This window comes from Paenibacillus azoreducens (assembly GCF_021654775.1).
Taxonomy (GTDB): Bacteria; Bacillota; Bacilli; order Paenibacillales; family Paenibacillaceae; genus Paenibacillus_AQ; species Paenibacillus_AQ azoreducens.
Genome location: NZ_AP025343.1, coordinates 6,757,672 through 6,815,342 on the forward strand (window position 1 = coordinate 6,757,672; position 57,671 = coordinate 6,815,342).

Consider the following 57,671-nt stretch of genomic DNA (forward strand, 5'->3'; position numbering starts at 1 on the left):
TTTAATCAGCTTGCACGGCGCGCTGCCCCGGTTAACGATGGCATACGCGCCAAACGCGGCCGGGATGATGTAGGATTCCGCATAACGGAACTCGGCGTACACCGCTTCGTCTTCAAGCGAAACGATCTGCACGCATTCCCCTTCGACCAGGTTCAGCATGACAAACTCGTCTGCGGTCTCATCCTCCCAACGGTCGTTCAAATGGATGCGGTTGACATAAAAAAGCAGATCCTCTCTTTCTCCAAGCATGTATTCCTGATTGTTTCCCTGGGTATGCAGCAATTGCGGGCTCGGGGTCAAGTTCTGTTGAACCCAGTCTCCTTTTCGCGAGAAATCGATGTTCTCGAAAGCGTAATCGATATTCATCGGCCGCGGTTTGCCGTCCAAATCCTTCCGCACGTAATCGTATATTTTGAACGTAAACCACCATGTCGTCGCGGAAATTTCCAATACGAAATTATCCTTGCCCGAGCAGTGAACCGTGCCTGTCGGAATGAGGTACAACTTTCCCTTTTCACTCGTCCATTCCTGCACATAATCCGTGAAGGCGATCGGCTCTCCGGTCATCTGCGAATGTTCCGCCGCTTTGCGGAAATCCTCAGGCGTGCACTCTTCAGTCAAGCCCAGATAGACTTTGGCGTCGCCCTGTTTTTCCATGACGTAATACGACTCCTGCTGCTCCATGAACTCATTGAATCGTTCCCGGATAAAGCTCTGTTTCGGATGAACCTGGCAGGAGAGATGATCTCCGTCCATCGTGTCCAGGAAGTCAAACCGCACAGGAAAATAATCGCCGAACAGCCGAACGCTGCGTTCCCCCATAATGTCCAAATGGGAGTAAGCCATGACGAGCAGGAAAGGAATCTCCACCACATGCTCCCCGCTGGCAACAAGCACCGAATTCTCCGGCGCAATCGGCTCGAAGTTCCAGGCGCAGTTCACCATGTCCTCCGGCAAGTTCGCCAGTTTTTTCATATATTGTCCGCCCCATACGCCAGGCATCATAAACGGTTTGACCCGCAGCGGATAACGCGCGATATCACGAATTGCGGCCAGCAGATCGCGGATCGTCAGCAGGACGGGGCGGCCGGGATCGTTCATATCGACATACGCGTCGAAGGCCGTAAGCCGTTCCTTACGATAGGTTTCGAGCAGCGGCCATTCCACGAAATAGGCGATTTTGTATTTTTCAACGGCATCTATATTCCACGTGAACCCGAAGTTCAGCAAATCTTGCTTATGGGCGATCTCCTGGTATTCCCGGGAAACGTCGAGAAACACGGATGCATCGCAGCAGTCGTCGCACAGCCATAAGGCGCCTGGACCAAAAACGACAAACAACGTCCGGTCGTCCGCCACTTCCGATATTTCCGCTGCATACTCAGCAAATTGATGCCGTGCTGCGCTTCTGAAATAATCGTCGATTTTCCCTTCCGACACGTACCCGAATGCGCGGTTATCGGTGATGTTTCGGCGAAAATGATCCCGCAGCTCCGTGCCTGATTTTAAATATTCATACGTATCTTCTGCGGTAAAACGAAATCCCTGCTTCTCCGCATATGGGATCAAACGCATCAACAGCGCCTGAAAATCGGCACCGTGGGTACCGTCCACCACAAGCGTGAAGACGCTGCCAGCTTTGCCTTGGGCCCAAGAAATCACCTGCTGCAAAATGGACTCGTAACCTTGCCCGATTCCGTCTTCAAGTACGGTTTTCCGAATCGGATTCAGCGGTCTTGTGTTAAACATAAGCTTCCTTCCTTTCCCATCCGAATCTTTCATCAAAAATCATCAACAACGAACGTAGTATACTGCCTTTTCACGTCCCCTTCTTTTTGCATTAATCACCAGGGACAACTCTATTTCAAACAACAACGAACTCGTGTAACATTGTACAAGAGGACCTCGCGGGCGTCTTTGCATGAACGGGTCATCCTTTTGCAAAAAACGGACATACGCAGATCATTCGATCCTGACTACATTTTTAGGGGGAGTTCCCTCATGTCTATAGAATCCAGCTTTCGCAGAGCCAACCAAATCTGCAACCGCCAGCTCACCAGAATCGAAACGAAGGATTTAAGCATCTCCATCCTGTATTGGGGGTTTATGCCTACGCATTTCGATAATGCCCTGCATCGGCATTCTTTTTTTGAAGCTTGTTACGTCGTTGCAGGCAGCGGTTCTTACATCGAGCACGACACGGAGTATCCGCTCAACAGAGGCGCATCCTTTTTGTCTTTGCCCGGAACATGGCATCAAATCCGCAGCCTTGCCGGACTAACCTTGGTCTATGTTGCCTTTGAGGTCGATGAGGAACGCACCGGACAAAGTTACATCGAAGACTATCGCCGGCTCATGGAGCAAGCAAAACCTGTGGTTTATGGTGCGGATAACGAGCCTTTAGGCCATTTTTGGGAGGCGTTGATATCGATCTTCGCTGAACAAAAACCTGTGGCCCCAGCCTTGTTGGAATACAGCTCCACCTCCCTGCTGCTGTCGATTCCGGCCCTGCATGGACTTCATCGGGGAGATGCTTTGCATCACCAGGCAGATAGTGCATGGGATGAAAACACGCTTTTTCGGCAAGCAAAGCTGTTCATTCATGACAACCTGAGCGAAGAACTTACGCTGGTAACGGTAGCAAACCATCTCCATATCTCGCCCCGGCATCTGACAAGGTTGTTCCAGCAGCATACGAATCAAACCTTTGTCCACTATATTCAAGAGCGCCGGATTCAATTGGCTTCGCAGCTGCTCTTAAACGAAGACATGTCCATTAAAGATATCGCCTGCCAATGCGGCTTCCAATCGGTTCACTACTTTACCCGCGTTTTCACCCATAAGCTTGGCGTATCCCCTGCAAAATTCAGGCGCGTCCAATTTTCGGAGGGGCGTTCAGGCAAACATCGCTTTACGGAATAACGCAAAATAACCCCGCACGAAACGGGGCTAAACTTAACGCTTCTTTTTACAGAACTATTCTCTCTTGATCGGCAGCGTGGAAAAACATCTATGCAGATGCCTACCTCGGCTTGATCGACCCGGAGGGACAACAGACACCCTTTATGGGGTGTATAGCTTTTCGATTCGCGAACGTTCTACCGGTACCTTAATATTCAAATCTTCCACGTATTTTTTAATAATCCCTCCGTTTTGGTCGAGCCCGAACTTGCCTGAAGATGCTGAAGAATTCTCATATACAGGCCTATAAGGCTTTACAATAATGAAATCCGGAGCTGTAACGAACCTGTCCATCACGATCTCCATCGTCCCCGATTTTCCGCCCGGGTATAAGCCTTTTCCGCCGATAAGATTCGCCTTTTCCCCATGGCTTCCGCATACTTCGAATGACAGATTGCTCATATCGGCTTCTGTGAGTTCATGATCGGCGTGAAGTTCCAGCCTCAGTATCGTGGATATCGGTGAAAATTCCAACTGTTTAATGGTCAGGCTCAGTCCGTTTTTCTGCCTCGTTTCACCAGATTGTACAATGACATGGTCCGCCTTTTTATGAACGGGAAGCGAAATGACGAAAGGATCCTCGATTCCTTCCAGTGTGAGTTTTAACGTCATTAAAAATTCTTCGGGCAGGTGCGCCGAATCTGGATTCGTTACGTCGGAATTATTAAACACATGAAATAGCGCTGCATTAGGGTTAACCGATTGCCTCCACGACATCTGAGGTCGGTATCCGCCCGGATAATCCGCCATGGAATCTCCGTCGACTAGCAGTTCCGCATTCGTGATAGCTCCTTTTTCATAAATGATATCCGTATGGTCCCCCAAACGAACTTCCTTTCGATCTGTAATGCCTCCTTGAAAGTCTCCGCCTTCTCGCTGGAGAGAAAATGACAGTATCGTTCCGTCAAACACCACTTCGCTTATTTTAAGGGTGGTTCCTCCATGCTGGTCATAGGCATCGGGATCCGACACAAGCCCCCGGTCTCCCGCCGTTCGAAGCCCCAATTCATCAGCAAGCTTGAAAATACTTCCTACCACAGGGATTTGCTTAAACGTCTGAGCCATCACCGGGGAGATGAAGCCGCTCCCCAAAACAGCGATGAAGGCAACTACCGCGGCTGCAGCGACAATTCTTCCGGCTCTTTTTCTTTGTTTATGCGTTGCCGTTCCGGCCTCTCTTTCCAAATACGCCAAAGCAGCATACACTTCATCCTGCCGCCGGCGGATCAGCTCCGGAACTTCCGAGGTCATCTGCTTCTTTCCGGATTGCCTAAGCTCCCGCTCCAAATCAAATAGGCTCATACGATACATCTTCCTCCTTCCTGTTCTTCATCCAATCTGCCAGAATGCCCCGTGCTCTATGCAGACGACCCTTGACTGCACCTTTCGAAATATTCAGCACCTCCGAAATTTGCTTGATCGGCAGATCCTGATAATAAAACAAATGAATGACGATCCGGAGCGTTTCATCCAGACTGTTGACCGCTTCCTCAAGATCAATTTTTTGATAGTCTCCGTAATAGGAGGTAGCCGGGTTCGATGCCTCCGGCAGTTCGTTCATTACCACGGTTCGCTTCCTGTTTCGCAGCAATTGATTGCATTCATTAATGAGAATCCGGATCATCCATGTTTTAAAAAATTCCGGTTTTCTCAATGATGTGAGTGACTTATATGCTTTAAGCATGGTTTCTTGCATTGCATCCGCACAGTCTTCATCATGTCTTAAAATGGACTTTGCCAAGCCGTATAGCTGGGACTCTAAATTCCGCATGAGACGGACGAATGCATCAAGATCTCCCTGCTGTGCTTTCTTGACTTCCATTTCCATTGTTCGCACGTTTCTTTCGCCTCCTTTTGAGGGACCCTCTACGGATTTGATGATTCAGTATCATAGAAAAGTTATTTTCATTTCAAGACGTATGAATCGAATCGGGCCTTCTCGCTGATTATTTTGAAATTAAAGCGGCTTCCTTTTCTTGCACAAAAATTCTGATGATGAATTGACACATAGGAATGACATCGCTATGATGTATTCTAAAATGACCAATTGGTTTTTTCAAGAACTAATTGTTCATTCCAGGTATCGGCTGGGACTTCATGATGGTACGCGGATCAAAAAGCCTTACTGGTCAAAGTACTTTTTATATTCAAAAGAAAGTAGGTTTATCGGGTCTGATTATCGGAGGGGCGGATCTTGTTCTGTTCATCATTTCCTGCCTGCTTAAGCGGCAGCCTTTGCTAGTACTGCGGGTATTCAAGTCTGCGGATTTTACGCGCGGCATTGTCGCGTCATAGAAAATGAAAGAAGCCAACGCAAGTTTCTACACCGCCATACTCCGGCACGATCCCTCGACCATCGAAAGCGTGAAATTCGGTATCAAAGAGAAAATCCCTAAAATGCAGCATGACGAAAGTTTTCGAAAACAAGTATCCGAAGTCATGACCAAAATCCAAAGACCTTCTCAATCTGACCATCGGCTCTCCATTCAGCGGGATGCTAGAGTGTTTAAGTCCCAGTTAATTCCATCGTGGCGGAAGTGTTGCAGACTATAGACGAGGAAGTGAACGCGGAGCTAGGATTCGATAAAAACGGAAAGATCCCTTTCCGGTAAACCCTGTTTGCCGAAAAGGGATGCAGATTCCGTGTGAGCTTATGCGCTCACGTTGAACCCTGAGGCGTTATGGTGGAATCCAAATGCCTGAGATACGGTTTCTATTTTACCTGTACGGTCATTTCAAGATCTTTGATGTATTCTTTTACCACTTCTCCTTTATCATCTAACTTGAACTGGCCAGTCGCGGCTCCCGGCTCTGCAAAGACAGGCTTGGATGGTTTAATCGTAATGGATTTGATATCCTTGCCCTGCGTATCCAGAAGGAAATCATAATACATCATGCCCTTGGCTCCGTTTTCGTCGGTGCCTCTCTCGCCCCCTAACCGTTCGATCAGATTGCCTTGATCATCCAAGAAATCGTACAACATCGCAGAGCCCGGTTTCTGCCCCTTCACGATCAGCTGCATTCTTGTGGAGTACGAAGTCATGCTTGCCTTTTTTAACGTCATCGCGACATCTCCTGATTTTTTCGTCAAGTTCGGTTTCAGCTGGATCGTCTTGCCTGCATTTTTTTGCACGGGAACATTCAGCGTATAAGGATCATTTACGCCTTCCAGCTTAATCTTGGCCGTAAGGTTGAACTGTTCAGGGAGCGCCTTTAAGCTGGCCTGCTCGCCAAGATAAGTCGCATCGGCCATGCTGAATAGTGCTTTGTCCGGACTGGAATCCGCCGTTCTAAAGCTAATAGCTGGACGTTTCCACAACTCACTTCCGCCGTAAGTATTGGCCGAAACACCGTTAATAAAAAGCTCCACGGATGAAATGGCCCCTTTTTCGCGGATCACTTCTTGCTTTTGTTCATCCCATTTCGAATCGGTTATGCGACCGCTCAGACCTGTTCCTTTACGCACGACTTCGAAGCGAAGCGCGTTGCCATCATAAATCACGCCCGAGATTCCGAGACTAATATTTTGGTGAGTCTCACTCTGGATCGTGTTATGCTTTGGCTGTACAGAAGCGGAAACGGATTGGATTGCATTTACGGGGGCAGCATGGGCTCCACCGCATACTGTCACTCCCAAAATGGAGCCAATCATTACGGTGGTACTCATCACTTTATATATCGTATTCATCTTATAGTTCCTCCTAATGGTTCAAATGCCTTTCGTTTGAGGGCCCTCTATAAGATTTGATGGATCAGAAGCCGGAAAGGTTATTTATTAACCGGCACCGGAATGATAAATTCCGAAATGATTAGATACGAGAGAGTCGCAAATGGTTCTTAACGAATTTATAAGTCCTGCCTCAATCCATCATGAATTGACTCATAAATGAGAAACAGAGCTGCGTTGTTCGCGGCTCTGTTTCATTCAATTAACATATGATGATATCAGACAACATCCCGGCGTATTGTTCATTCATCTCCGGTATATGAATTGCTGCGAACTCTTGTGACGATAATCTTTAAATACTTAGAACACCATCCAAGTCTACCAGACCCAAATGATAGGCCTTTTGAATGGCCTCAAAGCGTTCGCGTGCGAAAATACTTGCGCCATTTTGTTGTTGGTAGGTGATATTATCTGCCACTTCTTCAGGCGATGTATGACGTGCGAGGCTTTGGTGGACGGGCTTGTTATTTTCCAGTGCATTCATGAATTGCTCAAAAGTCATAGAGTTCTTAGATTGGGAAAGGCTAGAAAATCCTTTCATTTCGTTTTGAAAACGGTTGACTAACGTTAACTTCGTATAAGCTGCAAATTCAGGAACAAATTGACCGTTAACGACTGCACTAGTTGTCATCTTTTTTCCTCCTATAGTTTTTTGTTGGGAATCGCTCTATAGAATTAGATGGCCGAGCCCTTTAAAAGGTTATAATTCCTTTCAAACGGCTAACATCGCAAACTTGGCAAGCGGAAACAGGCTCTGTAAATATATGCGGAACTCACTCGCCCCATCTAAACATGCAGCTTCGCGCGGAACACCCGGAAGTCCGAGAAAAACTGCCGCGTTAAGAAAATGTATATGGAGAATCCAAAAAATTTGCGGAACAATAAGTAGAAGCGACGTTCCTACCCAGCCTAGTATCGAATTACACTCAATATTGCCACAGATACGGTTTATATGCTTCCATTTCCAAGTTATGGCCATCCATATTAAATCATTATTTATATAAGTTGAACTAAAGAAAATGAAAAGGGATAGACAAGAGGGGGAAAGATTTACGGAGAAGCTGAAAGCTTTTTGAAAAAAAGCTGCTTCGGAAGCATATGCTTCGTTCGCCTAAAAGCTTTCCGCAGGAAAGCTAGCATCGTAAACATGCGCTTTGTGAGCGGATTTCTACCATAGATCAGGTTCAAATCATAGAAATCTAGGAGCGGGCAGCGATCGAAAGAACATTTCACTCGGCTGCCTCCTTCCGTTCATAATCATTGGTTCAACTTATATAGTTACGGCAAGCAGGCTGTTTTTTTAAGTGCATAGAAAAAGGTTGCATCCGAATGAATTTTGCATATAATTAGTACCAAGTACTAAAACTAGATACTAAAAAGTGCGTTTCCGTTTTATAATGTCATTCCATTATTCGATTGGAGGAAAGAAAAGATGATGAATACCGTACCATCCAAAGCCAAAATCTCTGCCATTGGAACCTATGTGCCTGAGCGGAGATTAACGAATGCGGATCTCGAAAAGCTTGTGGATACAAGCGATGAATGGATCGTGCAGCGGACCGGAATGAGGGAGCGCCGGATCAGCGGCGAGCAGGAATTCACATCGCATCTGTGCATCCGGGCAATTGAGGATTTAATCCAGACCTATGGCCAAAACGTTGAAGACGTCGATTTGATCATCGTGGCTACAGCAACTCCGGACTACCCTTTCCCCAGCGTCGCTTGCCTGATTCAGGAGCATTTCCATATCCAAAGCACCGGGGCATTTGATCTGAACGCAACTTGCGCCGGATTTGCTTATGGGCTGCATATCGCTAATGGGCTGATCACCTCGGGAATGCACCGTAAAGTGCTGGTGGTCGGCGGGGAAACCTTGTCCAAAGTGACGGATTATACGGACCGGACCACCTGCATTTTATTCGGAGACGGTGCCGGAGCGGTTTTGGTGGAAGCAGATGAAACCAATCCGGGCTTCCTCGCCTCGATCCAAGGTACGGATGGCAGCGGCGGCGTGCATCTCTATCGTTCTGGTTTGGCCAATACCATGAAGGGCCTCCCGCTCCAGGGCGAAGGCAATATCGTTCAAAACGGGCGCGAAGTGTATAAATGGGCTGTGCGAACCCTTCCGGCCGGAATAGAAACATTGCTGGAGGGTGCCGGCATGACCACCGGAGATATCGATTGGTTTGTCCCCCACAGCGCCAATTTGCGGATGATCGAATCGATCTGCGATAAAGCAGGTTTTTCCCTGGACAAAACATTGTACAGCGTAGAATACATGGGGAATACTTCAGCCGCATCCATCCCGCTGGCGCTGGGTCTCGGGGTTCGCGAGCAAAAATTGAAGTACGGCGATACGCTTCTTCTTTACGGATTTGGCGGAGGTCTAACTCATGTAGGAATGGTCGTCAAGTGGGGCGTGCCTAATCTATAAGTTAGTGGGCAGGTATTGCCCATGATTCTTACGTATGATTTTTGGGCAAACCTTATGTCAAACAAACAGAGCCAGGCCAAGCAACCGAACTTTACCTTGTCCTCTTCTTGAATGCGCGCTGCTGAAGGCTTTATGTTCAATACAGCTTCTGCTGTTTACTCAAATCCAGCTTCGGAATGTATACTAAGGAAAACATATGCTCTCAACAACTCATGACTGAAGTCACGAGTGTCCTTACGTAAAGCATGAAGGGAAGGATTGAACATGATACAGCTGAAACGGATCTACGATCCTGCCGAGGATACAGACGGTCAGCGGATTCTAGTTGATCGAATTTGGCCCAGGGGAGTAACGAAGGAAAAAGCGCAAATTACGGTTTGGATAAAAGACATTGCGCCAAGCCCAAGCCTGCGTACCTGGTTCGGACATCGGCCGGAAAGATTCGATGATTTTAAAGCCCGTTACGAAACCGAATTATCCGATGTCGCCGTTCTGCCTTATCTGGAAAAGCTGAGAAGCTGGTCTGAGCTGGGGATGGTCACGCTGCTGTATGCCGCAAAGGACCGGCAGTTTAACCATGCCGTTGTTTTGAAAGAATATCTGGATACATTGGAGAGCAGTTAAAACATCTTAGCGGGTGTTCCCGATAACTTGGAGCAATCTCCTTTTTATAAACCATTTCCTCATGAAAATTAAACAAAATGCATGAATCCCCGTATGTTTGAACACACCGAATAAGGCCAGTTAGTTTCTAAGGGATACCACGGACGTCTAACAGACACCACAGACGTTCTAGCGGACACCACGGATGTTCTAGCAGACGCCTCGGACGTTCTTACGGACGCCAGGGATGTTCCAACGACATTCACGGACGTTCTAGCAGATGCCGCAGACGTTCTAACGGACACCACGGACGTTCTAACAGACGCCTCGGACATTCTAACGGACACCACGGACGTTAATTCGCTAAAAGTAGCAGCTTTCAAATTTTAACGGACACCACAGCGCTTATTTGCTCCCAAAACAACGACAAAAGGGGATTTTCCACAAAATAACTGCATCTATGTCCGTTAGAATTCAAAATGGCCGAAATTAGCCCCAATAGCGGCCGCTGTGTCCCTTACAGCTTTTAGCCGCTTTTGGGATTTTTGCAAAATCCTCATCTTGCAACTTAACTTTAACTATTTGCACTTCTATCACTTGGTATGTAAAAGGCCGATCCCTAAACTTCAGGGACCGGCCATACACTCTTCGAATTATTGATACTCTTCGAATTATGATGCTCTTCGAATTATTGATGCTCTTCGAATTATTGATGCTCTTCGAGCCACTGTTCCGTCATTTGCAGCAGCACTTCGCTGCGCTTGATCGCATCGGCCACTTGATCCGTCGCTGTGCCGCCGTAAACGTTACGGGCGTTCACAACCGTCTCGGGTTGAAGCACTTCGTAAATGGCGTCATCGAACAATGGCGAAAACTGCTTGAATTCATCCATCGTCAAATCGAGCAAATACTTGCCGTTCTGGATGCAATAAAGCACCGTCTTTCCGATCACTTCATGCGCCTGGCGGAATGGCAGGCCTTTGCCTACGAGGAAATCGGCAATATCCGTCGCGTTGGAGAAGTCTTTGTTAACGGCTTCGCGCATCCGCGGTTTATTCACCTTCATTGTAGCGATCATCGGCGCGAACAGCTGCAGGGCGCCTTCGAGCGTCGCAACGGTGTCGAACATGCCCTCCTTGTCTTCCTGCATATCTTTGTTATACGCAAGCGGCAGCGACTTCAGCACGGTGAGAAGCCCCATCAGATTGCCGTAAACGCGGCCCGTTTTGCCGCGGACAAGCTCCGGCACATCCGGATTTTTCTTCTGCGGCATGATGCTGCTGCCCGTGCAGAACGCGTCGTCCAGCTCGATGAAGTTGAACTCCGTGCTGCTCCACAGCACAAGCTCCTCCGACAGGCGGGAAAGATGCATCATGATTATGGAAGCATGGGAGAGAAACTCCAGGATAAAGTCGCGGTCGCTGACAGCGTCCAGGCTGTTTTCGTACACGCGGTCGAACTGCAGCTGTTCAGCCACGAAATGACGGTCGATCGGGAACGTTGTTCCGGCTAATGCGCCTGCGCCGAGCGGAAGCACGTTGATCCGTTTATAGCTGTCCATCAGACGCTCAATGTCGCGCTGGAACATCGAAACATACGCCATTAGATGATGGGCGAACAGAATCGGCTGCGCCCGCTGCAAATGCGTGTATCCCGGAATAATCGTATCTAGGTTGTCGCGGGCCTGGCCGATCAGCGCTTTTTGCAGTTCATACAGCATCCCCGATAGTTCGACGACGCGTTTGCGCAGGTACAGATGCATGTCGGTCGCCACCTGGTCGTTACGGCTGCGTCCTGTATGCAGCTTCCCGCCAACCGGGCCGATCTCCGCGATCAGATTTTTTTCCACGTTCATATGGATATCTTCATCCGATATCGAGAACTCGATGTCGCCTTTACGTATTTTATCCAGCACCTTGTTCAGGCCGTCTTTGATCGTTTCTACATCCTCCTGCGGCAAAATCCCGCATTTGCCCAGCATCGTCACATGCGCCAGGCTCCCTTGAATATCTTCCTCGGCCAGCTTCTGATCAAAACCGATCGAAGCGGTATACTCGTCCACCAAATGGTTGGTCTGCTTAGTAAAGCGTCCTCCCCACAGTTTGCTCATTATGTTCTCTCCTCTCTGATACGGCAGAGGGCCGTCCCTTCTCGCCCGGAAAAGGAACGGCCGCCACCCCGCCGATTTGCGATGCATTTAGGCGCGATCAAAAGAATAATAGACCATTCGATTTGCCGAAAGTAGCGTAATGACGGGTATTTTCCGTGCAAATCTGACTCACTATTTTTTGATCGCGCCTATCTATAGAATCCGTACGATTACCGGTTTTGTTCCACGCCTGTGCCGACTTTCAGACGAAGCGCGTTCAGGCGGATAAAGCCTGTTGCATCTCCTTGATCATACGCCTGCGTCGGATCTGCTTCCATCGTTGCGATATCCGGATTGTACAAGCTGACCGGACTTTTCACTCCTGCGGCGATAATGTTGCCTTTATACAGCTTCACGCGTACTGTTCCTGTAACGTTCTTTTGACTTTCGGTTACCAGTGCCTGCAAAGCGAGACGTTCCGGCGCAAACCAGAAGCCGTTATATACGAGCGTGCTGTAGCGTGTGATGAGGCTGTCGCGCAAATTCATGACTTCACGGTCCATCGTGATGGATTCCATTTTACGGTGAGCGGTGAACAAAATCGTTCCTCCCGGCGTTTCGTACACCCCGCGGCTTTTCATGCCGACAAAACGGTTTTCCACCATGTCCACGCGGCCGATGCCATGTTTGCCGCCCAGCTCGTTCAGTTTATCCATCACCTGCAGCGGGCTCAGCTTTTCGCCGTTCAACGCCACGCAATTGCCTTGGGCGAACTCGAGCTCCAGGTATTCCGCTTCATCCGGCGCATCCTCAGGGGAGTTGCTCAGCAGGTACATGTCTTTATTTTCCGGTGCGCTTGCATCGAACCAAGGATCTTCCAGCACGCCGCTCTCATAGCTGATATGCAGCAGGTTGCGGTCCATGGAATAAGGTTTGGCTGCGGAGGCGGTTACCGGAATGCCGTGTTTTTCGGCAAAAGCGATCATTTCGGCACGGCCCGGGAAATCGTTGCGGAACGTTTCAAGACGCCATGGCGCGATCACCTCGATATCCGGAGCCAGCGCGGCTACGCCGAGCTCGAAACGGACCTGGTCATTCCCTTTCCCCGTCGCCCCGTGGGCAATCGCGGTTGCGCCTTCGGCACGTGCGATTTCCACCATGCGTTTGGCGATCAGCGGACGCGCAATGCTGGTGCCGAGCAGGTATTGGCCTTCATACAGTGCGCCAGCCTGGAACATCGGATAAATGAAGTCCTTGGCGAACTCGCCCTGCAAATCGTCGATGTATACTTTGGAAGCGCCTGTCGCCAATGCTTTGGCTTCAAGGCCATCTAGCTCTTCTTTTTGGCCGATATCCGCTGTAAAAGCGATAATTTCCGCGTCATAGGTTTCTTTGAGCCATTTGAGGATAATGGATGTATCCAGCCCGCCGGAATACGCGAGCACGATTTTTTCTTTTGCCATTGTAAACTTCCTTTCATGTATGCTTCGTGGTTTGATTTATAACGTGATTGGGTCTTAGCCCTTAGAACATTTTCGCTCGTGTTGAACGCTATGGGTCCGGATCGTTCTTCCGATCGCTGTTGTCATCAGATTTTTTGAATATATTCCCTTTTTAAGGGGAAAATCCGATGACAAAGGCGAACGCTCCGCTTCTTCAGATCGATTCCGTCCCCTCCGCTGCTGCGAGATTTGGTATCTAGAAAGATAATTTACAGCCTCTATTAACCTTTGAAAAATAACCCCTTACCCCATCAACGCGGCCATCAAAGCCTTCTGCGCGTGCAGGCGGTTTTCGGCCTGGTCGAAAATCACGGAGTTTTTGCCGTCGATGACGCCCTCGCTTACTTCTTCGCCGCGGTGTGCAGGCAGGCAATGCATGAACAGATAATCGCTTTTGGCTCCCTTCACCAGCTCTTCGTCTACTTGATAGTTTTTAAAAGCCGCTTCGCGGATTTTTTGCTCCTCCTCGAAGCCCATGCTTGCCCAAACATCCGTATAGATGGCGTCGGCGTCTTTTACCGCATCCTGCGGGCTGTGCGTCACGACGATTTCCGCTCCGGTCTCTTTTGCAATCTCGCGGCTTAACTTCACGACTTCCGCATCCGGCTCATAACTTTCCGGACTGGCCACAGATACGTGTACGCCAAGCTTCGCTCCGCCGATCATGAGGGAATGCGCCATGTTGTTGCCATCGCCGATGTAGGCGAGTTTCAAACCTTTCAGCTTGCCTTTATGTTCGAGGATCGTTTGGTAATCCGCCAGTACCTGGCATGGATGCGCCAGATCGCTCAGCCCGTTGATCACCGGTACGGAAGCATATTTGGCCAGATCCACCACGTTGTTATGACCGAACGTACGGATCATCATGCCGTCGAGGTAACGGGAAAGCACCTGCGCCGTATCGCTGATGATTTCGCCGCGTCCAAGCTGAATGTCGTTTTTGCTTAAAAATAGCGCATGCGCGCCAAGCTGAAACGCCCCGACTTCAAAGGAAACCCGCGTACGGGTCGAAGATTTTTCAAAAATAAGTCCGATCGTTTTGCCTTTTAGCGGCTGATACACCTCGCCGTTTTTTTGCTTGCGTTTCAGTTCGATCGCCAGATCCAGCAAATATTGAATCTCTTCCGTGGTGTAATCGTCCAGTTCCAGCAAATCCCGGCCTTTCAAATTTACTTGCTGCAGTGGTTCTGCTTGAGTCATGGTTGGCCTCCTTCTGCACATTAAATTTTCATCACATTAAAATCATTGCTCCGTTGACGAATCGTTCTTTCGATCGATCCCCGCCTAATACTTTTTTGAGAACAATCTTCCCAAAATGGATGGAAACATAGCAACGAAGAGCTTTCTTGCGATACTGACTTACGTCTCCCTCCGGCTTACGACACCAACTTACGATCCGACTTACGTCTCCCTCTAACTTACGACACCGACTTATATACTGTTTCCCTGTGGAAATCCTTGGGCGAATGCTTGCGTTTCGTCTGGATAAGTTGAACTAGAGAAAGAGATAAGGAGTAGGAACGAGGGTTCAATATTCTAGAGAACGCATATCTCTAACGAAACTACAGAGCGCTATTGCCTCAAAAACAAAAGCAAATGAAATCTAACGAAACTACAGAGCGTTATTTGGGATAAAAACAGTCTTAAAGGCATTTATTTAGCTTAATAGCGATACCCAGTTTCGTTAAAATTTCAAAAGGCCTTTTTTGCTGCAAATAGCGATACCACGTTTCGTTAGAAACCCACATGACCTCACGGTACCACCAACGAGGAAAATGTTATGGGTTTTGTCTCAAAAACGCAAAATCACACTTTCGTATAAATTTCAAAAGCAATGCCGCGTTTCGTTAGAGATGAAATCCCCCGACCGCCTTTATCCTTAAAATCATTTGCTCAACTTATAAAAACCAACGCCGTTCCTTATCGCCACCGTTCTTCTAACAAGTCATTCATGATAAAAATGATTTATAGCATTAATCTTTCTTAACCGCTGTATGGTCATGGATCATGCTGGCTATGATGCTTACAGCCTGATCGATTTCTTCTTTCGTCACGTACAAGTTCGGCAGCAGCCGAATGACGTTTGGTCCGGCCGTGATAAACAGCAATCCGCGTTTTTGGCCTTCCAGCACCAGCTCGTTTACCGGCCCTGAGCATTCAATGCCAACCAGCAGGCCGAGGCCGCGGATGGCTTTCACATGCGGATTATCCGCCAGCTTTTCTGTCAGCTGTTCCTTCAGGTAAGCCCCCATCTCGGCTGCACGCTGCGGAAGCTGATCCTCCAGGATCGTTTCCATCGTCGCGATGACGGCTGCCGTTGCGATCGGCGTTCCGCCGAAGGTCGAACCGTGGCTGCCCGCCGCGAAGGCATCGCGCAGATAAGCTTTGCCGAGCATGGCCCCTGTCGGGAACCCGCTGGCGATCCCTTTAGCCAAAGTAAAAATATCCGGCTCAATGCCGTAATGCTCATGCGCAAACAGCTTGCCTGTGCGCCCCATACCGGTCTGCACTTCGTCGATAATGAGCAGCAGACCATGTTCCTTGCACAGCTCCTGAATGGCCTGGAGAAAATCTGCTTCGACCGGAAGCACGCCCCCTTCAGCAAGCACAAGCTCCAGCATGATGGCTGCCGTTTGGTCGGTAATGGCCGCCTTGAGCGCATCCAGATCATGAAGAAGTACGCTTTTGAAACCGGCAGGCAGCGGCAGGAATCCGTCCTTCACTTTGTCCTGGCCTGTTGCCGTCAATGTCGCCAGCGTCCGTCCATGGAAGGATTGAACGAAGGTAATGATTTCAAAGCGGTCATTGCCTTTCACCTTTTGGTGATAACGGCGGGCCAGCTTGATCGCCGCTTCATTCGCTTCCGCGCCGCTGTTGCAGAAAAAGACCGCATCGGCACAGCTGTTTGCAGTCAGAAACGCCGCCGCCTTCTCCTGATTCGGAATCTGGAACAGATTCGAAACATGCCACAACTGGTCCAGCTGCTCTTTCAGCTTCGCTGTTACTTTCTCTGGTGCGTGCCCCAGATTGGTTACGGCAATGCCGCTCATAAAATCCAGATACTTATTGCCCTGATCGTCCCACAACCAGCTGCCCTGACCTTTAACCAGGCTGATTGGATATCTTGCATAGGTTGGAAACAACGAGCTTCCGGATTGTGCTCCCGAAGGATTGCTCATTCAAATCACTCCCATCATGGAATATTGGAATCTATACAAGTTGAACCTACGATTATTTAAGGATGACGGCAGCCGGGTGAAATGTTCTTAAGATCGCTGTTGTTCCCGGATTTCTATGATTTTAACTATTCATGGTAGAAATCCGCTCTCAAAGCATATGCTTACGATGCTATATAAGTTGAACCAATGATTTGCACGGATGTAGGCAGCCGGGTGAAATGTTCTTAAGATCGCTGTTGCTCCCGGATTTCTTTGATTTATACTTTCATGGTTGAAATCCGATCACAAAGGCGAACGCTTCGCTTCTCCGTAAATCTTTCTCCCTCTTGCCTATTCCTTATGCTTTTCTTTAGTTCAACTTATATAGCTTTCCTACGGAAAACTTTTAGGCGAACGCAGCAAATGCTTCCGACGCAGCTTTTTTCCAAAAAGCTTTTAGCTTCTCCGTAAATCTTTCCCCTAGGTCAATATTCTAAAATGGTTCTTCTTTTGAATATTGAACCCTATTGCCTGTTCCTTATCCATTTTCATTTGTTCAACTTATCTATCTCACGATCCGCGTCCCGATCGTCTCGCCCTGCAGCACGCGGCTCAAAATTTTCGGTTCGCTTCCGTTCACGATAACCACTTCCTGCACCTCGCCCTGGATGCAGCTGACAGCCGCTTTAACCTTGGGGATCATCCCGCCGTATATATCGCCGCTGCCAATCATGTCTTCGATCTGCTGCACCGTCACTACGGGGAGCACTTGTTTGACGCCCTCGATTTCCTTCATAATCCCAGGCACATCCGTGACGACAATCATCCGTTCCGTGCCAAGCTGCGAGGCTACCGCCCCTGCCGCCGTATCGGCATTAATGTTGTAACGCTGGCCGTCCTCATCTACGCCGACGGGCGCAATCACCGGCATATAACCCATGGCCGTAATGCCTTGTATAATCTCCGCCTGCACTTGCGTTACATCGCCGACCCAGCCAACTTCGGCCGCGTTTGCCACGGGACGGGCTTGAATCAAGGCCCCATCCACGCCGGAGATCCCGAGCGCTTTGCCCCCGGTCTGCTGAATTCGCCTTACGATCTGCTTGTTAATGCTGCCTGCAAGCACCATCTCCACCACATCCAGCACCGCTTCCGTCGTCTTGCGCAGACCGTTCACGAACTCCGTTTCGATACCGAGCTTCTCCAGATTTTCCGAGATGGCCGGGCCGCCGCCATGAACGATCACGGGTTGTACGCCAGAGGCCTGCAGCTGCTGCAAATCTTCAAAAAACGAATCCGGCAAAGCCGCAAGTGTACTGCCGCCGCATTTCATCACAAAACTTCGTTCATTCGCCGCATTCCCGGTTATGCCTTTCTCTTGATGAAGTAATGTATTCACAGCTCATCCCCCACTTCGTTCATTAAGTCCGGTATGCGGCATTAATACGAACATATTCATATGTTAAATCACAGCCCCAAGCCGTTGCGCGGCCTTCTCCATGATGAAGATCAACTACGATGCGTACGAGGTCGCCTTTTAAGTACTCCAACGCCTCATCCTCGTCAAAGGCTATCGGCCGCGAACCTTCAAGCACCAATATATCTCCGAGCCGAATATCAACTGTTTCCGGGTTCACAGGCTCGCCGGCGCGTCCCACGGCGGCAATAATCCGCCCCCAGTTGGCATCAGCACCAAACATCGCCGATTTCACAAGGCTGGAGCCGATGACGGTTTTGGCAATGGCGCGGGCGGACATATCGTTTACCGCTCCGTTCACGTTTACCTCAACCAGCTTGGTCGCACCCTCACCATCCCGGGCAATGGCCTTGGCAAGCACTTGGCAAACATAAGTGAAGCCGGAAGCAAAAGCCTGCCAATCCGGATGGGATGGATTAAGCGTCTCGTGACCTGACAGCCCGCTTGCCATGGCGATCAGCATGTCGTTGGTACTTGTATCCCCGTCCACCGTAATCATGTTGAACGTCACGTCGGTCGCCTGGCGCAAAAGCCGCTGCAAAACTTCCGCTTCGATCACCGCATCCGTCGTCACAAACGCGAGCATCGTCGCCATGTTCGGGTGAATCATGCCTGAACCTTTGGCCGCCCCGGCAATCGTCACCTTTTTACCGTTCACCGTTACGGAAACGCAAGCTTCCTTCTTCACAAGGTCGGTCGTCAGAATCGCTTGCGCAAAATCCTCCGCGCCGGAAGCTTCATGCTTCAGGCGCTGCGGCAAGCCGGCGATGCCAGCGGTAACGCAGTCCATTTTCAGCAGCTCCCCGATCACTCCTGTCGAGGCGACCGCCACGGCCTGCTCGGCAACGCCCAGATGTTGTGCTGCTTCCGCCCGCATCCTGTAAGCATCTTCTTCCCCCTGCTTGCCTGTGCAAGCATTGGCATTGCCGCTGTTAACGACAACGGCCTGCAGTCTGCCATCCTGCAGGCTTTCGCGCGTCACTTTCAGCGGCGCCGCTTGAAACACGTTTGTCGTGTACACAGCCGCAGCAGCAGCCGGTACATCGCATACAATCGCGCCGAGATCATGGCGCTCGGTTTTCTTGAGTCCGCAATGCAGTCCCCCTGCGGAAAAACCTTTTGGCGTTATAATCGAACCGCCCTCTACGACGGTATATTTTTCTTGTCCCATAATGTTGTTTATCTCGCACCTTACGGATACACCGGCGTGTAACCCAGTCCAAGATTTTCCTCCCATCCCATCATCAGATTCAGGTTCTGGATCGCTTGACCTGCCGCGCCTTTGACCATGTTGTCGATCACCGAAATAATCGTTACCCGGCCTGTTCGGGCATCGGCTGCAAAACCGATATCGCAGTAGTTGGACCCAAACACTTCTTTCGTAGCCGGCCAAATTCCCGCATTCCTTACGCGCACGAAGTTCCGGCCTTCATAATACTGCCGGTACAGCTCCACGAAATCCTCGTCGCTGTACGCGCCGTTCATCTGTGCATACATGGTGCTCATGATGCCGCGCGTCATCGGAACGAGTTGAGTCGTAAAGGTGACCGTTACCGGTTCGCCCGCAGCCTGCGCCAGCGCCTGCTCGATTTCCGGGATATGCTGATGTTTATTCACTTTATAAGCTTTGAAGTTTTCGTTTATCTCCGCATAATGCGAAGTCAGGCTTGTGCCTCTGCCGGCACCGGATACGCCGGATTTGGCATCGATGATAATGCTTTTTGGATCGATCCAGCCAGCGCTTACTGCCGGAATCAGGCCAAGCAACGTTGCCGTCGGATAGCAGCCCGGATTCGAGATCAAGCTGGCATCTATCACGTTGCCGCCAGAAATCTCGCATAATCCGTATACCGCTTTTTCCAGGTACTTCTGTTCCGGAGCCGGGTGCTTATACCATGTCTCGTAAGTGCCGCCGTCCTTGATCCGGAAATCGCCGGACAGGTCGATGACTTTTAGGCCCGCTTCAATCAGATCAGGCACCAGCTTTGAACTTACGCCCGATGGCGTTGCCGCAAATACCACATCCGCTTTTTCCGCCATTTCCGCGGCGTTGACACCATCCAGATCCTGTACAACAATATTCGTTAAATGCGGAAATCCTTCTGCAATCGGCGTTCCCGCATTTGATGATGAAATAACCGACGCAATCTCCACATACGGATGACTCTGCAGCAAGCGGATTAACTCCACCCCGCCATACCCCGTCGAGCCGACGATCGCGACCTTCATTTTGTTGGTTTCCCCATATTCTCCTGGCATCCCGTGTTCCCCTCTCTATCAAGCCTGACGTGCATCCCTCTCATAAATATGTATTATTATACGTCCGTATTCATATAAATACAACACTTTCAAAGGAATTCTTCCTTGTCCCAACAGGAGTTTTAGGTTTGAATACCCGGAATACAAGCTGAACACGTTGACAAGAGAATCGTAAAATAACCCCACAAAGTGGAGCCTATGCTTCGATGCTTATTCCAAATACTTTGCGGGGACCCCAAAAAAACTTATAAATTCTATACTGCCAAAAAAAGACAGCGAGATTTCTCGCCGCCTTACCATCATAAATATTCACGTTTATGCTTCCCATTTAAATCCTTCGCCCAACACCTCATGAGTATTGCTTATAATGACAAAAGCATCGGGGTCTACGCTTCGCACCAACGTCTTCAGACGCGTTGCTTCACTTTGCCCGATCACAACCATCAGCACAGTGCGGCTTTCTCCCGTATAACCTCCCTGGGCGCTAAGTTTGGTCAGTCCCCTGTCCAAATCATGCAAAATCGCTTCGCTGATCCGCTCCGTATGATTCGAGATTATATAAGCAACCTTCGAATAATTGAATCCAAGCTCAACCATATCAATGACTTTCCCTGTTACATAAAGCCCGACCAAAGCATACAAGGCTTTCTCCAGCGATAACGTGCAAGCCGCCAAAAGAATGACGCTTCCGTCCAACATGACAACGCAAAGCGAAAAGCTGAGACCGCTATATTTTTGAATAATTTGGGCCATGGTAGCCAGGCCCCCGGTAGAACCTCTGCCCCGATATACAATGCCGACCCCAAGGCCAACCGCGATCCCTCCGTAAATGGAGGCGAGCAGCGGATTATCCGTCGGCAGCGGCCAGTCCTTCGTCAGAAATACGAATAATGGTAAAATAACGCTGCCGAGCAATGAGCGAAGACCATAACTTTTGCCGAGCAGCCATAACCCCAAGAAAAAAATCGGGATATTCATTGCCCACTGCGTAAATGCCGGTTCAAGTCCGAACCACGACTTAAACAGCACAGAGATACCGGAAACGCCGCCGGCGGCGATCCCGTTAGGCAGTAAGAACAAATTGAATCCTAAAGCAATGGCCAAGGAACCGATGACGATCAAAGTGATGTCTACCACATGGCGGATCGTTCCCGATGCAGGAATCGCGGGAGCCTTCCTCCGGCTCGAAACAGGGATTTGCGGCATAATAGTTTTTCTCTCCTTAATTTTGAAATTGAAATAGAGGGGAGCATCCGCTCCATGGTGAAATAACCCCACAAAGTGACGTATAGCCTCTGAAGTTTATTCCGATTACTTTGCGGGGACCCCGGATGTTTATTGTTGAAAAACGTCTATCGACGTACATTAATGTCCCAGACAACAAAAAATTCCCACACTGGCGATATGAAATGAACTCAACAATCGTTCAATTCGATATAGCGTGTAGGAATTTTTATTGGTTTTATTCAGGATCCACTTTGATTTGGCTGCGCAAATAACCGTCGATGAACAGATCCAGATCTCCGTCCATCACGGCGCCGACATTGCCGGTTTCTACTGATGTGCGGTGGTCCTTTACCATGCTATAGGGATGAAACACGTAGGATCGGATCTGGCTGCCCCAGGCAATATCCGACTGTTCCCCTCGGATTTCATCCAGCTCTTTTTGCTGTTCTTCGATTTTGCGCTCATACAATTTGGAACGGAGCATGGTCATCGCACGCTCGCGGTTCTTGATCTGTGAACGTTCATTTTGGCAGGTCACCACGATGCCTGTAGGCAAGTGCGTGATCCGTACCGCCGAATCCGTCGTATTGATATGCTGTCCGCCCGCGCCGCTGGCCCGGTAGGTATCGATTTTCAAATCCTCCGTGCGGATTTCCACATCGACATCTTCGGTAATTTCCGGAACGACGTCACAGGATACAAACGACGTATGCCTCCGGCCCGACGAATCAAAAGGCGAGATCCGTACCAGCCGGTGTACGCCCTTCTCGGCTTTCAGATAGCCGTAAGCGTTAAAGCCTTTAATCAGCAGCGTTACGCTTTTGATTCCCGCTTCATCGCCAGGCAGGTAATCGAGAACCTCTACCTTGAAGCCCCTCTTTTCCGCCCACCGCGTATACATCCGCAGCAGCATCTGGCCCCAATCCTGGGATTCGGTGCCGCCGGCTCCGGGGTGCAGCTCCAGGATGGCATTCATTTTATCATAAGGCTGGTTTAGCAGCAGGTTCAGCTCAAAATCCTCGAGCTTCTTTTTCAGGCTTGCCACCGCTTCGGCAATTTCCTCCATAAGCGATTCTTCGCCTTCCTCATCTGCCAGCTCCGCCATCATGGCTGCGTCTTCATATTCCTGCTGTAGCTTCTCATATTGATCTACGGAAGATTTGACCGCATTCATTTCGGCGATGACGCTCTGCGCTTTTTCATTATCATCCCAAAAATCCGGCGCGGACATCTTTTCTTCGAAATTGGCGATCATCTCCTGTTTGAGGTCTAAGTCAAAGAGACCCCCTAAGATTGGTTAGTTTGGTCGCGATTTCTCGCAGATCATGTTTGACATTTGGATCGATCATGAACTTTCTTCACCTCTTTATCGACATAAACTCCCTTAAGCAAAGGGAAGTGGCGCATCATGCATTCCTTTCGCGCCAGAACCCTTTGGATCAAGGGAGTTTCGATCCGCGTCCCTTTTTCGGGATACGGCTTGATTCTATACAGTCGCTTTTTCCTTTAATTCATTTTATACAGAATCAGCTATTCTTGACCATGGCAATGTTTATATTTTTTGCCGCTGCCGCATGGGCAAGGATCGTTGCGTCCGATTTGTTCGCCGACATGTACCGGTCTTTTCTCTGTAGGCTCGCTGTTGGTCGTTACTTTGCTTTCGTCGACAACAGCTTGGCGTTCCTGGTTGGATTCGATATGAGCCTTCATGACGTATGTCGCAACTTCTTCCTGAATGCTGGCAATCATTTCATTAAACATTTCGAAGCCTTCGAATTGGTATTCGCGGAGCGGATCCGTACCGCCGTATGCACGGAGATGGATACCTTGGCGAAGCTGATCCATTGCATCGATATGGTCCATCCACTTGCTGTCTACCGAACGGAGCACGACAACCTTCTCGAACTCGCGCACGAGCTCGGAGCCGATTTTCTCTTCGCGCTCGTCATATTTATGCTTAACCTTTTCGAAGATGAGCTCTTCGATTTCAGGAACTTCTTTGCCCCACAGATCGTCGCGCGTTACCGCGCCTTCATCCAAAAGCTTGCTGTTTACGTAATCGGCAACCTCTTGCAGCTCCCAGTTTTCCGGAATTTCATCCGAGCAGTGTGCTTCGACAACGCGATCGATAACCGGCTTGATCATATCCATGACGATTTCCTTGATGTTCTCGGATTCGAGAATTTCGCGGCGCTGCTTGTAGATGATTTCCCGCTGCTGGTTCATCACGTCGTCATATTGGAGTACGACTTTACGCAAATCGAAGTTATTGCCTTCGACGCGTTTCTGAGCGGACTCGATCGCACGCGTGATCATTTTGCTCTCGATCGGCTGGTCTTCTTCAAAACCGAGACGCTCCATCATGTTCAGCACGTTGTCCGCGCCAAAACGTTTCATCAGTTCGTCGCCAAGCGACAGATAGAACTGCGTGGAGCCCGGGTCGCCCTGACGTCCCGCACGTCCGCGAAGCTGGTTATCGATCCGGCGCGACTCGTGGCGCTCCGTACCAATGATATGCAGGCCGCCCAAATCGGCAACCCCGTCACCCAGCAAAATATCCGTACCGCGGCCAGCCATGTTGGTAGCGATGGTTACCGCACCTGCTTGACCGGCACCGGAGATGATTTCGGCTTCCTCAGCATGGTATTTGGCGTTTAGCACTTGGTGTTTAATGCCTTTGCGTTTCAGCATGTCTGAAATCAGCTCGGAGTTTTCGATCGATACCGTACCAACAAGCACCGGCTGGTTCTTTTTATGGCGTTCCACGATCTCCTCGACCACGGCCTTGAACTTGCCGTTAACGCTCTTGTAGACCACATCAGCCATATCATTCCGTTGGTTCGGTTTATTGGTAGGCACTTGGAGAACTTCCAGGCCGTAGATCTTCTTGAATTCTTCTTCCTCTGTTTTCGCCGTACCGGTCATGCCCGCAAGCTTGCGGTACATCCGGAAATAGTTCTGGAACGTGATCGTGGCCAGCGTCATGCTTTCGTTCTGTACCTCGATGCCTTCCTTCGCTTCAATCGCCTGGTGCAAACCGTCGCTGTAGCGGCGGCCGGCCATCAGACGGCCCGTAAATTCGTCGACGATGACAACCTCGTCTTCGGTGACGACATAATCGACGTCGCGGCGCATAATTACGTTCGCTTTGAGCGCCTGTACGATGTGGTGGTTCAGCGTCACATGCGCATGATCATACAGGTTCTCGATGCCAAAAGCGCGTTCCGCTTTAGCTACGCCTTTTTCGCTCAAGGCAACGGATTTCACTTTAATATCAACCGTATAATCCTCTTCCGCCTGCAGCGTCTTCACAAAACGGTCGGCAACATAATAAAGCTGCGTCGATTTTTGAGCTTGTCCGGAAATGATCAGCGGGGTACGGGCTTCATCGACCAGGATGGAGTCCACTTCGTCGATCGTACAGAAATAGAGCGGACGCTGTACCATTTGTTCCTTATAAAGCACCATATTGTCGCGCAGATAATCGAAACCAAATTCGTTGTTTGTACCGTACGTAATGTCGCAGGCATAAGCAACCTGTTTATCCGCATGGTCCATACCGCTCAGGTTGACGCCAACCGTCATACCCAAAAACTCATAAATTTGACCCATCTCCTGGCTGTCGCGCTGCGCCAAATAGTCATTGACCGTAACGACATGCACGCCTTTGCCCAAGAGTGCGTTCAGGTATACGGGGAGCGTACCGACAAGGGTTTTACCTTCACCGGTCTTCATCTCCGCAATACGGCCTTCGTGAAGCGCCATACCGCCGATCATTTGCACATCGTAGTGTCTTTTGCCGAGGACGCGCTTGGACGCCTCACGAACCGTAGCAAACGCCTCAGGGAGCAGGTCGTCGAGCGTCTCGCCTTTGTCCAAACGCGCACGGAATTCAGCCGTCTTGGCTTTCAGCTGCTCATCGGAGAGCTTAACGAAATCAGGCTCTAATTTGTTAATGATATCGACCGTCTTCATCAAGCGTTTGACATCGCGGTCATTTGTGTCACCAAAAATTTTCTTAACAAGTCCTAGCATGGTTAACCCCTTTCACGCAAAACAAATGGTTAAATTAACTTCAAGAAATCAGGGTTACTATCAAATAAAATCGATCCGCAGAACCCATCTCACAGACATGTGCTGAATGACGGGATTCGTTCGCGAACGGATTCACACAAAAAATGCAGACGACTGCTTGAATGAAATGTATTCGATGAAAGAATCGACTCCATCCAGACAAAAAATTACCGTTTGAAGTTAATTCGTTTGAAATATACATATAAATTGTTGAAAATGGCGTTTGCATAAATTGTAACAGTTTGTAAGTAAAGCCGCAACAGTGCGGGTAACGATGCACATGCGGATTTTTACCCCACTATTTATATACGTAAGAAGAGCCCTATCCGTTGCAGGATATGAGCTCTTTTTTTGAATATTTTCACTTTTAATTTTTACATCATCATGAAAAATGTACCTTTAGAAGTAATGCCTGTTAGAATTCATGCGGATTACTCTTGCTCGATCAGTCCGTATCTTCCGTCGTTGCGTTTGTAAACAACGCTTACTTCTTGGGTGTCGATGTTGGAAAATACGAAGAAATTATGTCCGACCATGTTCATTTGCAAAATCGCTTCTTCCACATCCATCGGTTTCAACGTAAAGCGCTTGGTGCGGACCACTTCGAATTCTTCTTCCGTCTGTTGCGCGGATGGCGCTGCGTCCGCTTGTACCGGTACCTCGGTAATCGTCTTCAGGCTGCCTTCCTGACGGAACTTGCGGTTCAATTTCGTTTTGTGTTTACGGATTTGGCGCTCCAACTTGTCCACGACGGCGTCTATCGACTTATACATATCGTCGCTGCGGTCTTCAGCCCGAAGCACAACGCCTGGGAGCGGAATCGTCACCTCTACGGTGTGCAAACCTCGAACGACGCTCAGCGTTACATTGCCTTCCGAGGCAAGGGGTGCATCAAAATACTTATCAAGTCTGTGCAGCTTCTTGTCAACGTAGTCTCTTAAAGCTTCAGTCACTTCAATTTGTTGACCTCGAACACTTAATTTCATAAGGCACTCCTCCTTTGCAATTCCATTATATCACAATTGTTAACGCTAAGTAAAAAGGCGTTTTTGTGGATGGATCGAAATCTCGAAGACGCTTCCCTTATTAGAGGTACTTGACATTTCCCGGATACATTCTGCGAAAGACAGCCCTTTCACAAAAATAAAAAAGCTCTGGATTGACTCCAGAGCTTTACGCTATCGCTTTTCAATTACTTAACCATCTTACCACTATATGTAGGTCGGCCTTGCCGGATGATTATAATTTGATTACGTTAGCTGCTTGAGGTCCGCGTGCGCCTTCAACGATTTCGAATTCCACGTCTTGACCTTCTTCCAAAGTTTTGAAACCTTCGGATTGGATTGCGGAGAAGTGTACGAATACGTCGCCACCGTCTGCAGTCTCGATGAAACCGTATCCTTTTTCTGCGTTAAACCATTTTACTTTACCTTGCATGCACAAACATTCCCTTCGTCATCAAATAAAGTGTGACTTTCGTCCACATTCCTGAATATACCACTAGGCCTTGTCTTTTGTCAATTGGAAAGGAAAGTGGTTTACTTCAATAAATTTACACCGCCCGACTGTGTAAACTCAAAATCAAACAACTGCTTCCCGATCATGAAATTCGAAAAGCAGTTATTTCTATAGCTTAGTCCTGCATTTAACTTATTTTTTCTGATCCAGCAAAATGCTGTCCGGTTGTTGATACACCGATTCGTATGCATTTCTCTGGACTTTTTTTCTTTCCTTTTGTTGAAGCCAATCTGCAGCCTCATTTTTAAACAATTCGATTTTCCTTCTCACCGCAGAATCACTGTCGATAATGGCGCTTATTCTTGCCCTCTGACGATCATCCGGAGGATTTACGTTTAATTTCATTTCTAATTGGTTGATGATATCCTGTCTCTCATCGACATACGAAACCAATTCCTCATAGGAAACCATTTGAAGCCGGCCTATCATTTGAGAAGCTGCGTCTTCCAACTTAGAAATTAAATATTCTATATTGTCATCCATATTAAACCTCACTTGCGTGCTGGCCCTCGGAACCAGACATCTTCGAAGCTTGAACCCATGTTTCGCGCAGCTCAATTAAATAACCAAGCGCTTCCTCCGCATAATGAGCTTCTTTTCGCACATTCGCCTCTATCAGCAGATAATTCATATATTCATATAACGCCGACAATCCTTTTGACACATCAAAAGAATGGTCCAAAGTTACCGTCAATTCAGTGATGATGGCCTGAGCCTTTTTGAGATAATCATTGGTTTTTTGATGGTCGCCTTCATTAATCCCCTCTATGCCAGCCCGAACAAACCGAATAGCTCCGTCATAAAGCATAATAAGCAACCGGGCCGGATTGGAGGTTTGTACAGAGGATTGTCTGTATTTTTCGTAGGGAGATGTGATCATGAAGTTTCACTCCTAAAATTCTTATTTCATTCCAAAATTGGCTAGGCTCGCGGATTGGGAATTAAGTTTATTCATTGCCGTTTCCATTGCATTAAATTGAGTATAATACTTCTTTTCCATTTCCGTAAGTTTTTTGGTCATTACTTTGATGTTATCTTTAAGGCTGGTAAGTTCCTTCCCCATGATACTTTGTTCATTAAATTTAACACTAATGTCAGCCGAATATCTGTTTGTCCCTGCTCGATCGGCCAACATTTTGAGGGGTTTATCCAAGCCATCGTATAAGTCATTAAAAAAGCCTTTGGGCTGCGAGGGTGAGGAGACACCCGTTCCGGTAAACAATTCTATAACTTCGTCAGGGTGCTCTTCTATTGCTTTTCGAAGCTTATCAGGGTCTGAAATGCTTAATTTGCCGCCTTCAAACCATTCCCCTGTCGTGATGCCGATTCCGCTTAACTTCATCGTGGAGCCGGTAACGGATGCCGTAACGACCGGTTGACGCAAGCTGGCTATTGCCGACCGCAATATCTCGTCATTTTTCAGAAGTCCGCTTTGGGCTTTCTCATTCCATAGTTTGACTTCATCTTCCTTCATTGCTTTTTTCTGTTCGTCGGTTAAAGGAGTATAGTCACGGTAACGTTGTTCATCCACTTTCTTGTTGAGAGCGTCAAGCACACTGTTATAGTCTTTAATGAAAGAAGTAATGGTCTCGAAAATTTTGTCTGAATCTGTTTTGGTGGTTATTTTGGACACTTCCCCTTGCTTTGAAGGGGCCAAAAATGTAATCTCTACACCATTGATCGTATTTTTATTGGAATTGAATTCCATGGGATTTCCATTAATAGTGGCCTTCGCTTTATCGCCGCCGGATGGCTTAGTAGGATCAATCTTCATAGCGTTTAAAAAGTCGCTGCCATCTAGTTGTAAAGCTTTACTGCCGTATTCATTGGATGCAATCGAAAACTTCCCTGTAGCCTCATCAAAGGATGCCGTAACATTCGCCTTGAGCTCACTATTTATTTTTCTGATAACGCTGCCTATGCTTTCATTTTTAGAAAATTCAAAGTCCACTTTATTCGGATCGTTGGGCCCCCGACTAACCGATAGAGTATATTTGTCAGGACCTCCAGGTTGAAGCTGATCCAAAGTCATTTTAGCATTGGCATTTGCAGCTACCGGGGTTTCTCCACCATAAGTAAATTGAGTGGCCAGACTTTCAACTTTCACTTCCATCGGAACACGGTTTGCGTTGGTCGTGGCCTTTACGCTAATGGCTTTGTCATCTCCGGAAACTTCCGCTTTAAAAACATTCAGAGCCTCACTTTTTCTGTATGCAGTAAGCTTGTTATTACGAAAATCTACCAACTGGCTGTTAATAGTGCGATAACTATCGCGTTTCCATTCCAAGGTTTGTTTCTTCTGATTCAGTTTATCCAAAGGCACTCTATTAGCCTTCATTAACTGCTGAACCATGCTATCGACATCCATACCTGAAGCCAATCCGGAAATTCTCATTATAATACCTCCTTATGCTTAAACGCGTTCATCAATCAGTATCCCTGCAAATTCCATCATTTTCGCTACCAGATCCAGGGTCTTCTCAGGCGGAATTTCCCTGATCAGCTCGCCTGTGTCTTTATTCAGGACTTTGACCATAATTGACTGGGTTGGTTTATGTACACTCACTTCAAACGTTGTAGAAGGCCCTTCAAGAGCCTTTATAGCCCGGTCAATCGCTTTAATAAGTTGCGCTTCTCCGATAGATACATTTGCTCCTTGTCTTTCCAATAGATTTACTTGTTTTTCATTGGTCATCAAGGCAGTCGCTTGTTCCTGCTCCAATGCTTTTTTGACAGGGGGATATGTCTGAGATGCCGTATTCATGGACTGTGTTCTACCCGAAAGTGAAACATCGCTCATAAATTAACCCTCCGGTTATCATAATTATATTAATATATATATCGGCAAATGAAGCCAACAGCTTAATATATTTTGTAAAGATATAACAGTCACGCAAACAAGCAGACTGCCATTTTTTCAAGAAAGCAACCTGCTTGGATGGAATGCTAATTATTTTTAATTAATATAGCCATGTAGGCCATGGTGTTAAATCCATTTTTATGAAGCAATTCCCTGACCTCACGTAAATACGATAAATTATGATCAATGGTTTTGGACAAGGATTGAATTAACTTAATGACATGATCCAGGCCGAATTGCTCTTTATGGTATCCTGCTACACCAATCAAATGCATCTTAATCATAGCGTAATGAATAATCATCATGATATATTCTTCAAACACATCTTTTCCGCTTCCAAGAGGAAATAGATGCACGTAGACATAGTTGACTAAATAATTTTCAAGAACGTATTCGTGATTCTCCATGAACGGCAAGTAATAGTTTTGATATGCCGCTTGATAACGGGATGAGATTTCTTCTACTGAAGATTCCTTCGTGTATTGGATTCCGGATAAAAATTCACCAAAACAATCGAAATAGCGCTGACTTCGAACCCCCTTGATGACTCGTTCATCAACCAGGCCCTTAAGTAACTCCATTTGAATGATTGAAAGTGATGGGATTTCATTTATGATGTCCGAAACTCCATTTCCTTGAATCAGTCCGGTATATGAGGCAATGAGATCGGGGATTTGAGCAATCTGGCTTGATGCAATATAGTTTTCTACCTTTTGGTAGAACAAACCTAGAATTATCAGTCTCTCAGCTAAAGTATAGCTGCGATTCTGCAGCACCTGGATTGAAAAAATTCGCAATTCCCAGAAATATTGCGCAATTGGCTCATGCTGCTCATCAGAGACGGTATTTATACGCCTGCTAATAGCATTGCGTACCTCGACCGACTCTTCACTTTCATTAAACTCGATTGCATTCGGATTGAGCAGAGCCAAACGAGCAGCCTCAGGACATGACATAGTGGCCGATTTCTCATAAACGCCATTCACGACATTAGTAACCCTTGGATACGTAGAACATGTATTGGAGAGATAAGCTTCCCCAAGCTTTAACTGAATATTGCAAAGCTTCTCTTCGTTAAGCATAGGACAAGAGGAACCGGACACCATCTCAATTCTGGCATAATCCCTGTCGCCTTTGCTTGTGCGATTTCGTTTCACGTATTTATCCAGCGATGGTTTTAAGTCGGAATGAACTTTATTATATTTCTTATAGGTCGCTCTATCGATCTCTACTTGCCAGCCTGCACAGCAGGTATCCTCACATTCCGAACCTATGCAGGTGAACTGCTCCATATAGGCGGGAACTAATAAAGCCCTGGTCTTAGTCATATCCTTCATCTCCTTGTGCAAATAACATTCTTTAGATGTTTATCGGCAGCTATACTGCAATATTGAAGGAGTCTCAAGAAAGTATGTAAACTTGAAAAGAACTGGTCAGTTCATCCCTCCACATTTGAAATGAAGGCAATAGTAACTGATTCAACTTAGAGGAAGCAGAATGAATATCATATAGTTCATAAGCGGTTATAAGATCATTGAATATGGCTTCAATTCTATTCATCATATCTTGGATATGATGATCAGAAAGGAATGGGTCCAACAAAGATAGAGCATTAGCGATTTGGCAAAACCCATGTACAATATCTTCTAATATGTATACTGTCTTTTCCATACTACCCGCATATAATTGATTACTGATATAGTACAATCCTTCGCTGCATGTTTCAGCAAGCTCAAGCGATCTCCTCATTACTTCCATGTATTCTTCCATTAAGGTCTACCTCTCATAAAAATGGGTTGAAAAAGAGACCTTAGAAATTCTAAGGTCTCTTTCTTTAAAATAAATCTTAACGAAGCAATTGCAGAACGCCTTGAGGCTGTTGGTTTGCTTGAGCCAACATAGCTTGAGCTGCTTGAGTAAGAATGTTGTTCTTTGTGAACTGAACCATTTCTTTAGCCATATCCACGTCGCGGATACGGGATTCAGCAGCACTCAGGTTCTCGGAAGAAGCTCCCAAGTTGTTTACTGTGTGTTCCAGACGGTTTTGGTAAGCACCAAGTTTGGAACGTTCAGTGGATACAGTTTCCAAAGCGTTGTTGATTGTAGTGATGGCTTTGTTAGCTGTTTTAGCAGAAGAAATGTCAGTACCGCCAACATGTACTTTTTGGCCAGCTGCAGCATCTGCTTTTAATTTGAACACTGGGTTACCATCAGCATCTTTAAATGTTTTCAGATCAGCAGCATCGGCCTTAGCAAATACGTTGCCATTTTGATCTTGAAGTTCCAAATCTGTTCCGTTGGCAACGATTTTATAGTCGCCAGCTTGTAAGGATTTGTTATCAAATTCTGTAACTCCAGTCGCTGCAGTATCAGAAGTAACACCTACTTTAGAACCAACTTTAACAGCATCCTTGAATTCAATAGTATCAGTATTTTTCGCTACAGCTTTGAATAGTAGGCCATCACCGGATGTAGCAACAGTTTCACCTGCATCGTTCAACAACACAAACTTAGAAGAATCTTTTGGATCTGCTGCTACAGTAAGTTCTTTTCCTTTATAAGCATCAAAGGATTTATCGGTATTAACAACTGTACCTGCAACATCAACTTCAGATTTACCAACTACACCCAGATTCAAACCACGAAGATCGCCTACAGTCAAAGAAATGTTTTGTCCTTCGTTAGCACCGATGTGGAAAGTTCCTTGGAAAGAACCGTCGAGCAATTTCTTGGTGTTGAACTCTGTATCTCTACCGATACGAGTCAGTTCTTGCGCCAGTTGGTCCACTTCTTTTTGCAGGTTAGCACGGTCTTTGTCCGTGTTTGTATCTGTGGAAGATTGAACAGCCAGTTCGCGCATACGTTGCAGGATGCTGTGAGTTTCAGTCAATGCACCTTCAGCTGTTTGGATCAAAGAGATACCGTCTTGAGCGTTTTTGGAAGCCATGTCCAAACCGCGGATTTGGCCGCGCATTTTTTCGGAAATTGCCAAGCCGGCAGCGTCATCGCCTGCACGGTTGATGCGAAGACCGGAAGACAATTTCTCCAGGTTTTTAGAAGAAGCTGTTGTGTTTGCGCCCAATTGGCGGTGTGTGTTCAGTGCCGCAATATTGTGATTGATAATCATTTCTTTTTTCCTCCTTGAAGTTCGTTATTCCACATCCATGTGGCTATTCTTACATCTATTCCGTGAGTCGGCCGTACCCACAAAATAGCTTGTAATACTTATATCGACTGACGCCTTTGATATTTTTATAGGCTTCGCAAATATTTTTTTGAAATTAATTCCGTTTTTTTAGCTGCTCCCTGAGCGCCTCCAAGTTGGCGGCTGCCGGAGAGGCCGATTCCTGGTTGGCTTCCTTGATCGAGAGGTACACCTCTTTTCTATAAATATCCACGTCAGAGGGAGCAGAGATGCCAATTTTAATCGTATCACCTTCTACACTTAACACTGTAATTTCTATTTGATCCTGGATGACAATTGCTTCGCCCTTCTTACGTGAAAGAACCAACATCCCTTGCATTCTCCCTTCCATTCATATTCCACAGCTCTTGTTTGGCGCCATACTTTGAAGTATGCAGGACAACCTGTTTTCCGATCTGTAGTTTAGGATTTAATACAATAGGAGCCAACAAATTAATCGTTGATTTCTCAACCGGATCTTTTAACGTAATAATGCTTCTTACTAGCATTTCATCTTCTATTTTCAGCTCGTCCACCTCAGCCGGTTGCAGTTCGAACTCATAGTCACGGTAAAACAGGAACGGATCGGTGATCAGAAAGGATACATATTTTTCACGAGTCGATTGCAGGTACTGAAACGGATCGTCTTGATTGGAAATCAATACGAAATCTTTTTCTGCTGCAAAGCCGGGAATCCCTTTTGAAAAATGAAATACATCCCGCTCATCAATTTCCAATGGCCCCCAGGTTGTTTCTATAATCAAGTTATTTCACTCCTTTTTCGAGATCAAAAATAAGGCTCAACTCAAATTAGTTCTCGACATTTTGCGTGTTGACCGCTGCGGCTCCGGATCGTTCTTCCGATCGCTGTTGTCTCCAAATTTCTATGATTGTATTTTTCAAAGGCGTAGAAATTCGGAGACAAAGGCGAACGCTTCCGCTTCTTCAGATCGATTCCGTCCCCTCCGCTACTTTCGCCTATTGCCAAGTACTAATCATGATGTTGAGCCATAAATAAAATAAGAAAAAAACGGTTCAGGCTTTTATAGAAAAAAGACTGTAGCCGTTTTTTTACACCTAAATTTGAGTATCGAGTTCTGGCGGAATAATTTCAACTGACTGGTACTGCCTCATATAAATATTTAGTTTTCCTCTATGATATTCAACTTCGGGCGGGTTGGCTTGAGCTTGAATATCCGTTGTCCCTTCCCTGTATTCAATTTGTATGGGTGTAATATCAAAGCGGATATCTACATTATCTACCGAGGCCGGTCCCCGGAATTCGGGTAATGCAGGGATGCCGGTATCTCTCCCATAAACTTCGGCAATCGTATTGCCTGGCTGATGAATTGCAGCGATGCGATTCCCCTGCTCCACTCTATGGGCGATCCCTTGTAAAAAGATCTCTCGAATCCCGGAATAAATCCGCTGGTTCATCTCCAAAGGAGGGCCGCCATTATAAGCCGCCCAGGCCTTGGACTGATCCACGGTCAGTCGAGGATTAGTATGTTGAATATCAAATTGACCCGGCGTTGTCGAGATGCTTAAACTCGCCCTTGGCTGGCGCATTGAGTATTCTCCCAGCCCCGCCTCTATTCCTAAAAGAGCAGGTTTTTGCCTAATTTGTATCATCGCCTGCATGATATCCTGCACCCCGTTATCTTAGAAAATCAACCAGCGAAGGCTGAATAATTTTGGCACCTGAAGACAAAGAAGCATTATAGATATTTTCCTGGATTTTTGAGTCCATAATGATCTTAGCATAGTCTGCGTCTTCTGTTTTAGATTGCAGATCCGTCAGGTTCAGCTCCATATCTTTTAAACGATCCTGCATCAGTTCTACCCGATTCGTTTTTGCTCCAATATCCGCTCTTACGGTCAGAATCTTATCCACTCTTGTATCAATATTGGTCAGCTGCTTCGACAATTCGGGGAAATTTCCTTTTTCAAGAGCATCCATAATCGTATCGACAACGGTAAACAAATTGTCCTGATCCTGGTCGGTACCAAAAACATCATTCCCGGTTACATTAATAGGGAGTTTAATACCCTCACCCACGATAAAATTCACTTGTCCGGAGTCAGTGATCACTTTATTGGCGTTGTCGCTATCCGGGTACGGCTTCTTATCATATGTTTGTCCGTTAAAAATATATTTCCCGTTGATTTTGCTGTTGGCAATGTCAACAAGCTGCTCTTTCAATTGGCTTACTTCTTCCTTAACACTGTCCAGCGCGGATTGGGGATTCGTCCCATTGGCAGCTTGTACCGTTAGCTCCCTGAGTTTCTGAATCACATCTCCTGCCTGGTTAAGTACCGTATCATTATAATCAAGCCATGATAAAGCACTATCCACATTGCTCTGATATTGTTCATTGGAAGAAAGCTCTGTCCGATAACGAAGAGAATATGTAATGCCCACTGGGTTATCGGATGGTTTGTTAATCTTGCGTCCCGATGCCAACTGATTCTGGGTTTGGCTCATTTGGTACGTATTCCGGTTCAGGTTTAACATCAATTGCGAGTTCATCATATTAGAAGTCACGCGTAACATAAGCTAACACCTCCCTAAAATCTATCTGCCGACAACTCCGGTCGAATTAATAAGCTTGTCCAAAAGCTGGTCAAAGGTTGTCATGAATCTTGCGGAAGCACCATATGCATGTTGAAACATGATCATATTGGACATTTCCTCGTCCAGCGAAACGCCGCTCACTGATTGGCGTTGATTATTCACTTGTTCAACCAATGTTTCCGAATTGTCCATTTGACGCAGCGCATCTTGCGCCTCTACCCCAAGCTGCCCTACCATGGAGTTAAACAGCGAGCCTATGGTCCCCTTTTGCCCATTTTGAGTGGGAACAAAAATATTGTCCTTCAAGTTGGCAAGCAAAATTGCCAGCGAATTGTTCCCCGTTACCACATGTGCATCAGTACCTAAACCATCCACTCTAAGCGATGTGGCCACTAAAGAAGGATTGGCAGCAATTTCGGGGTTCAGCTGAATGGTCCCTGCCGATGCTTCCCCAACAAAAAACGGTTTGCCCGGATTTACCGTTCCGTCAATGGTATATCCCAATTGATGGAGGCCATTTAAGCCTTTAACGATCATTTTTGCGTCTTTATTCAGGACAGCCCCTTCAGGCATCGCCTGCCCTGCAGGCAGCATGCTGACATTTCCATTTAAAGTAATCTCCGCGTTTTCCGATAGCACGGTTCCGGCTGGCAGCCTTGAACCTTGCGGGATGGTGACTTCCGTCTCTCCCGTTGCAATCGTATTCGCAAGTTGGTCCAGTTGATTCCTATAGTTGGTTATATAATTTCTACTGGAATAAATCATCCCGTAGACTTCGCCATCAGTCAAACTATTGCTGTCGAACGCTGTAGACAGAAACTCGCCATCCACATTCACGGCCGGCGGCTGTCCTGCCTCAAGCAGCAGCTGGTTAGCCCCCAATGAAATATTGTATCCCTGTTCCGTCTCCGTTACCGAGATATTAATAATTTTGGAGAGCTTGTCCGTAAGCAAGTCCCGTTGATCCCGCAAATCATTGGCATTGTCTCCGAGACTTTCAATTCGGGCTATGGATTGGTTCAAGTCGGAAATGGAAGATAGATATCCGTTAATTTCCTGGGCCTTCAAATCGACACTTGCGTTGAGATCTCTATCAAGGTTATTAATTTGACGGCTTACATGGTTTAAACCATCTGTCAAAGCTTGTGCGGTTTGCACGACTATTTTTCGGCCTGTTGGATCTTCAGGATTCTTGCTAAGATCGGACCAAGCTTTCCAGAACTTATCCAACACAGTCCGTATTCCCGTATCCGAAGGCTCATTAATGATAGCTTGTAATTTATCAAGCGTGTTATATTTGACGGTCCAGCTTCCGTTCGAGCTGTTCTCGCCTCTGAACTGGCCGTCGAGAAACTTTTCCCGAATCCGTTCTATTGCGGAAAATTCCACCCCTGTCCCCAGCTGCCCCGGCGCATTGGAACGGTTCATTCCAAATGCTTCAATCGGCAAGGACGGACGCATTCTAACAGTCTGCCGGCTGTATCCTTCCGTATTTGCGTTGGCGATATTATGTCCGGTTGTATTTAAAGCGGCTGTCTGAGTAAAAAGGCTTCGTTTTGCCGTTTCGATCGAATGAAATGTTGATGTCATTTCGTCCCCACCTTTGATATAAACATTAGAATTCAGTGCTTAAGCTTTTGAATCAAAATATCCCGATTGTGATTTCCCCCCAGTCCCGTCCGTTAAAGGATTCTGATATGTAACTTCCTGGTAAGGAGTGTCCACTAACAAATTCAAAGAATAATCAATGAATGAAAGGGCCTGCTCAATTAACTTTTGATTAAGGTCATTAGCCTGCTTAAGCGAATGCAGCGTATCGGAAAGTTGCTTTTGCACGCTTTGCAATCTTTTCTTATCCTCCACATCAAAGACGAGCCGGATTAATTCCGTTATATTCAAGTTCAACTGGGACTTAATACCTCGTTCATGCAAGTACTGCTGGGCAATCTCGGCTCTTTTCGATTCCAAAAGCTCTATTTGTTTTAGTCCCTTGGTCTCCTGATTCATCAGTTTGACCAGGGTATCAATATCGTTTCCGATGATTGCATTCTTTTTGCTCTTTGCAATTTCCAGCATCTGCTGGTGTTGAACATCTAAATTCTCCAAGACCGTAATAAGCAACTCAATAGAAGACAATTGCGATCACCTAGTTTCCCCGGTTTTTGAAATACGGCAAAAGCTTCTCGGCGATTTTACCAGCATCGACATGGTAAGTGCCGGTAGAGACCTGCTGCTTGAGATCCTGAATTCGCTGCACTCTTTCAGGGTCGATGTTGCGCTCCTGAGCCTCGAGCATTTCAATCGCCTCCGAGGAAATGGACACCTCATCCTTGCGGCGTTCCATTTTTCTGGTTTCCTGTCTTTGGGTCTCCATATTCCGTTGATAGGGGTTTACTCCGCCAATTCGTCCGGTATCATTAATTTTCATATCCTACACCTTCTTTCAAATATATAAGAGGTTGTTCAAAAAGTCCGCCTTTGATAAGTAAACCTTTAATCGAGGCCACATCATGGATGAGCGACCGCGATTCAAAGGTAGGTTTTCTTGCGATATAGAATTTCATCAGCGTAGCTGATAACTTATAAATTCTATATCTAACACGAAGTGAATCAGGAAGCAACTCGGCATCGAATCTTGAATTCAGCCGGGCCTTCCGGTGCTCACGTACCCATACGTACGCTCCGCTCCTCAGTCCCTATCTTCATCCAATCTTCTCGGTGCTGAAAACCGGCCTTTTTGAACTCGCACTATAAGGACGCCTTCAGGCGATTCTCGCATCAGTCAAAAACGTGGCATCCAAGCGGTAATCATATGCCAGATCAACGTAAAAAACCGATAAATCTTTACTAAGTTTATCGGCCGCAAATGAGACATTATTTATAGTTGTATTTGTTTTTAGTGCGGTAGTCTGTTATTTATGGAATTTATCCACGACGCGATAGGTTCCATCGCCCTGCTTTTTAGGATCGGCGTCCTTGTTGGCTTCGTCTTTAATCACCTGATGCAGTTCTTTGGTCAGACGCGAGCGACAGGAATCGCACATATGACCCTCGCGGATCAGGGTACCGCATACCTCACAAGGATACATCAAATTCGGCGCATTCATGACCGAAATCCGTCCCTCGCGGATAAAGCGGGTGATCTGCTTGATGGAAACCTCGGTAGCCTCCGAAAGCTCCTGAATTGTCGCGCCCTTCTCCTCACGCAGGTACTGAACACATTTTTCATATTCATGTTCAATTTCCTTAATGCAGTTCGGGCACATGTCTTTAAAATTCGCAGCGAACAATCGGCCGCACCGAGGACAGTTAGCCAGATTCACGATTACGCCCCCTTATATCTTTAACAAATCAAATTACAGTTTGAAATAAACTATAAAAAATTCCTCAATCATTCTGTTAATAATAGATTACATGATACATCCTCCCTTCGTCCATCTTTTTTCGCGAAATCGGTATGGGTTTGGCGGATTTTGCCACTTCATGATCTTGCCCAGGTCAGGCTGTATATGTCTGGCACAATTCCGAAATAATGACGGGCTCCCGCCTGAATCACACCGGCGCAAGTATTAATCGTGCTTCCTGTCGTATAGATATCGTCGATAAGCAGAATCTGCGGCGTTTTATTAACACCTGGTGTAAGAGGGTGCGGTTGACCACTACCACTGTCATGCAATGCCATTTCACGTAAGCGACTGCTATTTGATTTAAGCTCCGCAGTTCGCAGCCGATTCAGCAATCGAAAACCATCCATATGGATATCAAACGCATGTTTCATGGATTCAATCCGCTCCTGTCGCGTCTTGAAGCTTTGTTTGCTCGTATGTTCGCTTCGGACAAGCAGCGGCGCCACAGGCAAGCGAAACGCTTTTCCAATTCCTTCGGCCAGAACCTGCGCCTGATTGAAACCGCGCTCCGTAAGCCTTTCCGCGCTGACCGGAACATACGTCACCACATCAGGACGCCAGAGCCGGGATTGGTTTAGCAGCTTGAGACGATGAGACTCGGCCGACGTTCTCGCGGCTGTCCCCAAGGTGGCCATGGAAATCTCTCGCTGCATACCGGTCAAAGCCTGTCCCAACATCTTCACAAGCAAAGCTGCGTATCGCTCGTGGCCTCTGTATTTATATTGGGCGAGCCATTCTCTCATCACTTCGTTATATCTGACCGCGCTTCTGTTCATGACAAAAAAACGCTGCTGCGCCTCCGGCCTCAGACAATCCGGACAGCCGATGGCTCTCCCGCAGCAAAGACAGCGGGGATGCTCGATCCAGGGAATTCCTTCGGCGCAGCGCCGACAAATTCCGGGCCACTCTCGCGTCAAACGGGTTTTGCCGCCACAGGTAAGGCAGACATCCCCAGGAGGGGCCAGAAGCTCACGGATCAATCCGGTAAAAAAGGAGGGAATGGAATTCATATCGTAACATCCTTCCGATTATTTGATATACCCGCGTTTGCGAGCGGTCCGGTTCATGGCCGTAATCTGTTTTACGGCCCTTTTCTGGGAAAGGGTCCATTGGGGGGACGCAAAGATGACTCTGCCTGCCGGGTCCTCAGAGGAACGGCCCGCCCGTCCGGCCATTTGCACAAGCGAGGCTTCGTCGAATAACCCGCTGTCTGCGTCGGCGATAAAAACATCGCTGCGAGGCACCGTAACGCCCCGCTCCAAAATCGTCGTCGTCACCAATAGCCGGATCTCGCGCTGGCGAAACCGGATCACCTTATCGGCACGCTGCGGATCCTCCGATGAAGTGCCTTCGACAACGTACCCGCTGAACGCGCGGCGCAAAATTTGTACAAGCGGCTCAATATGCCGGATGCGCGAAACAAATAGAAATACCTGGGCATCCCGTTCCAATGACTTCCTTAACGCATCCGATAAACGCCGAAGCAGGAGCGGCTGGCGCAGGCACTGCTCAATGCTTTTAAGTGCGATGCGCCTTGGTACAGGCAAGGGATGTCCATGAAAACGGACCGGCACCTTGGCATGCGGCAGTATGCCGCGGGCCGCTTCCTTTTGCAGCGGACGCGGCGGGGTGGCGGACAAATAAACGAATTTCCCGTCCGGCTTGCAGGCGTTTTGGGCCGCAAAAGCCAGCATCGGGTCGTTATGGTAAGGAAAAGCGTCAAGCTCATCGATCACCACCAGATCAAAAGCTTGATAGAAACGCATCAGCTGATGGGTGGTTGCCAGGGTCAGTTCTCCTGCCTGCCATCGTTCGGTGCTGCCTCCATATAAAGTAACGATCCGCGTATCTTGAAAAGCCTTCGCCAGTCGGGGCGCAAGCTCCAACACGACGTCCCGGCGCGGGGTGGCCACAAGCACGCGCCCGCCCTTATCGAGGATGGAGCCGAGCAACGGGAAAATCATCTCGGTTTTGCCTGCGCCGGTCACGGCCCATAGCAGAAACCGTGACGGCGCTGCCGGGGCGTGACCGCGCCGCGCCCCGTGCTCTTGCGGCCGCCATGCCCGGCCGCGCCCTCCTGCGGAGCCCCCACGGGGCGGCTCCGCCAGAAAACCCAGCGCAGCGCAGGCGGCATCGCCCTGCGCTGCGCTAAGCCCCCACCGCCCGCGCACCGCGGCGGTGGACTGCCCGGCCGCTGCGCGCACGGCCGGGGCCCTTCCCGCTGCTGAGCGAAGCAGCAGCGAACAGGCGCGGCTGCGCCCCAAGGCGAGGCATGCCTCGCAGTAGGCGCAGTCCGCGCGGCCGCACGCGGCGCACGCCGCGGCGCCGGTGGCTTCGCTGCCGCAACGCCGGCAGCGGGGGAGCTTGGCGCGGCCCGTGCGCAGCAGGCCGCGACCCCGTGGCGGGCCGGCATCCGCCGTGAGGCCCGCATCTAGCACCAGCCGGCCTTGCAGGCTGGCCAGCTGGGCGGCGCTGTGCCAGGCGCCCGCAAGCATGGGCGCCGTCTCCTGCAGCAGCGCATCCACCTCCGCTGCCAGCAGCGATCTGCCCCGCAGCAGCTCTGTTAACATGTCGGCCTGCCGACTCAGTTCGTCTACTGCTCCCGCTTCATGCAGGCGCTGCTTCATCCGTCCCGCGCTCGCCGGTTCTTCAAGGAGCCGGAAAACAGCTTCCGGCGGAGTCTTGAGCAAATCCCACAGCCATAGTTCACGGTTTCCATCTTCATCGGAAGTGGTTCCATGACCCGCTTGTCCTCCAAAGAAAGAACCCTCATGCCTTACGCGCTCTTTCTTTTCCCTTAACTGCTCCTTCAGCCAAAACTCCCATCTCCGTAAGTCCCAGTTCCGCAGATCCGGGCGCTCTTCAAATCGTTGTTCCAATTCGGCTGCCTGACTCAGCGCCATCGCCCCGGACAAAAATACCATCCTGCCGTTGCAGCCATGTGTATCCACCTGCTGTTTCCACCAGAGCACATCTACTCGTATGTCGAGTGACCATTTGATCGTCCAACTCCCTTTGAATCCACGCGCATAAACCGCAACACGCAAAATATTCCCTCCCCCCTGATCAGTCACGCTTAACGGACACCACGGACGCTAATTCGTAAAAAACAGCAATTTTCAAAATCTAACGGTCACCACAGCACTTAATTGATGCAAACTACTGCCAAAAGGGGGCATTTTCACTAAATAGCGGCTGCAGTGTCCGTTAGAAATCATATTAGCCGAAATCACCCTCTTTAGCGGTTGTTGTGCCCATTAGAAATCACAATCACCGGAATTACCTCCCATAGCTGCAACTGTATCCGTACCTCGTATTCAAGCGTTCATCTCACGAATTCCTACTCATTCACAGGATTTCATCGCTTCAAAGCAGAGGGACAAGTCTCGAAAAGGCTGGAGGCCATTTAGAAACCCGCTTAGCTTCACGGCCACCACCAACACTTTAATGCGAAAAATAATGATTCCACTTGCCCGCTCCTTTTTCTTTTCTTTATAGAAGTGTAGGCTCAATACCGAAATTAGTTCTTGTTAATAGTACGGGTTGGCCGGCTGAGGCTCCGGATCCTTATTCCGATCGCTGTTGTCCCCAATTTTTTTGATCATAGCCTTACACAAGTTAGAATCCACATGACCTCACGGTCACCACCAACGATAAAAATGTTATGAGTTTTGTCTCAAAACGCAAAAGCACATTTTCGTATAAAATTAACTGACAAAACATATGCCTTTCGATGCCAGCTTTCCTTCGGAAAGCTTATAGGTGAACGCCGCTTCCGCTTCATAAGAATCGATTCTGCCCCCTCCGTTACTCCGCTTCTTCAGTGGATCGATGGCCGATCCCTGTCGATCACTAATCAGATATCGAACCAAAATCTGCACAGCAAAAAAACACACCTCCCACGGTTCCCCCGTAACGAAGTGTGCTTCACTGTTCAAAGCTCCGTATGCCGCAATCGGCCGCAGGCCGTATCCTATACATAAGGAATTTGCCCCGCTTCATGCGGATTTCGCAAATCGATCATCCTGATATCCGAATGCTCGGCATGATTCAGAATCGAATAATCCGTCGTGACGGACAATTCCAAATTGCCATAACGCCCAAGCCGCTCGATAATGCCGAGCGTATCATCGGCCGAATCGATGTCAACCACCGTTAGCCGTATGTTGGTGCCTGTGATCAGGGCGTACAGCCCCAATGCGCGGATATACCATTCGATCTGATGCTCATGGTTGGAAGTCACCAGAATATAATGAATCCGCCTGAAATCCTTCCGTTTCTGCCAAATATGAAAAGCATGAACCGCCGCAACCGCGAACGCATACGCCATCAAGATCCACAATAACGTCGTCCACATGCCGACTCACCTCCCCGTATACCAACACTATATGCCGGTATAAGGAGGTCGGTGAATGAAAGCGTATTTTATGCCCACACCTATCATATAGGTCACGGCTGCAGCCCAGGTTCAGTGGGAAATTTCACAACCTGGTTTAGGGGTAACCCCAAATCTAAAGAGGTTGTTCAAAAAGTTCGCTTTTGAAAACCGCCCTTTTTGAACACGCACTTAAAGGGTCACCCATCCATATTTGATCGAATTGATTACCGCTTGCGTACGGTCATCGACTTCCATCTTTTGCAAGATGCTGCTGACATGGTTTTTGACCGTCTTCTCGCTGATAAAGAGATATTCGCCGATCATTTTATTGCTTTTGCCTTCTGCCATCAAGCGCAGCACTTCCGCTTCGCGCCGGGTGAGCGGGTTGTTCTCGCCGGCCACAAATTTCACGCCTGCTTCCCTGACTCCGCTCTCTGTCATGGCCCCCGTCTCATTGAGGAAGGTCATGCGGCGCAGCTGCTGAATCAGTTTCCCCGTTACCTTCGGATGGATAAAAGCATATCCCTCCTGTACCGAGCGGATCGCGTTAATCAGCGATTCGGCTTCCATATCTTTGAGCAGGTAGCCGTTCGCGCCTTTACGCAGCGTTTCAAACACATAACTTTCGTCATCATGAATCGATAGAATAATGACTTTTACGTCCGGAAACAACTCCCGGAGCTTCTCGGTTGCCTCCACGCCGTTTTCGACAGGCATGTTGATGTCCATGAGTACAATATCCGGTTTTCTTTCGTTGCAGAACTCCAATACCTGAATTCCGTCCCCGCATTCGCCGATGACTTCAATGTCATCCTCCATGTTCAAAATGCGCTTTAGACCCTCGCGAAACAGTTGATGATCGTCAGCCAAGAGGACTTTAATGTTTGTTTTGCCAGAATCCCTGTTTTCCATCCTGTTACTCCTTTCCCTTCTCCACGTTCGTTGGGATATGGATTACGATCTTTGTGCCCTGGTTCTCTGCGGATTCGAGTTCCATTCTTCCTTCGAGCAGCTCTACTCTCTCACGCATGCCGATCAGGCCGAAATGATCTTTCGATTTCTGCTCCAGAAGTTCAACATTAAAACCCAGTCCATTATCTTGCACCATAATTTTGACCATCTGGGCCTGGTATGTAATTTCGACTAACACGTAAGTCGGATAGGCATGCTTGGCCGCGTTGCTGAGCGCTTCCTGCACCAAGCGGTAAATGGCCGCTTCCATCGCGGAGGAAAGGCGGTGCTCCTTGCCCCGTGTTTCGAAAATCGAACGGATCTTGGTTTTTTCCTCATAATCATGCACGTATTTCCGCAGTGTAGGAATCAGACCCAAATCATCAAGGGCCATAGGCCTGAGATTAAAGATAACCTTCCGCATTTCTTCCAGGCTGGAGCGAACTTGTCCCTTCAAATCTAATATTTCGTCCTGCACCATCTTAAATTCCTGCTTCACCATCATTCTTTCCACAATTTCTGTGCGGAGAACCAGATTGGCGAGCAGCTGCGCAGGACCATCATGGATTTCGCGGGCAATGCGTTTGCGTTCCTCTTCCTGAGCCAATATGATTTTCAGACCGATTAGCTGGCGGTTTTTAGCCGTTTCGATAATCCGCGTGACCTGTCCAAGTTCGCCTGACAAGTATTCCAGCACCACACCCATCTGTGATCCGATGGATTCAGCACGTTCAACAGAGCTCTCGACATTCCGAACCCTTTTTTGCAATTCATCGCGTCTGGCCTTCAGATACATTTCCTTCTCGCGATAAATCATCAGATCGAGCTGAAGCTGGGTCGCCTTCTCATACGCCTGCCTGATATCATCCTCCTTGTACCGGACGAAGTCCCGGCTGACTTCCGTCAGCCGGATGCGGGAACGCCGGTAGTTCAGCTCAAGCTGATCCACCTTCTGCAGCGTCTCCACCGTTTCCTTCATCACATGCTGAAGTTCCTGATTCAAAGTGGCAAGTTCATCACGGGCCGCCTCGAGAATCTCAAACATCTGGTATTTGCTGTTCTCCACCACATGAATGGCGTTCTTAATGACGCGGTCAATCGCATCGGCTTGAAAATCCACGAATGTCTTCTCCATTTCTTACCATTACAGTTCTATATAGAATGAGCTTCTATCCTCGTCCAAGTTCATTTCTATACATATCATACCATATCATGATTCAATGGTGATGGTCTTCGTGTTTTGTTCCCATTTTACATTTAATCCTAATTGCTCGGATACGAGTCTAAGTGGGACTAAAGTCCGATTTTGACTGATGAAAGGCGAAACATCTGCACCTTTGCGCTTGCCATTCAGGATAAAATCCTTACTTCCAACCTTCAGATCCATGACTTTTCCGCCACGGACGACGGTGATTCTCTGATTGGCCGCATCCCAGGAAGCCCTCCCGCCAAACGTGTCGAGCACGTATTTGATCGGGATATAGGTACTGCTACCCTTTACGACCGGTGCTGTATCCATCGTTTTTTTTTTATCATCAGCCGTGAAGGACTTTTGTCCGACCGACATGACTACTTTGCCTGTGGGCAGCCCCGCTTCGCTGGACAAAGAGGGCATCGTCAATTTGATATTGTCAAAAGCCACCGTACCGGTCTTGGCGCGTTCATCCTGACCTTCTTCCACATTCACGACATAAAGGCGCTTGAGCTTCGCAGGGAAAGCAATGCCCTTATCGCTCAAATCGATTTGCAGGGTCTTCCAGCCGTCCCAGTCGATCGCTTTGGCCAGATCCAGATAAATCGTGTTGCCTTTGCTGTCTATCAGTTCCGCCCGTGCCCAGTTCAGGCTGTGGTCTCCCAAGACATCGATCGACATCGAGGTTGCCGGAGCCGAAATGGTCTTGCCTTCGGAGCCGTTCAATTCGGCGTAAGCGTACATTTTGCCCGTTCCCGCCGTCATGTCGTATGTCAGCTGCAGCACTTTGGAATTGGCATGATCGCCGCTGCCTTGAGTGATGCTGGCCGTACCGGTCACCTGCGGATTATTGCTTGTAAATTTCACCGGATAGCTGACATTTTCAAAGTTTTCCCATACATCTTCACCAGCTGCAGACAATACCACTGTCGTGCTGAAGCCGTTATATCGTGCAATCGCGTAACCGACCTTGGCGTCCGGATCAACCGAATTGACAGTCAGCTTGCCGTTTTGCACGCTGCCCTTAAATCCGATGAATTCCCATTTCAGGGCGCTGTCAGGCACATCGATCTTCTGGCCGTCCTTCGTCGTTGCCGTAACCGGCACGGACACCGTACTTCCTGCTTTCAGCGGCGCCGTTGCCGAACCCACAGTCAATGCGCTCAGGTCGTCCGCGCCAAGCACCTTCACTTCCATCGTGGCGCTGGCTTGTCCGCTTACAGCGGTGATTTTGGCCGTTCCCGGACTAACGCCGGTTACCGTTTGGCCGCTGACTTTAATATTGCCGTTGCTGGATTTCCAGGTTGGCGTCAGACTGGAAACATCCACCGGGTTGTAGTAGCTGTCATAACCTTTTAATTTGAATGTTGCCTGCTGCCCGATCAGAATCGCCGACGATCCGCTGATCTTCAGCCCTTTCAGCTCGCCTTTCGGAGCTTCCGAGTACACGCCGACCGCGTTGACAACGCTGCGCTGTTCCGTACCGTATTCCGTATTAAAAGTCAGCACCGCATCCGTGTCCCCGAGCGGACGGCTAACCATGGTCGTCGAACCGCCGCCATCCAGGTTCATGCCTTTCCATACGCCGGTATCGATCATAAAAGATTGCAATTCGCTCAGCGACATGCCGGAGCTGTTATCATTTTTCTCTACCGCGACAATGTAAGCGTAACGCTCATCCTTCGAATAACCCAGCGCGGTCCGGGCGCGGTATCCCCCAATGCTGGACACGCTGCGCGAGTACGATGTCGCTTTTCCGTTGTTCACCAGAATCGTATGGCCGCCAATCATCATCTGCAGGTCGGCAGGATTTACCGACGGTCCCATCGTCTTGGAGTTCAGCTTATAGCTGGTTTGCAGCTTTTGGCCGACTGCCAAATGGCTTTTTACGAAATCGGCTGCCTTGCCATGCGTCCGCAAAATATATCCGTTCTGCGGCGCCGACATGCCCACGAATCCTCCCACATCGGAAATCTGCGTGATCACGTCGTTTTCTACCATCACCTCTACCGGCGAGGTCGAGCTGTTTTTCGGACGTTCCGTCGACTTCCATGCGCTTGTATAAATATACATGGCATCGACATGGCTGTAAGTCTGACCGCTGGATTCCGGATTATAGGAAGTTTTGTTGATCCCCGCCAGCGGGAAGGAAGCACCGTCTTCAGCCGTAACCGCTCCCTCAAAAGAAAACTCGTCAATCATCGGCTTGCCGCCGGTGGTTACCGCAAAGGCATACATCCCCTTAATATCCGACGGCGTAGACAGCAGCTGTCCGTTCGTCACTTGTCCGCCAATCGGGGCGCCATCCGCGGCCGTATTGAAATAGTCTCCGTTGACCGCCACGACGGCCCCGGTTTCCTTCGCCATGCCGCCTGTGCTTTGTTTCGTCGTAAACTGGCCGTTTTTGCCGTTCATGACATCCAGTTTGACATTCGGGTTCTTAAGGTCTACCCTAACCACATCCGCCAAAGCCGTCGCCTTTTTCCCGGAACGCGTGGTCGTAAACTTGTATTTAATCAAATTCGCACCCGCCGTGACCGGTTCTTCCGAAATCTTCGTTACGGTTGAAGCCGCTGCGCTGGCCACAGATGAAATCGAATACCCGTTCAGCGGAATTCCGCTGCCAACGACCGGAGCGACAAAAAGCAAGCCTGCGAGCGACACTACCATCCATTTTTTCCCCGAATACAACCCTTGTCTTCTTTCATTCTGCCTTTGGTTCCATTTCATGAAGCGCTACTCTCCCATCTTTTTTTGAAAACGCGTTCGATTCTGGTTCATTCAAAAGAATGCTTACATCTCTACTGACGTTATTGCAAACTGAAAGATTTACTTTTTGAGCAATAATGAACATTAGAAAAAAATTCTATAATCTTAAAAGTTACTAACCTGTAACCTCCGTACTATTTAATAGACTGTTTAAAACCCGAAAAGTTACGGAAAAAGCTGCATTTTTTAACGAATTTGCTCGATTTGGCGAAAAAAAAGCCCGCCCCCCCTACTATGAGGAGAGGCAGGCTGTCGATAGTTTACATGAGGTTGTTCAAAAAATCCGCTTTTGATCACGTAGTGTATCAGGAAGCGGGGGCGGCATCGAATCTTGAATTCAGCCGGGCCTTCCGGTGCTCACGTACCCCAATGTACGCTCCGCTCCTCAGTCCCTATCTTCATTCAACCTTCTCGGTGCTGAAAACCGGCCTTTTTTGAACATGCACTACATGTATTGTATTTTTTCTAGCAGTCTTTGAAGCATAACCGCCGCTTGCGCCCGGGTGGCTTGCCCCTTAGGCTGGAAGGCATTCGCGCTGACGCCCTGGATAATGCCTTCATTCAGCAGCTTGGCCACGGCATCCACAGCCTGGATTTGCTTATAATCCTTAAACTTTTGCAAATACTTCTCGGGTGCGAAAGTCAAAGTCGTCCGATAGTCGGAGTAGTTCATCGCCCGCATCATCATCATCGCCATTTCTTCGCGCGTAATCGATTTATTCGGTTTAAAAGAACCGTCCGAATAGCCGGTAATAATGCCCGCTTTGACCGCGGCCCCGATAAACGCATTTTCCTTCGTATTCGTGACGTCATAAAAACGCTGCGCCATGCCGACTTCTCCCGCTAGGCCAAGGCCTCTGGCGATATACTCGGCAAACTCCGCCCGGGTAATGTTTTGGTTCGGGGCAAAGCTGGTTTTGGTCCGGCCGCTGACAATCAGCTTGCCTGCCAACGTATTCACCGCTTCCTTCGCCCAGTGGTTCCCGACATCGTTGAAATATTGGTACGTCGTCCCGCCAAAAACGGTATGATTCCCTTTGATCTTAGCCCGGAAAACCTGGCGGTCGCCGCCGGCCTGTACCAGCGCAGGTACAAACGTCATGGTCTCTGATGCGGCATCCCACTTGAACAAACCTATTTTATTTCCAGGCGTGGCCATGCCGCTGATCATCCAATATTGATTGTTCATCGTAACATCGATGGAGCTTGCGCTGCTGTTCGTATTGACGGCCGTGACATAAAAATCATACGGTTCCGTCACCTTTTGCATGGAAGCCGAGCTGATTTTAGTGTTGTACTGCGCTGCCGCCTCTGCCCCCAGCTTCTCTACCACGATGTTTAGCGCGATGCTGTTCGACGAAGCATTCAAGCTTCTGGAGATTTCTGCCGTATGCAGCTGGCTGAGCTGCAGAACATGCATGGCGTCTCCCGCACGCACGGCAATTACCGCATTTTTGTCCTTGCCGAAGGCGATCTCCAGCGCATCAAGCGGGATGCTCACCAAAATAGAGCTGTAACCGGTCGGCGCCTGGAACATCAGCATATGCGTTTTTTCGTTTGCAGTACCAATGTAATCAAAAGCGCCTTTCAGTTTTTCCGGATCGACGCTTATTTTTTTGATGAGCTGATTATTTCGCGATGTGATATCGCTCATCACCAAAGACGGGTCGCTTAAACTGAATGTTGATGTCCCAAACTCTTTCAAATCGTTATAGATCAAATAACCAGGACGGTTGGGATCAAAGCTGTTTCCGGTCGAATAGCTGGCAAGCAGCTTGTTGAAATAGGACATTTTGTTTCCGCTGCTATCGGTTACGCCACTGCTTCCCGGCAAATAAGTAACTTCTACCCGCTGTCCGCTTGTCACCGCGCTGCTCAGCTTGAGCGTGACGGTATTCCCGCTTGCCGAAGCCTGGGTTACGCCGCGCAGTGTGCCGTCCACGTACACCTGATATTGCTCCTTGGCCACGTAGGACTGCGTTTGCAATGTTTTATTATAGATAATTTGAATCATATCGCCTTGAACAATCAAGGCCTTGATTTCGCCATTCAAACCGTTCTCCGACACTTTGACCGTTTCCAGATTGACATAACCTGCCGCATTTCCGTTCAAATCCGTTAACCGGGTGGAGCCCGATCCCGGCACATACGAAACGGTTACCTTCGCATCTTTGCTTAAAGCCGAAGTCAGCGTCAAGGTCACCTTATTGTCTTTAATCTCGATGGCGCTGACGTAGTTCGGAGCCCCGTTCACCAGTACTGAAAACTGGCTTTTCATCGGAATATTGTACGTGCTGAGCGGTTCATTGTAAGTCAATACGACTTTATTCCCCGCACCTTCCGCAGACTGGAATACCGGCGGTTTGGTATCGAGATAGTTACGCACGAAGAAGTCGCTAAAGGCGCTAATATTTTGTCCCCTGTCATCCTGGATCGGATTATTCCCCGGCGTATAACTAACCGTAATCACCTGTCCGTCGGACACGTTGACATTCAGCGTCAAATACAGAGTTTGTCCGCTTTGGCTGATCGATTGAATATTCATCGGAGAGCCGTCCGCTTTGACCGTAAACTGCTCATATGCATTGGATGACACGTTTCTGAGCGGTTGGCTGAAATTCAAAGTCACCCTGTTGTAGGACACGGAACCGCTGCTCGGCTTCGGAAGCGCCGTATCAATGCCGTTCACCACTTCACGCTGGCTAATGGCAGGCACGGCATTGCCCGCACTATCGCGAATTCCGTTCGTTCCGCCTTTGTAAGTGATTTTCACATTCTGGCCGACGGCAACCCCGGTTTCCAATAAAATATATACACTATCCCCCGAGGTGTAGACGTTATAAATTCTGCGCGTCTCATCATTTACCGTTACGGTAAACATGCTGGTCGACAGCCATGAATCGGAATACAGCATTTTATTGTATACAAGCCGGATCGTCGAATTGCTGTACATCTCGCTGCTTTTGAGAACAGGCGGCGTCTTGTCGGTAACCGATGTCGAGAACGTCCAGGAAGATCCGCTTAAACCGGCATAAACATTGTTCGGATTTTGTCTCTCATAAAAAGCGCCACGCTCAATCGTTACGTAATATGTCGAATCCGTATCATAACGATACCCCGGCAAAAGCCGAATTCTGACCTCTCTCGTACCATAGGTGAACACATCCGTAGGCACTTCCTGATCGCTGCCCGATTTCCGGACGCTCACCCTGCCATATCCACGCTGCACTTCCCTGTTAAAATTCATGACCAAATCCGCATCCTGCGCAACTCCGGTGCTGCGGTTGGTTGGAGAAAAACTGTCCACGTTAAGTGATGTGCCGCTGGTCGTGCTTGAAGTGGTAAAGGACCATTCATTGCTGGAGCTGATCCCTGCGACATTGTTGTTATCACTGTCCCGAAAAGCGTTATCTGGAACCAGCACGTAGTAGTTGGCATTATAGTCAATTGATGATCCTGTATCGATAGTGATCGTCTTTGTTCCACTGCCCCAAACCTGCGAGGAATTAGCAGTGATAGATTTGATCCAGCTGCCGTTTTTGTACAAGCTTATGCTGCCAGAAGACGGATAAACCGGTTGGTTATACGTCAATTGCAGCCTGGTGCCTGGAGATACGCCTGTTGACCCGTTGGCCGGGCTTTTGCTAGTGATGAATGTTTTGCCAACGACGGTTTTGAACGTCCACTGGCTTGAATTATTGCCTTCATATTCAGTACCGTAGGAAGTCACGGTCCCTTTAGGGACAACTACATAATAGTTGGTTCCTTCCTCCAGAGCTTTGGACAAAGAAATGATCAGTTGGTTTTCTTTGGCTTTTAACTTTCCGCTATCGGCCGAAATATCTTCCACCCATACATCGTTCGACTTGTATAATTTCACGCTGCCTTTGACCAGGCTGATCGTATCATTAAATGTTAAGGTTAATTCCTTTAACGAAGTGCTGACACCCGTTGCATTATTCACTGGATTTGTCGCTGTAACGTCTAATTTTGCGATCGTAGTGAAGTCATATGTGACTTGCTTCGAATGTGCGCCACTCTGTTTATCCTTGAACGCCCCTTGGTCCGCCTGAATCAAGTATTCCACTCCGGATTTTAACGGATTATCGAGTTGAGCATAATAAACCGTATCGCCTGATTTCGTGTCTACTTTTATATTCGCAGGACCAATCGTAATCGATGAACCACCTCCAGTCACCCGTATTCCAGGTCCGTTGTTATCGGTTCCTATCATTAAATCAACAGCCCTGTCGGCTTTAAACTGGATCTCCGGTTTTTGCGAGACATTATTCTTATCCGAAGATGATGGAATCGATATCGTAATCTCCGGACCATCCCCGACCGGATCGGCAGCCGCCAATGCCTTGACGCTACCCAGATCCACAAATGCGATTAAAACCACCAATAAATAAATGAGAGCTTTCCTCATGAGTGAGCAACCTTCCTTTCTGTGGATAAAATTTAGCTTTAGCACCTGAACTAGTTTTGACGTTTTGCGAGTGACCGCTGCGGTTACGGATCGTTCTTCCGATCGCTGTTGCCTCCAAATTTTCTTGATTTATATAACCACACACAGTCAAAATTCGGAGACAGCCTATGCTTCCGATGATAGCTTTCCTCTGGAAAGCTTTTAGGCGAACGCTTCGCTTCTTCAGATCGATTCCGTCCCCTCCGCTATATCGCTTATTTTCAAACACTATTTCATACTCGATCTAAATCATTTTGTCAGCAGCTTTGAGTTTTATGTACATCAGGATTTTGCAAAATCCTCCAAAAAGCAGTCCTCTATATTACTTTCGGTCAAAATAGGATCGAAGTTTAGCCTCATTCTTCGAAACTATGAGAAGACGGGAGGCGTTTTTCTGAACGCAAAAAACCCCGGAAGGCCAAAGCCCTGTCCGGGGATGATATTTTGATAGATTAACTTACAGACCTGCTTGCGCTTTAAGCTCTTCGGCTTTGTCCACGCGTTCCCATGGCAGATCCACATCTGTACGGCCAAAATGACCATATGCAGCTGTTTGTTTATAGATTGGACGGCGCAGATCCAGCATGCGGATAATGCCTGCAGGACGAAGGTCAAAGTTGTTGCGGATCAGCTCGACAAGCTTCTCGTCGCTAACTTTGCCAGTGCCATACGTATCCACATTGATCGAAACCGGCGTTGCTACGCCAATCGCATATGCAAGCTGGATTTCGCATTTGTCTGCGAGACCTGCTGCTACGAGGTTTTTCGCCACATAACGAGCAGCATAAGCTGCGGAACGGTCCACTTTCGTTGGATCCTTACCGGAGAATGCGCCACCGCCGTGACGAGCGTAACCTCCGTAAGTGTCCACGATGATTTTGCGGCCGGTCAATCCGGCGTCGCCTTGTGGTCCACCGATAACGAAACGGCCTGTAGGGTTGATATAGTATTTGGTCTGATCGTCCAGCAGTTCCGCCGGAACAACCGGAAGAATGACTTTTTCCTTAATGTCGGCCTGGATTTGCTCCAAAGTTACATCTTCAGCATGCTGCGTAGATACAACGATGGTGTCCACACGTACCGGTTTGTCATCGACATACTCAATGGTTACTTGCGTTTTGCCATCCGGGCGGAGGTACTCAAGCGTGCCGTCCTTACGGACTTCAGACAAACGGCGGGCAATGCGGTGAGAAAGCGCAATCGGAAGCGGCATAAGTTCAGGGGTTTCATTCGTTGCAAAACCAAACATCAAACCTTGGTCGCCTGCACCGATATTTTCCGTTTCCTTATCAACCTGAGCCGGATCACGGTTTTCCAGAGCAGCGTTTACGCCTTGCGCGATATCGGCTGACTGTTCATTCAGCGATGTCAAAACAGCCATCGTATTATAGTCAAAGCCAAACTTGGCGCGAGTATACCCAATTTCCTTTACTGTATTTCTAACAATAGCGGGGATATCGACATACTCGGATTTAGTACTGATTTCGCCGATCACAAGCACAAGTCCGGTCGCAACCGATACTTCGCAAGCTACGCGCGCATTCGGATCATTTTCCAAAAAAGCATCAAGTACCGCATCGGAGATTTGGTCGCAAATCTTATCCGGATGTCCTTCCGTAACGGACTCTGATGTAAACAGATGACGTCCTTTTACAGACATAGTATCAACCTCCTATAAGGATATTATGACAAAGGCTTTTAAGTATGTCCTACACAAAAAATGAACCTTTTCCCAGGCAGGAAAAGGCTGCATGACAATCCTCAATGGACATATTAACGCATTTGTCAACCTATGTCAACGAAAGGAGGATTATAAATATTGGTTACAATAAGGACTGTTGCGCCTGGCGGACTAACCGCTTGGTCATCTCTCCGCCGACCGATCCATTTTGGCGTGAAGTGAGGTGTCCGGCATAAGAGCCGCCTTGAGCAAAAACCCCCCCAATCTCGCCTAATTCGCCTGCGAATTCCGTATCCGCACCGCTGCCTCCTGATCTATATGCCGATCCAATTCCTAATTCAGTGGCAATTTCATATTTCATTTGATTCAGCATGTGACGGGATTCGGGAACAACTTTACGATTATTATTTCTGGCCATGTAAATGCACCTCCTGCATGATGGTACTGCAAGAGTATTATTTGTATTTATATTGGTCTTGAGACGTATAAATGATTGTTACTTATGGCAAAAATAAGCTTATGGAAATAGTTAAAATACAGCTTAAAAAGCGAGTTGTTCGCTACGGTTACGGATCGTTCTTCCGATCACTGTTGTCTCCAAATTTTCTTGATTATATCTCTTCAATACTGTCAAAATTCGGAGACAAAGGCGACCGCGACCGCTACCGCTTCTTCAGATCGATTCCGTCCCCTCCGCTACGTCGCTTTTTTATAGATCATTGAAGCATATATCCGCCGCGTACCATAACGGTCAAGCTATAGGTATTGCCTTCTTGTACCATGATACCGCGTCCTTCTCTTGGGAAGGACAGCAAATGATTGTTTTCAACGGCTTCGCCGTTCTTGATATCTTTACCTGCAGTAAGATCTGCCACACCATTTTCGGCATCGCTGTATACAACAGCTTTGCCGTTACGTACAACAAACTCGGCTCCAGCTTTGGCAATCAGCTTTACACCTGGTTTGACCGTAACAATGGTTAATGTATTCTCAACAACTGTGGTTACGGGCTTGTCCGTCGGTTTTGGCGTTGTAGTAGTTGCATTATCTTTAGGTGGTGTAGTTGTATTATTAGGGTTCGAAGGCTTTGTTGGTGTTGTGTTTATGCCTCCACCCAATGCTTTTTGAATTTGTTGATCAACGTAGCTTTTGGTGACGACAGGGTCGTCGGGAGTGCCGGGCTGAATTGTACCTGCGCCAATAGCAATATTGCTATATATGGTTCCGATCCATATCCCAGCACCAATTGCGACTGCAGCCATTGCGATTTTCCAATATGGTTTCATGTTAGTGAGTGCCTCCTTTTGGTATATTTAAAGCTTATTTCACTATAACAATTTTGGGTTGCTTATTTTTGATTTAAATTAAAAACAGATTAACAAAATTGCACCTACACGTCATAACCACAGGCTGAGCCGGTCTTCCATCAGTTATATAATAGCTATAATTTTTTTGAACCGCCATCGAACTGGGAGGTTCTTATACAAAAAAAGAAAAGCTCAACCCGAAGGCTGAGCTTTTCTAAAAGGATTAATTCTTATTACAGTTGTTTTACAACAACAGGAGTAGGCGCGCTTTCTGGAAGTACATCAGTTGCAGCATAGCGAACATAATAAGTTCCAGCAGGAACAACTACATCGCCATCTTCTGTTACTGGTGTGTAACTATTTGCACCACCTAATTGATATTCCATTCCTTTTTTAAGGCCCAGAAGTTTTCCTTTTCCACCAGCAGGAGCGTCTTCACCTGTCACGGCAGGAGCTGCAGGAGCTACCCCTTTAACTGTAACAGTAACACTTTCGCTTGCTGGTTTACCATCAACTGCTTTAACGCGCACTTCGTATTTCCCAGGGGTCAAGCCATTAACTTCATTTCCTGTTACGGCTTTCCAAACATTATCTGAACCTTTGTATTCCATTGTTGCGTCAACACCAGTGATTTTACCATCATTTCCTGCAGCAGTAGCAGGCGATGCTGTCACACCTTCTGGAGCTTTTCCTGGTGTGGTGTTATCAACAGGAGTTGGTGCGGAATGGAATTTTTCAAAGCTAGACAATGCGTTACGGTTTGCATCGACAATTGCTTTGCTATCATTATTCGCATCGCCGTTGAACGATACACGGATCTCTTCATTTGGAGTATCTTTTGGTACTTCGAATGTAAGAACCAGCGTGTCTTTTTGTTTTTGATTGCTCACTGTGATTGGTTCTTTTGTAGGTACATTCGCTACTTTATAGTTTCCAATTTGAACCGTGAACAAATTAGCAGCAGTAGAATATACATCTACATTCTTGTCAAGCTTTACTTCAATAGAGTATTTCGCAACTGTAGAATAGTTCTCGCGAGTGACTTTTCCGAATTCACTGAAAGATGGTCTTACCGAGTTCTTTACATCGAACCCTTTAATATTAACAATATTGCCAAAAGCATCGCGAGTATAGTAACCATCAACTACGAGTTTACCTTCGAAAGTAGCTGGCAATTCCGATTCAAATTTCAGAGTTACAGTTTTATTGTCGCTGCTCAAGCTATAATCATTAGCACGGTAGATGCGTCCGTCTGTATGCTTAAGCGAGAATTCATCTGCACGCACATCACTCAATGGAGCGTCAAAAGTTACCTTTGCTTCTTTTGTTCCGGTAATTTTAACATCATCGATCATAATTGCTTCATCTTGTTTCTTGATTTTTGCGGACAGTGTGTAAGAGCCAGTGCCCTTCTCACGCAGGTAGTTGCCATCAACATCCTGGATGTAATTTGCCTTGATTATCTTATAGTCAGGTGCTGTAGGCAAATCAAGTGCTTTATCAGGCTTAATGCGAACTGTATTAGTCGAAACCAGCTCTACATTAGCTGCAGTAGTAGTCAGCACTCTACCATCAACTGTATACTTCGCAGGATCAGCCGCATTACCAGTTCCGCTTACACTCAAGGATTTATTAAATTGAACATAAATCCAACCATCGTTACCTTTCCATGCACGGTCGATTTGACCTGTTGCTGCATTTTTGGCAGACAATGTTACAGTTTGTGGAAGCAATACATTACCAACGTAAGCAGTGTCTCTGACACCAGAAATCGTCAAAGTGTAATCAACGTCTTTAAGATCAGATCCAAAATCGATAACCACAGTTTTACCGTCAGCTTTCAATTCTGGTTGGCGAACTGGATTTCCAT

The 57,671-nt window shown here is 47.9% G+C and carries 48 protein-coding genes (2 of these 48 only partly in view); 4 read left to right on the forward strand and 44 right to left on the reverse strand.

Annotation, left to right across the window (positions count from 1 at the left end):
* On the reverse strand, positions 1-1,749 hold the 5' portion of the coding sequence (locus L6442_RS30375) for a class I mannose-6-phosphate isomerase (RefSeq protein WP_212979526.1). Its footprint begins 51 nt before the window's first position; the window shows 1,749 of its 1,800 coding nt (coding positions 1-1,749); it begins with the start codon at positions 1,747-1,749; its stop codon lies beyond the left edge, outside the window.
* 252 nt (positions 1,750-2,001) lie between these two features.
* Between L6442_RS30375 and L6442_RS30380 the strand changes: the two genes are divergently transcribed.
* Positions 2,002-2,922, forward strand: coding sequence for an AraC family transcriptional regulator (locus L6442_RS30380; RefSeq protein WP_212979525.1), 921 nt, complete (start codon positions 2,002-2,004; stop codon positions 2,920-2,922).
* Between the two features lie 141 nt (positions 2,923-3,063).
* Here L6442_RS30380 and L6442_RS30385 read toward each other — a convergent pair whose 3' ends face one another.
* Positions 3,064-4,263: a DUF4179 domain-containing protein gene (locus L6442_RS30385; RefSeq protein WP_212979524.1), complete on the reverse strand. Its 1,200-nt coding sequence runs from the start codon at positions 4,261-4,263 to the stop codon at positions 3,064-3,066.
* On the reverse strand, positions 4,250-4,789 hold the full coding sequence (locus L6442_RS30390) for a sigma-70 family RNA polymerase sigma factor (RefSeq protein WP_212979560.1): 540 nt from the start codon (positions 4,787-4,789) through the stop codon (positions 4,250-4,252). The genes L6442_RS30385 and L6442_RS30390 overlap by 14 nt, the downstream gene beginning before the upstream one ends.
* Before the next feature lie 269 nt (positions 4,790-5,058).
* Between L6442_RS30390 and L6442_RS30395 the strand changes: the two genes are divergently transcribed.
* A complete protein-coding gene (locus tag L6442_RS30395) occupies positions 5,059-5,256 on the forward strand; it encodes a hypothetical protein (RefSeq protein ID WP_212979523.1) in 198 nt (65 codons plus the stop codon).
* Between the two features lie 418 nt (positions 5,257-5,674).
* Here the strand turns inward: L6442_RS30395 and L6442_RS30400 are convergent, their stop codons facing one another.
* Positions 5,675-6,649 carry a DUF5643 domain-containing protein gene (locus L6442_RS30400; protein WP_212979522.1) on the reverse strand — a complete coding sequence of 325 codons (975 nt, stop codon included), beginning with the start codon at positions 6,647-6,649 and terminating at the stop codon, positions 5,675-5,677.
* Positions 6,650-6,980: 331 nt separating this feature from the next.
* Positions 6,981-7,319 carry a hypothetical protein gene (locus tag L6442_RS30405; RefSeq protein WP_212979521.1) on the reverse strand — a complete coding sequence of 113 codons (339 nt, stop codon included), beginning with the start codon at positions 7,317-7,319 and terminating at the stop codon, positions 6,981-6,983.
* Between the two features lie 804 nt (positions 7,320-8,123).
* Between L6442_RS30405 and L6442_RS30410 the strand changes: the two genes are divergently transcribed.
* Together L6442_RS30410 and L6442_RS30415 are read left to right on the forward strand one after the other, a co-directional pair.
* Positions 8,124-9,122 carry a ketoacyl-ACP synthase III gene (locus tag L6442_RS30410; protein ID WP_212979559.1) on the forward strand — a complete coding sequence of 333 codons (999 nt, stop codon included), beginning with the start codon at positions 8,124-8,126 and terminating at the stop codon, positions 9,120-9,122.
* Positions 9,123-9,386: 264 nt separating this feature from the next.
* A complete protein-coding gene (locus L6442_RS30415) occupies positions 9,387-9,746 on the forward strand; it encodes a DUF488 domain-containing protein (RefSeq protein ID WP_212979520.1) in 360 nt (119 codons plus the stop codon).
* Between the two features lie 685 nt (positions 9,747-10,431).
* Here L6442_RS30415 and argH read toward each other — a convergent pair.
* The 39 genes from argH to L6442_RS30610 form a co-directional block, all read right to left on the reverse strand.
* On the reverse strand, positions 10,432-11,835 hold the full coding sequence (gene argH / locus L6442_RS30420) for an argininosuccinate lyase (RefSeq protein ID WP_212979519.1): 1,404 nt from the start codon (positions 11,833-11,835) through the stop codon (positions 10,432-10,434).
* Positions 11,836-12,044: 209 nt separating this feature from the next.
* The gene (locus L6442_RS30425; RefSeq protein WP_212979518.1) at positions 12,045-13,277 is read right to left on the reverse strand and encodes an argininosuccinate synthase; all 1,233 of its coding nucleotides are present in this window, start codon (positions 13,275-13,277) and stop codon (positions 12,045-12,047) included.
* Positions 13,278-13,559: 282 nt separating this feature from the next.
* Positions 13,560-14,516: an ornithine carbamoyltransferase gene (gene argF, locus L6442_RS30430; protein ID WP_212979517.1), complete on the reverse strand. Its 957-nt coding sequence runs from the start codon at positions 14,514-14,516 to the stop codon at positions 13,560-13,562.
* A 773-nt stretch (positions 14,517-15,289) separates the two neighbouring features.
* Complete coding sequence (locus tag L6442_RS30435; protein ID WP_212979516.1) at positions 15,290-16,495, reverse strand: acetylornithine transaminase; 1,206 nt, start codon at positions 16,493-16,495, stop codon at positions 15,290-15,292.
* A 544-nt stretch (positions 16,496-17,039) separates the two neighbouring features.
* On the reverse strand, positions 17,040-17,807 hold the full coding sequence (argB, locus tag L6442_RS30440) for an acetylglutamate kinase (protein ID WP_212979558.1): 768 nt from the start codon (positions 17,805-17,807) through the stop codon (positions 17,040-17,042).
* Positions 17,808-17,895: 88 nt separating this feature from the next.
* A complete protein-coding gene (gene argJ / locus L6442_RS30445; protein WP_212979515.1) occupies positions 17,896-19,122 on the reverse strand; it encodes a bifunctional glutamate N-acetyltransferase/amino-acid acetyltransferase ArgJ in 1,227 nt (408 codons plus the stop codon).
* A gap of 20 nt (positions 19,123-19,142) precedes the next feature.
* A complete protein-coding gene (gene argC / locus L6442_RS30450) occupies positions 19,143-20,210 on the reverse strand; it encodes an N-acetyl-gamma-glutamyl-phosphate reductase (protein WP_212979514.1) in 1,068 nt (355 codons plus the stop codon).
* A 315-nt stretch (positions 20,211-20,525) separates the two neighbouring features.
* Positions 20,526-21,416 carry a YitT family protein gene (locus tag L6442_RS30455; RefSeq protein WP_212979513.1) on the reverse strand — a complete coding sequence of 297 codons (891 nt, stop codon included), beginning with the start codon at positions 21,414-21,416 and terminating at the stop codon, positions 20,526-20,528.
* Positions 21,417-21,672: 256 nt separating this feature from the next.
* Positions 21,673-22,786 (reverse strand): peptide chain release factor 2 gene (prfB, locus tag L6442_RS30460; protein ID WP_212979512.1). Its coding sequence is split into 2 segments (ribosomal slippage): positions 21,673-22,713 and positions 22,715-22,786, totalling 1,113 coding nucleotides; the frame shifts between segments, so codons are not numbered across the junction.
* A 181-nt stretch (positions 22,787-22,967) separates the two neighbouring features.
* A complete protein-coding gene (gene secA / locus L6442_RS30465; RefSeq protein ID WP_212979511.1) occupies positions 22,968-25,472 on the reverse strand; it encodes a preprotein translocase subunit SecA in 2,505 nt (834 codons plus the stop codon).
* 470 nt (positions 25,473-25,942) lie between these two features.
* Entirely contained in the window at positions 25,943-26,497 is a 555-nt protein-coding gene (hpf, locus tag L6442_RS30470) for a ribosome hibernation-promoting factor, HPF/YfiA family (protein WP_194233902.1), read from the reverse strand.
* A gap of 253 nt (positions 26,498-26,750) precedes the next feature.
* Entirely contained in the window at positions 26,751-26,948 is a 198-nt protein-coding gene (locus L6442_RS30475) for a cold shock domain-containing protein (protein WP_212979510.1), read from the reverse strand.
* A 213-nt stretch (positions 26,949-27,161) separates the two neighbouring features.
* The gene (locus L6442_RS30480; RefSeq protein WP_194233904.1) at positions 27,162-27,512 is read right to left on the reverse strand and encodes a flagellar protein FliT; all 351 of its coding nucleotides are present in this window, start codon (positions 27,510-27,512) and stop codon (positions 27,162-27,164) included.
* Between the two features lies 1 nt (position 27,513).
* Positions 27,514-27,909, reverse strand: coding sequence for a flagellar export chaperone FliS (gene fliS, locus L6442_RS30485; RefSeq protein WP_194233905.1), 396 nt, complete (start codon positions 27,907-27,909; stop codon positions 27,514-27,516).
* A 21-nt stretch (positions 27,910-27,930) separates the two neighbouring features.
* Entirely contained in the window at positions 27,931-29,424 is a 1,494-nt protein-coding gene (gene fliD, locus L6442_RS30490) for a flagellar filament capping protein FliD (protein WP_212979509.1), read from the reverse strand.
* Positions 29,425-29,442: 18 nt separating this feature from the next.
* The gene (locus L6442_RS30495) at positions 29,443-29,829 is read right to left on the reverse strand and encodes a flagellar protein FlaG (protein ID WP_212979508.1); all 387 of its coding nucleotides are present in this window, start codon (positions 29,827-29,829) and stop codon (positions 29,443-29,445) included.
* Between the two features lie 146 nt (positions 29,830-29,975).
* Complete coding sequence (gene fliB / locus L6442_RS30500) at positions 29,976-31,217, reverse strand: flagellin lysine-N-methylase (RefSeq protein ID WP_212979507.1); 1,242 nt, start codon at positions 31,215-31,217, stop codon at positions 29,976-29,978.
* A gap of 73 nt (positions 31,218-31,290) precedes the next feature.
* Positions 31,291-31,659: a DUF8042 domain-containing protein gene (locus L6442_RS30505; protein ID WP_212979506.1), complete on the reverse strand. Its 369-nt coding sequence runs from the start codon at positions 31,657-31,659 to the stop codon at positions 31,291-31,293.
* A 76-nt stretch (positions 31,660-31,735) separates the two neighbouring features.
* The gene (locus L6442_RS30510) at positions 31,736-33,016 is read right to left on the reverse strand and encodes a flagellin N-terminal helical domain-containing protein (RefSeq protein WP_212979505.1); all 1,281 of its coding nucleotides are present in this window, start codon (positions 33,014-33,016) and stop codon (positions 31,736-31,738) included.
* Positions 33,017-33,170: 154 nt separating this feature from the next.
* A complete protein-coding gene (gene csrA, locus L6442_RS30515; RefSeq protein WP_194235589.1) occupies positions 33,171-33,404 on the reverse strand; it encodes a carbon storage regulator CsrA in 234 nt (77 codons plus the stop codon).
* The gene (gene fliW, locus L6442_RS30520) at positions 33,385-33,837 is read right to left on the reverse strand and encodes a flagellar assembly protein FliW (RefSeq protein ID WP_212979504.1); all 453 of its coding nucleotides are present in this window, start codon (positions 33,835-33,837) and stop codon (positions 33,385-33,387) included. The genes csrA and fliW overlap by 20 nt, the downstream gene beginning before the upstream one ends.
* 313 nt (positions 33,838-34,150) lie before the next feature.
* Positions 34,151-34,714, reverse strand: a complete 564-nt coding sequence (locus L6442_RS30525) for a DUF6470 family protein (protein ID WP_212979503.1) — start codon at positions 34,712-34,714, stop codon at positions 34,151-34,153.
* A gap of 16 nt (positions 34,715-34,730) precedes the next feature.
* Positions 34,731-35,627, reverse strand: a complete 897-nt coding sequence (gene flgL / locus L6442_RS30530) for a flagellar hook-associated protein FlgL (RefSeq protein WP_212979502.1) — start codon at positions 35,625-35,627, stop codon at positions 34,731-34,733.
* A gap of 21 nt (positions 35,628-35,648) precedes the next feature.
* Positions 35,649-37,238: a flagellar hook-associated protein FlgK gene (gene flgK / locus L6442_RS30535; RefSeq protein WP_212979501.1), complete on the reverse strand. Its 1,590-nt coding sequence runs from the start codon at positions 37,236-37,238 to the stop codon at positions 35,649-35,651.
* Between the two features lie 39 nt (positions 37,239-37,277).
* Positions 37,278-37,784 (reverse strand): flagellar protein FlgN, encoded by a 507-nt coding sequence (locus L6442_RS30540; RefSeq protein WP_212979500.1) that lies wholly within the window; start codon positions 37,782-37,784, stop codon positions 37,278-37,280.
* 10 nt (positions 37,785-37,794) lie between these two features.
* Positions 37,795-38,076, reverse strand: a complete 282-nt coding sequence (gene flgM, locus L6442_RS30545; protein WP_194235595.1) for a flagellar biosynthesis anti-sigma factor FlgM — start codon at positions 38,074-38,076, stop codon at positions 37,795-37,797.
* A 484-nt stretch (positions 38,077-38,560) separates the two neighbouring features.
* A complete protein-coding gene (locus L6442_RS30550) occupies positions 38,561-38,971 on the reverse strand; it encodes a TIGR03826 family flagellar region protein (RefSeq protein WP_212979499.1) in 411 nt (136 codons plus the stop codon).
* A gap of 158 nt (positions 38,972-39,129) precedes the next feature.
* Positions 39,130-40,065 (reverse strand): ComFC family protein, encoded by a 936-nt coding sequence (locus tag L6442_RS30555; protein ID WP_237100134.1) that lies wholly within the window; start codon positions 40,063-40,065, stop codon positions 39,130-39,132.
* 18 nt (positions 40,066-40,083) lie between these two features.
* On the reverse strand, positions 40,084-42,102 hold the full coding sequence (locus L6442_RS30560) for a helicase-related protein (protein ID WP_212979498.1): 2,019 nt from the start codon (positions 42,100-42,102) through the stop codon (positions 40,084-40,086).
* A gap of 660 nt (positions 42,103-42,762) precedes the next feature.
* Entirely contained in the window at positions 42,763-42,936 is a 174-nt protein-coding gene (locus tag L6442_RS30565; RefSeq protein ID WP_212979497.1) for a hypothetical protein, read from the reverse strand.
* A gap of 92 nt (positions 42,937-43,028) precedes the next feature.
* Positions 43,029-43,412 carry a hypothetical protein gene (locus L6442_RS30570; RefSeq protein ID WP_194234047.1) on the reverse strand — a complete coding sequence of 128 codons (384 nt, stop codon included), beginning with the start codon at positions 43,410-43,412 and terminating at the stop codon, positions 43,029-43,031.
* Between the two features lie 210 nt (positions 43,413-43,622).
* The gene (locus tag L6442_RS30575; RefSeq protein WP_194234046.1) at positions 43,623-44,345 is read right to left on the reverse strand and encodes a response regulator transcription factor; all 723 of its coding nucleotides are present in this window, start codon (positions 44,343-44,345) and stop codon (positions 43,623-43,625) included.
* A 4-nt stretch (positions 44,346-44,349) separates the two neighbouring features.
* Positions 44,350-45,504: a sensor histidine kinase gene (locus L6442_RS30580; protein ID WP_194234045.1), complete on the reverse strand. Its 1,155-nt coding sequence runs from the start codon at positions 45,502-45,504 to the stop codon at positions 44,350-44,352.
* Positions 45,505-45,594: 90 nt separating this feature from the next.
* Positions 45,595-48,306, reverse strand: a complete 2,712-nt coding sequence (locus L6442_RS30585) for a stalk domain-containing protein (protein ID WP_212979496.1) — start codon at positions 48,304-48,306, stop codon at positions 45,595-45,597.
* A gap of 484 nt (positions 48,307-48,790) precedes the next feature.
* Positions 48,791-52,774, reverse strand: a complete 3,984-nt coding sequence (locus L6442_RS30590; RefSeq protein ID WP_212979495.1) for an Ig-like domain-containing protein — start codon at positions 52,772-52,774, stop codon at positions 48,791-48,793.
* Positions 52,775-53,270: 496 nt separating this feature from the next.
* Entirely contained in the window at positions 53,271-54,473 is a 1,203-nt protein-coding gene (gene metK, locus L6442_RS30595) for a methionine adenosyltransferase (RefSeq protein WP_194234042.1), read from the reverse strand.
* A gap of 163 nt (positions 54,474-54,636) precedes the next feature.
* Positions 54,637-54,912, reverse strand: a complete 276-nt coding sequence (locus L6442_RS30600) for an alpha/beta-type small acid-soluble spore protein (protein WP_212979494.1) — start codon at positions 54,910-54,912, stop codon at positions 54,637-54,639.
* Between the two features lie 298 nt (positions 54,913-55,210).
* Positions 55,211-55,780, reverse strand: coding sequence for a hypothetical protein (locus tag L6442_RS30605; RefSeq protein ID WP_212979493.1), 570 nt, complete (start codon positions 55,778-55,780; stop codon positions 55,211-55,213).
* 254 nt (positions 55,781-56,034) lie between these two features.
* A protein-coding gene (locus L6442_RS30610) for an S-layer homology domain-containing protein (protein WP_212979492.1) crosses the window boundary here: on the reverse strand, positions 56,035-57,671 show its 3' portion. Its footprint extends 1,828 nt past the window's final position; 1,637 of the gene's 3,465 nt are visible here — the last part of the coding sequence; the start codon falls outside the window, past its right edge; it ends in the stop codon at positions 56,035-56,037.

Bases quoted from the DNA above. Each gene is read 5' to 3' on its own strand.
- fliS (WP_194233905.1), bottom strand. From the start codon at position 27,909: ATGATCACATCTCCCTACGAAAAATACAGACAATCCTCTGTACAAACC.
- flgK (WP_212979501.1), bottom strand. From the start codon at position 37,238: ATGACATCAACATTTCATTCGATCGAAACGGCAAAACGAAGCCTTTTT.
- argH (WP_212979519.1), bottom strand. From the start codon at position 11,835: ATGAGCAAACTGTGGGGAGGACGCTTTACTAAGCAGACCAACCATTTG.
- L6442_RS30600 (WP_212979494.1), bottom strand. From the start codon at position 54,912: ATGGCCAGAAATAATAATCGTAAAGTTGTTCCCGAATCCCGTCACATG.
- L6442_RS30400 (WP_212979522.1), bottom strand. From the start codon at position 6,649: ATGAATACGATATATAAAGTGATGAGTACCACCGTAATGATTGGCTCC.
- L6442_RS30390 (WP_212979560.1), bottom strand. From the start codon at position 4,789: ATGGAAATGGAAGTCAAGAAAGCACAGCAGGGAGATCTTGATGCATTC.
- L6442_RS30605 (WP_212979493.1), bottom strand. From the start codon at position 55,780: ATGAAACCATATTGGAAAATCGCAATGGCTGCAGTCGCAATTGGTGCT.
- L6442_RS30425 (WP_212979518.1), bottom strand. From the start codon at position 13,277: ATGGCAAAAGAAAAAATCGTGCTCGCGTATTCCGGCGGGCTGGATACA.
- L6442_RS30385 (WP_212979524.1), bottom strand. From the start codon at position 4,263: ATGAGCCTATTTGATTTGGAGCGGGAGCTTAGGCAATCCGGAAAGAAG.
- L6442_RS30555 (WP_237100134.1), bottom strand. From the start codon at position 40,065: ATGAATTCCATTCCCTCCTTTTTTACCGGATTGATCCGTGAGCTTCTG.
- L6442_RS30590 (WP_212979495.1), bottom strand. From the start codon at position 52,774: ATGAGGAAAGCTCTCATTTATTTATTGGTGGTTTTAATCGCATTTGTG.
- hpf (WP_194233902.1), bottom strand. From the start codon at position 26,497: ATGAAATTAAGTGTTCGAGGTCAACAAATTGAAGTGACTGAAGCTTTA.
- L6442_RS30455 (WP_212979513.1), bottom strand. From the start codon at position 21,416: ATGCCGCAAATCCCTGTTTCGAGCCGGAGGAAGGCTCCCGCGATTCCT.
- fliB (WP_212979507.1), bottom strand. From the start codon at position 31,217: ATGACTAAGACCAGGGCTTTATTAGTTCCCGCCTATATGGAGCAGTTC.
- L6442_RS30395 (WP_212979523.1), top strand. From the start codon at position 5,059: ATGATGGTACGCGGATCAAAAAGCCTTACTGGTCAAAGTACTTTTTAT.
- L6442_RS30405 (WP_212979521.1), bottom strand. From the start codon at position 7,319: ATGACAACTAGTGCAGTCGTTAACGGTCAATTTGTTCCTGAATTTGCA.
- flgM (WP_194235595.1), bottom strand. From the start codon at position 38,076: ATGAAAATTAATGATACCGGACGAATTGGCGGAGTAAACCCCTATCAA.
- argJ (WP_212979515.1), bottom strand. From the start codon at position 19,122: ATGGGACAAGAAAAATATACCGTCGTAGAGGGCGGTTCGATTATAACG.
- argF (WP_212979517.1), bottom strand. From the start codon at position 14,516: ATGACTCAAGCAGAACCACTGCAGCAAGTAAATTTGAAAGGCCGGGAT.
- L6442_RS30410 (WP_212979559.1), top strand. From the start codon at position 8,124: ATGAATACCGTACCATCCAAAGCCAAAATCTCTGCCATTGGAACCTAT.
- L6442_RS30570 (WP_194234047.1), bottom strand. From the start codon at position 43,412: ATGTGGACGACGTTATTGTGGATCTTGATGGCGTATGCGTTCGCGGTT.
- L6442_RS30480 (WP_194233904.1), bottom strand. From the start codon at position 27,512: ATGGATGACAATATAGAATATTTAATTTCTAAGTTGGAAGACGCAGCT.
- L6442_RS30475 (WP_212979510.1), bottom strand. From the start codon at position 26,948: ATGCAAGGTAAAGTAAAATGGTTTAACGCAGAAAAAGGATACGGTTTC.
- metK (WP_194234042.1), bottom strand. From the start codon at position 54,473: ATGTCTGTAAAAGGACGTCATCTGTTTACATCAGAGTCCGTTACGGAA.
- L6442_RS30510 (WP_212979505.1), bottom strand. From the start codon at position 33,016: ATGATTATCAATCACAATATTGCGGCACTGAACACACACCGCCAATTG.
- L6442_RS30380 (WP_212979525.1), top strand. From the start codon at position 2,002: ATGTCTATAGAATCCAGCTTTCGCAGAGCCAACCAAATCTGCAACCGC.
- L6442_RS30505 (WP_212979506.1), bottom strand. From the start codon at position 31,659: ATGGAAGAATACATGGAAGTAATGAGGAGATCGCTTGAGCTTGCTGAA.
- L6442_RS30415 (WP_212979520.1), top strand. From the start codon at position 9,387: ATGATACAGCTGAAACGGATCTACGATCCTGCCGAGGATACAGACGGT.
- L6442_RS30575 (WP_194234046.1), bottom strand. From the start codon at position 44,345: ATGGAAAACAGGGATTCTGGCAAAACAAACATTAAAGTCCTCTTGGCT.
- L6442_RS30525 (WP_212979503.1), bottom strand. From the start codon at position 34,714: ATGCAGGCGATGATACAAATTAGGCAAAAACCTGCTCTTTTAGGAATA.
- fliD (WP_212979509.1), bottom strand. From the start codon at position 29,424: ATGAGAATTTCCGGATTGGCTTCAGGTATGGATGTCGATAGCATGGTT.
- csrA (WP_194235589.1), bottom strand. From the start codon at position 33,404: ATGTTGGTTCTTTCACGTAAGAAGGGCGAAGCAATTGTCATCCAGGAT.
- L6442_RS30495 (WP_212979508.1), bottom strand. From the start codon at position 29,829: ATGAGCGATGTTTCACTTTCGGGTAGAACACAGTCCATGAATACGGCA.
- argB (WP_212979558.1), bottom strand. From the start codon at position 17,807: ATGAAATGCGGCGGCAGTACACTTGCGGCTTTGCCGGATTCGTTTTTT.
- argC (WP_212979514.1), bottom strand. From the start codon at position 20,210: ATGCCAGGAGAATATGGGGAAACCAACAAAATGAAGGTCGCGATCGTC.
- L6442_RS30585 (WP_212979496.1), bottom strand. From the start codon at position 48,306: ATGAAATGGAACCAAAGGCAGAATGAAAGAAGACAAGGGTTGTATTCG.
- flgL (WP_212979502.1), bottom strand. From the start codon at position 35,627: ATGTTACGCGTGACTTCTAATATGATGAACTCGCAATTGATGTTAAAC.
- L6442_RS30435 (WP_212979516.1), bottom strand. From the start codon at position 16,495: ATGAGCAATCCTTCGGGAGCACAATCCGGAAGCTCGTTGTTTCCAACC.
- secA (WP_212979511.1), bottom strand. From the start codon at position 25,472: ATGCTAGGACTTGTTAAGAAAATTTTTGGTGACACAAATGACCGCGAT.